This is a genomic window from Oceanospirillum maris DSM 6286 (assembly GCF_000422865.1).
Classification (GTDB): domain Bacteria; phylum Pseudomonadota; class Gammaproteobacteria; order Pseudomonadales; family Halomonadaceae; genus Oceanospirillum; species Oceanospirillum maris.
In genome coordinates, this window is sequence record NZ_AUGW01000022.1 from 1 (window position 1) to 57,671 (window position 57,671).

44 protein-coding genes and 1 pseudogene (1 of these 45 running past the window's edge) are annotated in these 57,671 nt (G+C 46.5%); 20 read left to right on the forward strand and 25 right to left on the reverse strand.

What is annotated here, in order from left to right; all coding sequences use genetic code 11:
* Positions 1-212 precede the first annotated feature (212 nt).
* The 5 genes and pseudogenes from G517_RS0109680 to G517_RS0109700 form a co-directional block, all read right to left on the reverse strand.
* Positions 213-731, reverse strand: a complete 519-nt coding sequence (locus tag G517_RS0109680; RefSeq protein ID WP_028304245.1) for a hypothetical protein — start codon at positions 729-731, stop codon at positions 213-215.
* A 334-nt stretch (positions 732-1,065) separates the two neighbouring features.
* A complete protein-coding gene (clpB, locus tag G517_RS0109685) occupies positions 1,066-3,639 on the reverse strand; it encodes an ATP-dependent chaperone ClpB (protein ID WP_028304246.1) in 2,574 nt (857 codons plus the stop codon).
* A 267-nt stretch (positions 3,640-3,906) separates the two neighbouring features.
* Positions 3,907-5,263 (reverse strand): annotated as a pseudogene (locus tag G517_RS18565) (sigma-54-dependent transcriptional regulator).
* Between the two features lie 48 nt (positions 5,264-5,311).
* On the reverse strand, positions 5,312-7,666 hold the full coding sequence (locus tag G517_RS18570) for an ATP-binding protein (RefSeq protein ID WP_084632152.1): 2,355 nt from the start codon (positions 7,664-7,666) through the stop codon (positions 5,312-5,314).
* Positions 7,667-7,669: 3 nt separating this feature from the next.
* Entirely contained in the window at positions 7,670-8,389 is a 720-nt protein-coding gene (locus G517_RS0109700; RefSeq protein ID WP_051206276.1) for a GntR family transcriptional regulator, read from the reverse strand.
* Between the two features lie 564 nt (positions 8,390-8,953).
* Here G517_RS0109700 and G517_RS0109705 point away from each other — a divergent pair.
* The 10 genes from G517_RS0109705 to G517_RS0109750 all read left to right on the forward strand — a co-directional run bounded on the left by G517_RS0109705 (position 8,954) and on the right by G517_RS0109750 (position 21,770).
* Positions 8,954-10,027, forward strand: a complete 1,074-nt coding sequence (locus tag G517_RS0109705; RefSeq protein WP_028304248.1) for a TRAP transporter substrate-binding protein — start codon at positions 8,954-8,956, stop codon at positions 10,025-10,027.
* Between the two features lie 220 nt (positions 10,028-10,247).
* Positions 10,248-10,778 carry a TRAP transporter small permease subunit gene (locus G517_RS0109710; protein WP_028304249.1) on the forward strand — a complete coding sequence of 177 codons (531 nt, stop codon included), beginning with the start codon at positions 10,248-10,250 and terminating at the stop codon, positions 10,776-10,778.
* A gap of 12 nt (positions 10,779-10,790) precedes the next feature.
* Positions 10,791-12,176 (forward strand): TRAP transporter large permease, encoded by a 1,386-nt coding sequence (locus G517_RS0109715; RefSeq protein WP_028304250.1) that lies wholly within the window; start codon positions 10,791-10,793, stop codon positions 12,174-12,176.
* 141 nt (positions 12,177-12,317) lie between these two features.
* Positions 12,318-13,109 carry a (Fe-S)-binding protein gene (locus G517_RS0109720; RefSeq protein WP_028304251.1) on the forward strand — a complete coding sequence of 264 codons (792 nt, stop codon included), beginning with the start codon at positions 12,318-12,320 and terminating at the stop codon, positions 13,107-13,109.
* Entirely contained in the window at positions 13,099-14,562 is a 1,464-nt protein-coding gene (locus G517_RS18575; RefSeq protein WP_036591100.1) for a LutB/LldF family L-lactate oxidation iron-sulfur protein, read from the forward strand. Before G517_RS0109720 ends, G517_RS18575 begins: the two co-directional genes overlap by 11 nt.
* A complete protein-coding gene (locus G517_RS0109730) occupies positions 14,559-15,230 on the forward strand; it encodes a LutC/YkgG family protein (protein WP_028304252.1) in 672 nt (223 codons plus the stop codon). Before G517_RS18575 ends, G517_RS0109730 begins: the two co-directional genes overlap by 4 nt.
* 11 nt (positions 15,231-15,241) lie before the next feature.
* Positions 15,242-18,160: an FAD-binding and (Fe-S)-binding domain-containing protein gene (locus tag G517_RS0109735; RefSeq protein ID WP_028304253.1), complete on the forward strand. Its 2,919-nt coding sequence runs from the start codon at positions 15,242-15,244 to the stop codon at positions 18,158-18,160.
* Positions 18,161-18,352: 192 nt separating this feature from the next.
* Positions 18,353-20,242, forward strand: a complete 1,890-nt coding sequence (locus G517_RS0109740) for a methyl-accepting chemotaxis protein (RefSeq protein ID WP_028304254.1) — start codon at positions 18,353-18,355, stop codon at positions 20,240-20,242.
* A 42-nt stretch (positions 20,243-20,284) separates the two neighbouring features.
* Positions 20,285-20,776 carry a universal stress protein gene (locus tag G517_RS0109745; RefSeq protein WP_028304255.1) on the forward strand — a complete coding sequence of 164 codons (492 nt, stop codon included), beginning with the start codon at positions 20,285-20,287 and terminating at the stop codon, positions 20,774-20,776.
* A 118-nt stretch (positions 20,777-20,894) separates the two neighbouring features.
* On the forward strand, positions 20,895-21,770 hold the full coding sequence (locus G517_RS0109750; protein WP_028304256.1) for an AEC family transporter: 876 nt from the start codon (positions 20,895-20,897) through the stop codon (positions 21,768-21,770).
* Positions 21,771-21,825: 55 nt separating this feature from the next.
* Here the strand turns inward: G517_RS0109750 and G517_RS0109755 are convergent, their stop codons facing one another.
* From G517_RS0109755 to fabA, 5 genes are all read right to left on the reverse strand, one after another.
* Positions 21,826-22,521, reverse strand: coding sequence for a response regulator transcription factor (locus tag G517_RS0109755; protein ID WP_028304257.1), 696 nt, complete (start codon positions 22,519-22,521; stop codon positions 21,826-21,828).
* Positions 22,514-22,699 carry an ATP-binding protein gene (locus tag G517_RS0109760; RefSeq protein ID WP_028304258.1) on the reverse strand — a complete coding sequence of 62 codons (186 nt, stop codon included), beginning with the start codon at positions 22,697-22,699 and terminating at the stop codon, positions 22,514-22,516. The genes G517_RS0109755 and G517_RS0109760 overlap by 8 nt, the downstream gene beginning before the upstream one ends.
* A 56-nt stretch (positions 22,700-22,755) precedes the next feature.
* The gene (locus tag G517_RS0109765) at positions 22,756-24,501 is read right to left on the reverse strand and encodes a sensor histidine kinase (RefSeq protein WP_028304259.1); all 1,746 of its coding nucleotides are present in this window, start codon (positions 24,499-24,501) and stop codon (positions 22,756-22,758) included.
* Between the two features lie 532 nt (positions 24,502-25,033).
* Positions 25,034-26,263: a beta-ketoacyl-ACP synthase I gene (fabB, locus tag G517_RS0109770; protein WP_028304260.1), complete on the reverse strand. Its 1,230-nt coding sequence runs from the start codon at positions 26,261-26,263 to the stop codon at positions 25,034-25,036.
* Positions 26,264-26,278: 15 nt separating this feature from the next.
* Positions 26,279-26,794, reverse strand: a complete 516-nt coding sequence (gene fabA / locus G517_RS0109775; protein ID WP_028304261.1) for a 3-hydroxyacyl-[acyl-carrier-protein] dehydratase FabA — start codon at positions 26,792-26,794, stop codon at positions 26,279-26,281.
* Positions 26,795-27,265: 471 nt separating this feature from the next.
* On the opposite strand from fabA, the gene G517_RS0109780 reads away from it, so the two are divergent.
* On the forward strand, positions 27,266-28,825 hold the full coding sequence (locus G517_RS0109780) for a methyl-accepting chemotaxis protein (RefSeq protein WP_028304262.1): 1,560 nt from the start codon (positions 27,266-27,268) through the stop codon (positions 28,823-28,825).
* 44 nt (positions 28,826-28,869) lie between these two features.
* Here G517_RS0109780 and G517_RS0109785 read toward each other — a convergent pair whose 3' ends face one another.
* The 4 genes from G517_RS0109785 to G517_RS0109800 all read right to left on the reverse strand — a co-directional run bounded on the left by G517_RS0109785 (position 28,870) and on the right by G517_RS0109800 (position 32,947).
* Positions 28,870-30,348, reverse strand: coding sequence for a cryptochrome/photolyase family protein (locus G517_RS0109785; protein ID WP_028304263.1), 1,479 nt, complete (start codon positions 30,346-30,348; stop codon positions 28,870-28,872).
* Between the two features lie 58 nt (positions 30,349-30,406).
* Positions 30,407-31,300 carry a MerR family transcriptional regulator gene (locus G517_RS21225; protein ID WP_169447908.1) on the reverse strand — a complete coding sequence of 298 codons (894 nt, stop codon included), beginning with the start codon at positions 31,298-31,300 and terminating at the stop codon, positions 30,407-30,409.
* A gap of 112 nt (positions 31,301-31,412) precedes the next feature.
* Positions 31,413-32,381 (reverse strand): YbgA family protein, encoded by a 969-nt coding sequence (locus G517_RS0109795; RefSeq protein ID WP_051206274.1) that lies wholly within the window; start codon positions 32,379-32,381, stop codon positions 31,413-31,415.
* A 152-nt stretch (positions 32,382-32,533) separates the two neighbouring features.
* A complete protein-coding gene (locus tag G517_RS0109800) occupies positions 32,534-32,947 on the reverse strand; it encodes a sirohydrochlorin chelatase (RefSeq protein ID WP_051206275.1) in 414 nt (137 codons plus the stop codon).
* Between the two features lie 220 nt (positions 32,948-33,167).
* Here G517_RS0109800 and G517_RS21290 point away from each other — a divergent pair, with 220 nt between their 5' ends.
* From G517_RS21290 to G517_RS0109810, 3 genes are all read left to right on the forward strand, one after another.
* Positions 33,168-33,737, forward strand: a complete 570-nt coding sequence (locus G517_RS21290; RefSeq protein WP_342662499.1) for an NAD-dependent epimerase/dehydratase family protein — start codon at positions 33,168-33,170, stop codon at positions 33,735-33,737.
* A gap of 20 nt (positions 33,738-33,757) precedes the next feature.
* The gene (locus G517_RS21295) at positions 33,758-34,141 is read left to right on the forward strand and encodes a DUF1731 domain-containing protein (RefSeq protein WP_342662500.1); all 384 of its coding nucleotides are present in this window, start codon (positions 33,758-33,760) and stop codon (positions 34,139-34,141) included.
* A gap of 102 nt (positions 34,142-34,243) precedes the next feature.
* Positions 34,244-35,623, forward strand: coding sequence for an HD-GYP domain-containing protein (locus G517_RS0109810; RefSeq protein ID WP_028304266.1), 1,380 nt, complete (start codon positions 34,244-34,246; stop codon positions 35,621-35,623).
* A gap of 149 nt (positions 35,624-35,772) precedes the next feature.
* Here the strand turns inward: G517_RS0109810 and rapA are convergent, their stop codons facing one another.
* The 3 genes from rapA to G517_RS20135 form a co-directional block, all read right to left on the reverse strand.
* Positions 35,773-38,646 carry an RNA polymerase-associated protein RapA gene (gene rapA, locus G517_RS0109815; RefSeq protein ID WP_036591103.1) on the reverse strand — a complete coding sequence of 958 codons (2,874 nt, stop codon included), beginning with the start codon at positions 38,644-38,646 and terminating at the stop codon, positions 35,773-35,775.
* 114 nt (positions 38,647-38,760) lie between these two features.
* Entirely contained in the window at positions 38,761-39,606 is an 846-nt protein-coding gene (locus G517_RS0109820; protein ID WP_028304268.1) for a TlpA disulfide reductase family protein, read from the reverse strand.
* 87 nt (positions 39,607-39,693) lie between these two features.
* Positions 39,694-40,758 (reverse strand): thioredoxin fold domain-containing protein, encoded by a 1,065-nt coding sequence (locus G517_RS20135; protein ID WP_028304269.1) that lies wholly within the window; start codon positions 40,756-40,758, stop codon positions 39,694-39,696.
* Positions 40,759-40,902: 144 nt separating this feature from the next.
* Here G517_RS20135 and G517_RS0109830 point away from each other — a divergent pair, with 144 nt between their 5' ends.
* The 3 genes from G517_RS0109830 (at position 40,903) to rimI (ending at position 42,472) form a co-directional block, all read left to right on the forward strand.
* Positions 40,903-41,103: a hypothetical protein gene (locus G517_RS0109830; RefSeq protein WP_028304270.1), complete on the forward strand. Its 201-nt coding sequence runs from the start codon at positions 40,903-40,905 to the stop codon at positions 41,101-41,103.
* Between the two features lie 119 nt (positions 41,104-41,222).
* Entirely contained in the window at positions 41,223-42,011 is a 789-nt protein-coding gene (locus G517_RS0109835; RefSeq protein ID WP_028304271.1) for a hypothetical protein, read from the forward strand.
* Positions 42,008-42,472, forward strand: a complete 465-nt coding sequence (gene rimI / locus G517_RS0109840) for a ribosomal protein S18-alanine N-acetyltransferase (protein WP_028304272.1) — start codon at positions 42,008-42,010, stop codon at positions 42,470-42,472. Before G517_RS0109835 ends, rimI begins: the two co-directional genes overlap by 4 nt.
* A 128-nt stretch (positions 42,473-42,600) precedes the next feature.
* Here the strand turns inward: rimI and G517_RS20900 are convergent, their stop codons facing one another.
* Both G517_RS20900 and G517_RS0109850 read right to left on the reverse strand, forming a co-directional pair.
* Positions 42,601-43,086 (reverse strand): cell division protein ZapB, encoded by a 486-nt coding sequence (locus G517_RS20900; RefSeq protein ID WP_084632154.1) that lies wholly within the window; start codon positions 43,084-43,086, stop codon positions 42,601-42,603.
* Positions 43,087-43,231: 145 nt separating this feature from the next.
* Positions 43,232-44,860 (reverse strand): methyl-accepting chemotaxis protein, encoded by a 1,629-nt coding sequence (locus G517_RS0109850; RefSeq protein ID WP_028304273.1) that lies wholly within the window; start codon positions 44,858-44,860, stop codon positions 43,232-43,234.
* A gap of 224 nt (positions 44,861-45,084) precedes the next feature.
* Here G517_RS0109850 and G517_RS0109855 point away from each other — a divergent pair, with 224 nt between their 5' ends.
* The gene (locus G517_RS0109855) at positions 45,085-45,549 is read left to right on the forward strand and encodes a tRNA (cytidine(34)-2'-O)-methyltransferase (protein WP_028304274.1); all 465 of its coding nucleotides are present in this window, start codon (positions 45,085-45,087) and stop codon (positions 45,547-45,549) included.
* 93 nt (positions 45,550-45,642) lie between these two features.
* Here the strand turns inward: G517_RS0109855 and glnG are convergent, their stop codons facing one another.
* The 6 genes from glnG to G517_RS0109885 form a co-directional block, all read right to left on the reverse strand.
* The gene (gene glnG / locus G517_RS0109860) at positions 45,643-47,070 is read right to left on the reverse strand and encodes a nitrogen regulation protein NR(I) (RefSeq protein WP_028304275.1); all 1,428 of its coding nucleotides are present in this window, start codon (positions 47,068-47,070) and stop codon (positions 45,643-45,645) included.
* A complete protein-coding gene (glnL, locus tag G517_RS0109865) occupies positions 47,054-48,133 on the reverse strand; it encodes a nitrogen regulation protein NR(II) (RefSeq protein WP_028304276.1) in 1,080 nt (359 codons plus the stop codon). The genes glnG and glnL overlap by 17 nt, the downstream gene beginning before the upstream one ends.
* A 260-nt stretch (positions 48,134-48,393) precedes the next feature.
* Positions 48,394-48,858: a DUF4124 domain-containing protein gene (locus G517_RS0109870; RefSeq protein ID WP_028304277.1), complete on the reverse strand. Its 465-nt coding sequence runs from the start codon at positions 48,856-48,858 to the stop codon at positions 48,394-48,396.
* A gap of 118 nt (positions 48,859-48,976) precedes the next feature.
* The gene (gene glnA / locus G517_RS0109875; RefSeq protein ID WP_028304278.1) at positions 48,977-50,383 is read right to left on the reverse strand and encodes a glutamate--ammonia ligase; all 1,407 of its coding nucleotides are present in this window, start codon (positions 50,381-50,383) and stop codon (positions 48,977-48,979) included.
* Positions 50,384-50,740: 357 nt separating this feature from the next.
* Complete coding sequence (locus G517_RS0109880; protein WP_028304279.1) at positions 50,741-50,971, reverse strand: sulfurtransferase TusA family protein; 231 nt, start codon at positions 50,969-50,971, stop codon at positions 50,741-50,743.
* Positions 50,972-51,133: 162 nt separating this feature from the next.
* Complete coding sequence (locus G517_RS0109885; protein ID WP_028304280.1) at positions 51,134-52,183, reverse strand: tRNA (5-methylaminomethyl-2-thiouridylate)-methyltransferase; 1,050 nt, start codon at positions 52,181-52,183, stop codon at positions 51,134-51,136.
* 323 nt (positions 52,184-52,506) lie between these two features.
* Between G517_RS0109885 and typA the strand changes: the two genes are divergently transcribed.
* Both typA and G517_RS0109895 read left to right on the forward strand, forming a co-directional pair.
* On the forward strand, positions 52,507-54,327 hold the full coding sequence (gene typA, locus G517_RS0109890; protein ID WP_028304281.1) for a translational GTPase TypA: 1,821 nt from the start codon (positions 52,507-52,509) through the stop codon (positions 54,325-54,327).
* 270 nt (positions 54,328-54,597) lie between these two features.
* On the forward strand, positions 54,598-57,671 hold part of the coding region annotated (locus G517_RS0109895; RefSeq protein WP_028304282.1) for a DUF4347 domain-containing protein (this coding region is incomplete at its 3' end). The annotated region continues 293 nt past the right edge of the window; 3,074 of 3,367 annotated nt are visible.

Here is a 57,671-nt window from a genome sequence, read left to right on the forward strand (position 1 = left end):
TGATCCGGCTCTACAGCATAAGAGAAAAAGTCTAAATCATTAGCATTATCCAGGTTACCCTGAATCACCGCATTAGTTTGAAGACTGGTGCTCTGGCCGACTTTATCATTGGCTTCCTGACTGTCAATTTGGGTATAACCCTGCCAACCCAAAACAACCGGGTCTGCCGAGGCTCCTTGTGTCGCTTGTGCTACCAGAACGTAGGCTCCCGGTTACACCTTAGCAAAGGTTTTTTCTACGGCTGCATTAGCCTGAAAAGACGCATCCAGCTGTGTTAAGCCGTTCTCGTCATGCTTGAAGAGGAACAGGTCGTAATTAACCTCTGCTGGAATATTCAGCAGCAGACCTTCAATTTTAGTTTCTGTTTCTACGAGGGTGCTGACACAAGCAAACTGCCCCTGAGCCGAAAACGTTAAAGACAAGCCGCTGCCAAAATCAAGATTGGGGCAACCGGTCTGCTCGGCAACGCTGCTACCTGTTGCAGAAAGTGTCTGTCTTCCGGGTTCAGCCGACAACATACTCCGACGGGTCTTAGGCTCAACAGCCAGAGAGTAGTTTTGCGTCAGGTCATCGTGCTCCCGTCGCTTTTCACCGGGAATATCAACGTAATCCTCGTTATAAATTGAAGGAACCGGTGTGCGGTCAAAAGGTGCATTCTTGATATCCACCGATACAGCAAATGCTGCAGAAGAAACCAGCAGCAGAGCTGCCGGAGCTATGGCTTTAAGCATAAAAATTCCTTTTTAAGCAAAGTGAAGTCGCTACCCGCCCCTCAATTCATTTGAAGGGACAAACAGGTAACAGAATAAATAGAAGTTGCCTTTTTCAGTAAAAGGCCAGATCTGAAAACTGCCAGAAAAGCAGTCAATGGGAGAGTGTCCATATCCATTCCTTGGGTGACTCATATACCTCCTGTATATGATGAAGTGATAATAGAATAAAAGCTCTGTGATTCAATACGTATTAAGTCGTATAGAAATTCTCTGCAACCCATACAAAACCCCCGCTGTTCACGTCTGCAAACAGCGGGGATATTCAGGCTTTAATGTTTAACCGACAGGCCAATTAAACAAACACGAGTTCACCATCTTTTACTTCCACGTGAATTGTTTGTCCAAGGCTGAATTTACCGGCGAGGATCTCCTGCGCCAGTGGGTTTTCGATCCAGCGTTGCAGGGCGCGTTTCAGCGGGCGGGCACCGTAAACCGGGTCGAAGCCAACATCCACCAGTTGTTCCAGTGCGTCTTCCGACAGTTCGATGGTTAGTTCCCGCTCATCCAGACGTTGCTGTAAACGCTGAACCTGAATACGGGCGATGCCTTTAACCGCTTCACGGGCGAGGCTGTGGAATACCACCACTTCATCAATACGGTTGATCAACTCAGGGCGGAAGTGGTTGCCGACAACCTCCATCACTTTGTTTTTCATCTCGTCATACTGATCATCTTTACCACCATAGGCCTGAATTACATCGGAACCCAGGTTGGAAGTCATCACGATAACGGTGTTGCGGAAATCCACGGTACGGCCTTGGCCATCCGTCAGGCGGCCATCTTCCAGCACCTGCAGCAGAATGTTGAACACGTCCGGGTGGGCTTTTTCCACCTCATCCAGCAGGACAACAGAGTACGGCTTGCGACGTACGGTTTCGGTCAGATAACCGCCCTCTTCATAACCGACATAACCCGGAGGTGCGCCGATCAGACGAGCCACGGAATGCTTCTCCATAAACTCGGACATATCGATACGTACCATGGACTCTTCCGTATCAAACAGGAACTTAGCCAATGATTTACACAGCTCGGTTTTACCGACACCGGTAGGGCCTAAGAAGAGGAAGGAACCATTAGGTCGATTCGGATCTGCCAGACCCGCACGGGAGCGACGTACCGCATTGGAAACCGCTTCTACGGCTTCTTCCTGCCCGATCACACGTTCATGCAGGGCGCTTTCCATCTGCAACAGTTTTTCCCGCTCAGACTCCAGCATTTTGCTGACCGGAATACCGGTCCATTTAGAGACGACTTCTGCAATCTCTTCTTCGGTTACGCGGTTACGCAGTAGCTTGTGCTCTACTTGATCAACCTGAGAAGCCATCTCCATACTGCGCTCTAGATCAGGAATAATGCCATATTGAATCTCTGACATTTTGGCTAGATCACCCACACGGCGCGCGGTCTCCATATCCAGCCGAGCCTGTTCTAGCTGCTCTTTCAATTGCTGTGCACCTTGAACGGCAGATTTTTCGCTGCGCCAGATCTCATCCAGATCCGCATATTCGCGCTCTAAATCTTGAATCATGCTATCAAGATGAGCCAGACGCTTACGGGAAGCATCATCGTCTTCTTTCTTTAGCGCCTCGCGTTCAATCTTCAACTGGATCAGACGACGATCCATTCGATCCATCTCTTCAGGCTTGGAGTCCATCTCCATACGGATACGGGAACCCGCTTCATCAATCAGGTCAATAGCTTTGTCTGGTAGCTGGCGATCGGTGATATAACGCTGGGACAATTTAGCCGCTGCAATTAATGCGCTGTCGGTAATATCCACACCGTGGTGCAGTTCATAACGCTCTTTCAAGCCGCGCAGAATAGCAATGGTGTCTTCTTCTGTTGGCTCATCAACTTGTACTTTCTGGAAGCGACGTTCCAGTGCTGCATCTTTTTCGATGTATTGGCGGTACTCGTCAAGTGTGGTTGCGCCCACGCAATGCAGTTCACCACGGGCCAGAGCAGGCTTAAGCATATTGCCGGCATCCATTGCACCTTCGCCTTTACCGGCTCCAACCATGGTATGCAGCTCATCAATAAAGAGAATCACCTGACCTTCCTGCTTGGCCAGCTCATTGAGTACTGCTTTTAAGCGTTCTTCAAACTCACCCCGGTATTTAGCACCGGCGATCAGCGAGCCCATATCCAGCGACAACACTTTTTTGTTTTTTAGGCCTTCCGGTACTTCGCCATTGATAATACGTTGAGCCAAACCTTCTACAATGGCGGTTTTACCCACACCTGGTTCGCCGATCAAGACAGGGTTGTTTTTAGTACGACGCTGCAGTACCTGAATGGTGCGGCGAATCTCATCATCACGACCAATCACGGGGTCTAACTTGCCATCTAATGCTCGCTGAGTTAGATCCACGGTAAAGCGGTCTAATGACTGACGTAGCTCTTCTGTGTTTGGATCATCCACGCTCTGTCCTCCTCGCACTTGATCAATTGATTTTGTCAGCGATTCTTTGCTTAAACCGCAGCCACGAACCAACTTACCGGTGTCACCCTTATCTTGGGCGGCGGCCAGTAATACCAACTCACTGGAGATGTAAGAATCTTTACGCTGTTGAGATTCTTTGTCCGCCATATTCAAGATGCCACCCAGTTCAGGGGACATCATAATTTGGCCGTCGTTATTACTGATCACAGGCAGCGATTCAAACTGTTCACGCAGTTCATTACGTAGCTTGTTAAAATCACCACCGGCTTGACTGATCAAAGGGCGGATCGAACCATCACGCTGTTCCAGCATAGCTAAAATCAGGTGAACCGGTTGTAGCAGGTTATGGTCATGGCCTACAGCCATAGACTGAGCATCAGCCAGCGCCTGCTGGAGTTTTCCGGTTAAACGGTCAACACGCATAATCTATATTCCTCAGTAGACCTGTGTAACCCCGGGGAATATCTCTGGGCTTTTAAGCCGAAGTGTAAGGATCGGGGTTTCCGACAGGTGGGTTATTGCTTATACCAGCAAAGATAGGGGCAAAACGGCGAAGTTCAAGGTCTCATAGGGCTTAAGACTTATTTTAGATTGATATATATCAGTAATTAAGCATGTTAATAAATACCATCTTAAGTCTTCCTAGTTAGGCATCACCAAATAAAGATCACCCCATTAAGTACGACCTAATTAAGTAAAATCATCTCGCTTTAAGCCGTACTTTTTGAGTTTGTCGTACAGGGTTTTACGGGGTAAACCGAGGGCTTCCATGGTTAATTTAATGGAGCCCTTCTGCCGCTCTAACTCCTGTTCTATCAAGCTACGCTCAAACATCTCAACCTGTTGTGGCAAGGTGAGCGGCGTGGTGGACTCTGCACCAAACATAAGCCGCTCTAAATTATAGTCACAGGTTTCACCGAGTAGCACATAGCGTTCTGCCAGGTTACGTAGCTCTCGCACATTACCGGGCCAGTTATGGCTCATCAGCACAGAGAGATGCGCACCATCTAAGGGTGGGGCTTCACGCCCCACACGGTTTGATGCGACAAGAACAAAGTGCTGAAATAGCAGAGGAATATCTTCCATTCGCTCCCGTAGGGGGGGGGATTTCCAGCGTAACAACGTTTAAGCGATAATAGAGATCTTCACGGAAGTTACCGGCTTCTGCGGCCTGTTTTAGATCAACTTTCGTTGCGGCAATAACACGAATATCTAAAGGAATCAGTTCGTTGCTACCCAGGCGCTCAATACAACGTTCCTGTAAAACCCTTAGCAATTTCACCTGTAATGAGAGTGGCATACTCTCAATTTCATCAAGAAATAAAGTCCCGCCGTTTGCATGTTCAAACTTGCCGATGCGGCGTTTTTGTGCCCCAGTGAAGGCTCCAGATTCATGGCCAAATAGCTCTGATTCTATAATGGATTCAGGGACAGCCCCGCAGTTAATAGCAACAAAATTCTTACCTTGACGAGAGCTGTGTTCATGTAAAAAACGAGCAATCTGATCTTTACCCGCTCCTGTTTCGCCAAACAGTAAGACATCCGCTTGTAGGGTCGCAATTTGGCTGACCATACGCAGCAGTTGCTGCATGTTGCGGGTTTTACCGATGATTCTTGGGCCTGGGATACTATTTACTTCTAGGTCTTGGCGCAGCTGGCGGTTCTCAAGGGTAAGGCGGCGTTTCTCTTGAGCTCGTTTGACAACATCGAGCAGCAATTCATTTGAGAAAGGTTTCTCTAAGAAGTCGTAGGCCCCTTCACGAATAGCATTAACCGCCATAGAAATATCACCGTGGCCGGAGATAAGAATAACAGGGATATCGCGGTCAATTTTAAGAGCTTCCCGCATAAACGCTAAGCCATCCATGCCAGGCATACGTATATCGGAGATAACCACACCATCCCAGTCTGGAAATAACTGATGAAGTGCATGTTCGGCATTATCGAAGCTTTTGGGGTTATGGCCCGCTAAAGATAGAGTTTGTGCCACTGTGATTCGTAGATGTTTCTCGTCATCAACCACAAAAACGTCGGTGGCTTCACTCATGGGTCTCTCACTTAGTCAGGTAGAAGTAAGGTTATAGCCGATGAACGGCTACCGATACGAGACAGATTCCATCTTTGAAGTCACCAGTAAAGGAGAAGTAATCAATGAAGAATCAACTAATGACGAATCGTCAGTTTCTGGCGCTATCGGCAAAATAACTCGGAACGTTGCACCGCCGCCATCTCGATTAAAAGCGCTAATACTACCACCAAAATCACTGATGATCCGATAGGAGATTGAAAGCCCTAGCCCTAAACCTTTCCCGCCTTCCCGAGTACTAAAGAACGGGTTAAAGATTTGCCCAATATGATCATCGGCAATGCCGGGGCCGGTATCCGATACGTCAATCCAGACATGATGACAGTCCTGCTGCAAAGTAATAGTGATACTTGGATCAGGCAAACCCGAAATAGCCAATAGTGCATTGCTGATCAGATTAACAAGTACCTGTTCGAGCCGAACCGCATCGGCACGGACAAAAGGATCGCTATCAGAGAGACGAACCACCAAGGTGACCTGTTCTTTGTTAATTTGAGGGCGAAATAAGCGCAGGGCATATTCGATAGTGGCTCGGGCTGAGACTATAGCCAGTTGGCCTTCACTTTTGCGGGCAAACATTTTCAACTGAGCACTAATGGTGGCCATGCGCTCTGTCAGATCAACGATCTGTTCAAGGTTTTCTTGCGCCATTTCAGAATGATCACGCTCAATAAAGGTAATGCCGTTTTCAGCATAGGCGCGAATAGCCGCTAAAGGCTGATTAAGCTCATGGTTAATACTGGCGCTCATCTGTCCTAGTACCGCCAATTTAGCCGCTTGAATTAGCTCATCTTGAGTCTTTTGTAGCGTTTCTGCGGTATTTCTGTGCTGATCAATCTCTTCTTTCAAGCGCTTATTGGTTTCTGTTAAATCCTGAGTACGCTCAACAACACGGTTTTCCATCTCATCATAGGCGGACTGCAAGGCTTCTTCGTGCTGTTTACGCTCGGTGATGTCATGCAGCGTAATCATATAATCCGAACCTTGGTCACGGCTCATCATGCTAACGATAATTTCGATAGGAACATGCTGGTAATCTTTTCGCAGACCTCGGGTTTCCAGTGGCAAGCCGCTGGCCTCTTTCAGTGCTTTTTGGCACTCCGTCCTGAACTGCGACTGAATTAAGTCACAAAAACTGTGGCCGTGAAGCTCATGCAGTTGATAACCAAATAAGATCTCTGCAGAAGGGTTGATATAGTCCACCCTTCCCGTGCGATCCATCGTGACGATACCCGCCTTGGTATTATCTAGAATGGCTCGAATGCGGGCTTCATTAGCTTCTAAAGATGTCTTGGTTTCTAAATCATGGCGCACACGTTCCCGTTGGATTCGTTGGCGCTGTAAGCTATAGAGCGTCAGCAGAACCAAAACCATATAAATACCGGCGGCTAAAATACTGTTCTTGATAATTTCAATACGTACACCGGTGGTATTTTTCAAAATGTGCAGCTGCCAACCGGCATTAGGCATGGGCCGACTCACTTGCAAATAGCTGTTAACCCGCAGCGGATTTTCCGAGGTATCAGATGCAATTTTCACATGCTTAGCCGTATGCCACTGCTGAACCACTTTGTAGGCTAAAGGGATAATATCCTTGTCGTCATAACGTCGAGATTGACGAATAACAGACCGCTGCTCTTTTGATAGGGGAGTGACGCTATGCAGTAACCATTGCTGTTGGCTGCTAATAAAGATAACTCCGTCGGGGTCTGTGACTAAGAACTCCGTAGAAGTGTCTTTCCAAAGACTCTCTAGGTTTTCTACCACAATTTTTACCACAAGAACCCCAATAGGGGTTTGTCCGCTAAAAACAGGATACGAAAAATAATACCCCCGTTCACCAGAGGTTGTACCTAGGCCGTAAAACCGACCTAACTGACCTTGAATAGCATCTTTAAAATAGGGGCGATAGTTAAAATTCTGACCAATGAAACTGCGTGGACTTTGCCAGTTACTGGCAGCTAACGTTGTACCGGTTCGATCCAGTAAATAAATATCTGAGACGTCAGTAATTTGCTTAAAATTCTTTAACGTCGCATTAATTTTCTGGATTTTATCGGTATCAGGTTCCCGCAATACATCAGCAAAGTTCTGCTTATTGACTAGAATTTCAGGCAAAAACTCATATTTATCTAGCTTACCCCTAAGGCTGGCAATATTTAGGATTAACTCATTATTCGCATGGGTTTCTAGCTGACTTAATTCGTAATGCTCTGTCCAAGTGGCAACCTGCCAAATCAGAAAAATAAACAACAGCAACATCCCTAAGCTACTGAGCAGGCTGTTGCCATTAGACTCTTTGGAATCAAGGGTACTAAGTGAGGCGTTAAGTGAAGTGTTAACAGAGGTATTAAGTGGCGTCATGATTTAAATTAACTGAGTCTGGGCGCGTCTTAGGGAACGCTGAACGCGAGTTTCTTGGCGGCTCATTTCCAACAAGCTGTCCTCAACAAACACCAGATGTTCATGGGCCATAGAGCGGGCTTTTTCGGGATTGCCTTCCATAACCGCCTCGTAGAGCGCCTTATGTTGAGCCAGCAATAATGGGCGAGATTCTTTGCGCTCAAAAAGGTTTTTCAGGTTGGCGACAATACTTTTCTCTAGCATGTTAAACAGGCCACGAAGGGTGTGTAAAAGCACCACATTATGAGCCGCTTCGGCAATGGCCATATGAAACTCCGCATCAACCTTAGCTTCTAGCACAGGGTCATTTTTTTCATACACGCCCATTAAATTATTGTAGTGCTTGGTAAGGGTCTCTTTATCCGCATCAGTGCTACGAAGAGCCGCGTAATAAGCTGATATGCCTTCCAGAGCATCACGAAACTCCAACTGATCATAAAGAAACTCATTATGGGAGCTAAGAAGATCATGCAGAGGATCGGTAAACGAAGTACCTAATTGCTCCGACACATAAGTACCGCCACCATGACGGCTGTACAACAGACCTCGGGCGATTAACTTTTGTAATGCTTCTCGTAGAGAGGGCCGGGAAACTTCAAACTGGGTTGCCAATTCACGTTCTGGCGGTAACTTTTGCCCAGGCTTGAAGGTGCCTTCAAGGATCATCCCTTCTAGCTGCTGCATAATAATGTCAGATATTCTAGGCTGTTTAACCCGTCGATAATTACTGCTTTCCACTGTGTTTAACCTACTTAATTAACATTTAACCTATCCAACCAACATTCAACCTGCCTAATTAAAAAAAATCTTAACTAATTGCCTCTGCAGTTGAATGCCAAACTCATGAATACAAAATTGGTATTACCAATACTAAGACGAATAAGAAAACCTGTCAAACAAGCGAATGGTCTTATATCCAATAAAGCAGCTATTAACACCGGGGACAAAACAGAGCATACCACTGCATAAAACCTATTTATCCAGCGAATACATACCGAAAAATGCTTCATTTCAGATGGATTTTAGGCATCTTTTTATTAATCGTGCACCAATAAGGTGTTTTAGCCGATACTTAGGTCGTAGTTTGGTGCAAACATATTTGACAAGTAGGTAGCAAGGTTACTATCTTTGCTAACTGAGTCTTGTAAATTGGTTTGACCAATTTACTCGGTATAGGATTTATCGAGTGGTAAAAGCCACCCGATGACAGATAAAAATAAAACAAATCCATGCGCACGGGAACTTACAATGAAAAAAATGATGAAAGCCTCTTTAATGGCCGCTTCAGTATCAGTCGCTATGACCGGTATCACTTTAGACGCTCAGGCAGCGGACAAAAAAATTCTTCTTAAAGTACCCGTCGCATTTGCGACGAGTCTACCCGGTTTGGGTTCGCCAATTCCTAAAGTGGCAGAACAAGTTCAGCTAGTATCAAACAACACGATCCGCATGAAAGTATACGAGCCAGGTAAACTGGTAGCCCCTTTTGAGATTCTAGATGCGGTATCTCGCGGTAAGATCAATGCAGGTTATACCACGGCAGGTTATTGGGCCGGTAAAATCCCAGCATCGCCTCTGTTCTCTGCCGTGCCATTTGGCCCAGATGCCGGTGAATATATGGCATGGATCTACTACGGTAACGGCCTAAAACTGTATCAAGAGATGTATGATCAGGCGGGTTACAACATCCATGTACTGCCCTGCGCGATCAATCCACCAGAAACCTCTGGTTGGTTCTCCAAGCCGATTGAAAAGCCTGAAGACCTTGAAGGCCTGCGTATGCGCTTCTTCGGCCTAGGCGCTAAAGTCATGGAAAAAATGGGCGTGTCTACCTCTCTACTGCCTGGCTCTGAGATCTTCCCAGCCTTAGAAAAAGGCGCTATCGATGCGACAGAATTCTCGATGCCTGCGGTGGATACCCGTGTTGGATTCCATAAAATCGCTAAATATAACTACTTCCCTGGCTGGCACCAGCAATCCACTATCTTTGAGCTACTCGTAAACAAAGATACGTGGAACAGCATGTCCAAGTCTCAGCAAGCGGTAATGGATCAAGTATGTAAAGCGTCAATGACAGATTCCTTTGCTGAAGGTGAAGCAAAACAGTTCTCCGTTATGAAAGAAAATGTTGAGAAAAACGGTGTAAAAATCATGAAGTGGAACGACACCATGCTGACCGCATTCAGCACGGCTTGGGATGATGTTGCCCAAGAAGAAGCCGCTAACGATGTGTTCTTTAAGAAAGTATGGGATGACCTAAATGGCTTCCGTGAAGATTATAAACTTTGGGGCCAAAACGGTTACCTACCCCGTCAGAAATGATGGCGTAGCCTTTAATCGGGCAAACTGATCGGCCAAAAGACGTTAGGGCCCCACAAGCCCTAACGCCTTATTAACCCAATAAGGGGAAGTGTTTTGCGGCTTGCCCTGTGATTGAATTGAAGACGCCTTAACTTGTCAGTAGCCAACTGACAAAAAGGTTCAACAAGTCTGGCCTTTTGTGCCTTTTTAATCCCCCAAAGATGTTTTCAGGAGCGTGGCTGTGTCTCACACAACGTCCTCTCCCAAGGTAAACGTGCCATTAGCCGATTTTTTGGACAAGATTGTTCTGTCGGTAGGTAAGGTTTTCGCTTGGTCTTATGTCCTGCTTATGGCGGTCATTATTTTGCAGGTTGTCCTGCGTTATGGCTTTAACCATGGCATGGTTGTTTTGGAAGAGCTGCAATGGCACCTCTATGCTGTCGGTGTGATGTTTGGTATTTCTTATGCTCAAGTCACCAATTCTCATATCCGTGTCGATCTCTTTCACATGCGGCTCAGTCGTCGGGCGCAACACCTGTGGGAAATTTTTGGCATTCTGTTTCTAATGTTCCCTTTTATCTATGTGGTGTTCGATGCCAGCCTGCCATTTTTATATGACTCTTGGCGTATCAATGAAAGTTCTGCGTCACCAACGGGCCTGTCATATCGTTGGATTATTAAGTCGGCTATTCCGCTGAGTTTTGGTTTGCTGTTCCTCGCGGGGCTATCGCGTTTGATACGTGATGTCGTCGGCTTGGTTAAAGGTCAATAAGGGGTTCATCTGATGGAAGTTAATGAAATTCTTGTCATCGCGATGTTCCTAAGTTTCATCGTGTTGTTGTTTACCGGCTTTCCGGTGGCATTTGTTTTAGGGGGTGTAGGCGTAGCCTTCGCGTTTATCGGTTATCTATCTGATATTTATCTGGATACCTTTACCGGCCTAGATATGCTCACCCTCAGCTTGGTGGTCAACCGAATATATAAGATTATGGATAACTGGGTCATGGTGGCCCTGCCCATGTTTATCTTTATGGGTATCATGCTGGATCGCTCTGGTGTGGCGGAAAAACTGATGAATTCGATTCAACAGTTATTTGGCCGTGTGCGCGGAGGCTTAGCAATTACCGTTACCTTGATCGGTATTATTCTGGCAGCCTCTACCGGTATTGTTGGTGCTTCTGTCGTGCTACTGGGCCTGATGTCACTACCTGCTATGTTGGAGCAAAAATACTCTAAGCCGTTGGCGTTAGGCACGATCGCTTCTGCTGGTACGCTAGGGATCTTGATTCCACCGTCAATTATGCTGGTGATCATGGCAGATCAACTGGCCTTATCGGTCGGCGATCTGTTTATGGGCGCGGTGATTCCCGGCTTAATGCTGGGCTTTATGTATGTGGTATTTATTTTAGCGATGGGGGTGTTTAAACCGTCCTCTGCACCACTGCCTACAGATGCCAAGCCGGTTGAGATGAAGATGATTCTGGCGGTGTTCAAAAGCATCCTGCCACCGGTAGCGCTTATTGTGGCGGTTCTGGGTTCTATTTTTGCCGGTATTGCGACAGCAACAGAGGCATCAGGCGTTGGCGCGTTCGGTGCAACCTTGCTGGCGCTGTACAACAAGAAACTCAACTTCACGGTCTTTAAAGAAGTTACCCAGGGGACTTACAACACCACCGCTTATATCTTTGCGGTCTTCTTAGGCGCAACCTGCTTTGCCCTTGTATTACGAGAGTTAGGCGGTGATGAACTCATTGAACACTGGCTAACTAGCCTGCCATTTGGCACCTACGGCATTATTGCCTGCGTACTGGCGATTATCTTCCTGCTGGGTTTCTTCCTTGATTGGATTGAAATCACCTTGATCGCACTGCCGTTATTGGCTCCTGTTATCTCGGCATTGGGCTTAGATATTGACGGCTACGGCGTGGTAGATAATCCAGAACTGGTTTGGTTTGTGATGTTGGTAGCGATGGCCTTGCAGACATCCTTCCTGACACCGCCCGTAGGCTTCTCTATATTCTATCTGAAAGGGGTTTGCCCGCCGGATGTAAAACTGTCTGATATCTATAAAGGTGTTGTGCCTTTCATCATGATTCAGCTGTTAGCACTGGCGATTATTGTGGCTTGGCCGGAACTGGTACTTTGGCTACCGGCTATGGCTTACGGCTAACACTCGCTGTGTTTTATCCCTGCACCCGCTCGGGTGCAGGTCATTCGTTTGAACCTGATTTGATAAGAATATTCGAAAAAATAAAAGCTTCGACATAAAAAGCGCTGATTCACAGTGCAGAATAATACGAGAGTATTAGCGATGAGCAGTATTAAATTATATCCCCCCAAACCTAAGCAGGTTTACTTTTTTGGCACCTGTCTGGTAGATCTTTTCTATCCCGATGCGGGCATGGCCGGTATTCAACTACTGGAACATGAAGGCATTGAAGTGATCTTTCCGCAGGATCAAACCTGCTGTGGCCAACCGGCCTATACCTCTGGTTATCAGGATCAGGCCCGTGAAGTGGCGGCGGCTCAGTTGAAGCTCTTTCCAGAAAATCACCTGATCGTACTACCGTCTGGCTCCTGCGCGGGCATGATGCGTGAGCATTACCCTGAGCTGTTTACTGGACAGCCGGAAGAAACCCGCGCGAAAGATATCGCTTCCCGCGTTTATGAGTTAACCGAGTTTTTGCTGCACGTTTGCCATATTCAGATCGAAGACAAAGGGGAGCCCATCAAGGTCGCCATGCATACCTCCTGCAGTGCTCGCCGTGAGATGGGCCTGGGAGAAGTGGGGCCTGCATTATTGAGAAAAATGGACAATGTTGAGCTGGTTGAACAGGCTCGGATCAAAGAGTGCTGCGGTTTTGGCGGTGCCTTCTCGGTGCGACACCCTGAAATTTCAGGGGCGATGGTCACCGATAAAGTTGAAGCGATTGATGCCACCGGCGCAGACACCATGATCACCAGTGACTGCGGCTGCATGATGAATATTACCGGTGCAGCGGAGCACATCAAGAGCCAAGAGATCAAAAGCCAAGGGAAAGGAGGCTCATTCAACGGCGAGCATATTGCCAGCTTCCTATGGAGACGCTGCCATGAGTCATAATCAAAGCGTAAAAGAATTCCACCCACGGGTGCACAACGCCATTGCTAACCCACAGATCCGAGCCAACTTTCGCAAGGCAATGGATGGCCTAATGGATAAGCGCCAGCAAGCGTTTCCATCGGATGACGAACTAGAGCGTACCCGTGAATTGGCCGCAGCAATCCGCCTTCGGGCGCTGGCAAAACTGCCCGAATTGCTGGAAAAGCTGGAAGCGAATCTAACCGCTCAAGGCATCAAGGTACACTGGGCAGAAGATGGCGATGAAGCCTGTAAGATTATTCTCGATATCTGCCAGCAGAAAAAAGCCAAGAGCGTTATCAAGGGCAAATCCATGGTCAGCGAAGAGATGGAGCTGAACCATTATCTTGAAAAACACGGCATTGAAGCGCTGGAATCCGATCTGGGTGAATATATCGTCCAACTGGCGGAAGAAACACCATCCCATATCATCATGCCGGCCATCCATAAAAATACCGATCAGATTTCGGATCTGATGCACGAAAAAACCGGCACGAAAAAGTCCCGAGATGTGGAGTACCTTACCGCAGAAGCCCGTCAACAGTTAAGAGAGCGCTTTGAAAAAGCTGATATAGGGGTTTCTGGTGTTAACTTTGCCGTGGCTGAAACCGGCACCCTATGCCTCGTAGAAAACGAAGGTAATGGTCGTCTAACCACTACGGTTCCACCGGTACATATCGCCGTGACCGGTATCGAAAAGGTGGTGGAAAACCTAGAAGACGTTGCTCCCTTATTGTCGATTCTGACGCGCTCGGCCACCGGCCAGCACATTACGACCTATTTCAATATGATCTCCAGCCCGCGCAAAGAAGGCGAACTTGATGGCCCAGAAGAGGTGCATCTGGTGCTGGTGGATAGTGGACGCTCTAACATCTATCAGGATGATGAACTGCTCGACACCCTGCGCTGTATTCGCTGTGGTGCTTGTATGAATCATTGTCCGGTATACACACGCATTGGCGGCCACGCTTACGGCCACACCTATCCGGGGCCGATTGGTTCTATTCTGATGCCACACCTAGTGGGTATGGATGACGCCAAAGACCTACCTAGCGCCTCCTCATTATGCGGTGCCTGCGGTGAAGTTTGCCCAGTAAAAATTCCGATACCTAAACTGCTGGTGCGCCTACGGGAAGAATCTGTAGCTGGCAATAGCGATCATGCCAATTCGGTGGTTAAAGGCCGAGGCGTAAAACGAAACCGCGTAGAGTCTTTGGTCTGGAAAGGCTGGGCCAAGATGCATAAGCACGGTGGCCTGTATCGCACGGGAACAGGGCTTGCTACGGTTTTTCGCGGTTTAGTGCCCAGTAACTTGGGCGCTTGGACCAACTGTCGAACAGCACCTAAACTAGCCGCAAGCACGCTACACCAACAAGTAAAAGCCCGTCAACAGGAAAAAGCAGCCCAAGATAAAAACCAAGGAGAGCCGTCATGAGCGCCCGTGATGCCATTTTAAATCGTCTGCGCCACCGTCGTGACGGTGCCTTAACCGCTCCTGTAAGCGATTTCTCCGTGGTAACGGAAAAGCAGTGGAGCCCTGCGGAAAAGCGGGATCTTTTTCAACAGAAAATCGAATCCGTACATGGTGAAGTACATCGTGTGCGGCATGATAACTGGCTGGAAAAACTAAAACACTTGTTAGCTGAAAAACAGGTAAAGAACCTTCTGACACCCCAAAAAGCTCAAGTCGGTTTAGATGTCCGTGCAGAACTGTCGGAAAGCGATATAGCGCTACTGGCCTATGATCAGCCCATTGAAGGCTGGAAGGCGGAGCTGTTTTCCCATGTGGATGCGGCTATTACCGATGTACGGAGCGCTATCGCTGAAACCGGTACCTTAGTGCTCTGGCCGGATGCCGATCAGCCGCGACTGATGAGTTTGGTTCCACCCATCCACTTTGCCATTCTGGATGCCGACCAGCTGAAAAACACCTTCCATGAAGTGATTACCTCTGAACGCTGGGGGGCAACTGAAAAGGGTGGCGAGGGAATGCCAACCAATGCACTGCTAATCTCCGGTCCTTCAAAAACCGCAGATATTGAACAAACACTGGCTTATGGCGTACACGGCCCTAAAGAACTCATTGTGCTGATTCGAGAATAAGGCAACCCAATATGAAACACGCATACCATGAGCTTGCTAACGAGCTTCGTCAATTTATATCCCAAGACCGTCTGATCCATGACGAGCTGCGAACGCTTGCCTATGGTACCGATGCTAGTTTTTATCGGCTAATCCCTCAGTTAGTCGTGCGAGTTGATAACGAAGAAGAGGTTATCAAAGTACTTAAAGCGACGGCTGCCCGTAAGCTTCCGGTGACCTTCCGTGCAGCAGGTACCAGTCTTTCTGGTCAAGCAATAACCGATTCTGTGCTTATTCAGCTCAGTAGCCATTGGCGCGGTTATCGTATTCATGATCATGGTGCATGTATTTCTCTACAACCGGGAATAATTGGCGGTAAAGCGAATCAGTTATTAGCGCCTTTCCAACGTAAAATTGGCCCTGATCCCGCATCCATTAATGCCGCCATGATTGGTGGTATTGCCGCTAATAACGCTAGTGGCATGTGCTGCGGCACAGCCCAAAACAGCTATAACACCGTGGAAAATATGCGGGTGATCTTGGCAGATGGCTCCCTGCTAGACACCTCTGATGAGGCCAGTCGTAAGGCATTTTCCGAGAGTCACGCTGAGCTACTGTCTGAGCTAAAAGCACTGGGGGATAAAACCCGTGACAATCAGCAATTGGCGGATCTCATTCGTCATAAATACCGCCTAAAAAATACTACAGGTTACAGTTTGAACGCTCTGGTGGATTACACTGATCCGTTTGAGATTCTAAAGCATCTGATGATCGGCTCCGAAGGCACCTTAGGCTTTATTAGCGAAGTCACCTATCGCACCGTCATTGAACATCCGCTAAAAGCGGCCGCCTTGATTTTCTTCCCAGATATGGCCGCCACCTGCCGCGCCGTTATCGCCATGAAGCCGTCCCCCGTAGCCGCAGTAGAGCTGATTGATCGTGCCGGCCTTCATGCAGTGGAAGACAAACCCGGTATGCCTGATATTCTGAAAACGCTGGGGAAGGATGTTGCCGCGCTGTTAGTCGATGTTCGCGCCAGTGATCGTACCGAGCTGGATCAAAAGCTAGCAGACGTTGCTGCCGCCATTGAAGGTATCGAAACCGTCACGCCTATTGAATTCACCGAAGATGCAAGTACCTACGCTCTGTATTGGAAGATACGTAAAGGCTTATTTCCTGCCGTCGGCGCTGTTCGTCTAACCGGCACAACAGTCATTATTGAAGATGTTGCCTTTCCCGTCGAACAACTGGCAGAAGGCGTACTGGAGCTACAGCAAGTATTCCGTAAATACGGTTACGACGAAGCCCTATTGTTTGGTCACGCCTTAGAGGGAAACCTACATTTTGTGTTCACTCAGGGTTTTGACGGCCCCAAAGAGGTCGCACGCTACCAACAATTGATGGATGAAGTTGCCAATTTAGTCGCTGTAAAATACAAGGGGTCACTTAAAGCAGAGCATGGCACCGGCCGTAATATGGCCCCCTATGTGGAGCTTGAATGGGGCAAAGATGGCTACGAGCTGATGTGGCAGTTGAAAGCGCTGTTTGATCCTGCGCATCTATTGAATCCTGATGTTATTCTAACCCGCAACCCTAACTTGCACCTTGAGAACCTAAAACCGCTGCCTCCAGCAAGCCCCTTGATCGATAAATGTATCGAATGTGGTTTCTGTGAATCCTCCTGCCCATCCCGCAATTTAAGCCTAACACCGCGCCAGCGTATTGTGATCTGGCGGGAGATCAATCGCCTTGAGGCAGAGTCTGAAAAACCGAACAGAAAGAACACAGAAGATGCGGCTCGATTGAAAGAGATGGTCAGCGAATACGACTACCAAGGTATTGATACCTGTGCCGGTTGCGGCCTGTGTGAAATGAATTGCCCTGTGGATATTAATACCGGTGATTTAACCCGCAGCCTGCGCTATGAGCGGAATAAAGGCTATTCGGGAACGGCAAAATGGATTGGCAATCATTTCGAAACAGTTGCCAACACCTCCCGTGCCATGCTAAAGATTGCAGATGGAATGCATGCTTTGGTCGGCAGTAAAGCAATGACGACCTTCACCTCCACAGCACGTAAAGTGTCTGGGAACCGTGTGCAGCAGTGGACACCTTCCATGCCTAAGGCTGCGCCTAAGATAGACTCTCTTCTTAAGCGTCAGTCTCTGAGTCAGTTACATCGTCTGCAGGGGGATGCTGTCACTGACGTTAATAGCGGAAACAATCGAGCAGAAGACCGAGTGGTCTATCTGCCAAGTTGTGCTACGCGAATTATGGGCGCTGCGCGTCATCAGGGTGAGGATAGATCAACGCCGGAAGTTGCTTTGAGCTTGCTGAATAAAGCAGGTTTTCAGATTATCTTCCCAGATCAGATAGGTGATCAATGCTGCGGCATGCCATTTCAGAGCAAGGGGCAGTTCGCCGCTGCTGATGCGAAAGCAGAGCAGTTAAACCAGGCGTTACTGGCCGCAACTGAAGACGGGCGTTATCCGGTGTTTTGTGACACCAGTCCCTGCCTGATGCAAATGCGTGAAAAACTGGATAGTCGTCTGCGATTATATGAACAGGTCGAATTTATTTATGACTTTGTTCTACCTCGTCTGACAATACCCCATAAAACCGATCGCATTGCGCTGCATGTTACTTGCAGCACCACCAAAATGGGACTGGCTGACAAGTTTGTGGCTTTGGCGCAAGCTTGTGCAGAGAACGTTGTCATACCACCGGATATTACCTGTTGTGGTTTTGCTGGGGATAAAGGCTTCTCCCAACCTGAATTAAATGCATCTGCGCTAAAAGATCTGCCAGAAGCCGTTAAAGGTTGTGATGAAGGCTTTTCTAACAGCAGAACCTGTGAAATCGGTTTAAGTGAGAACAGTGGTATTCCTTATCAATCTATTATCTATTTAGTGGATCGATTGAGTGAATATCGACCGGATGCTCACAGATAACGCTCTGACAGATAAAACTCTGAAATGGAGATCTACGGACAGATCAAGGCTCGGCTTTTGGTAACACCTAGTGCGCTATAAAAATAAGTGCTAATAAAATGACCCGAATAAAACAGCGTCAATAAAGTGATACCAAAAGCCAAAATAAAAACAAAGAATATCGCCTCATACGAGGTTTAAGGAGCCCTGACAATGAGTCTGAATCTCTCATTACGTCAAAAACTTATCACTGTTGTACTGGTTGTTGTTATGGGAATTAGTGCTATCGGCATCTATTCCATTGTTAGTTTGAACCTACTGGCGGGAGCCTCTGAGCACGTTATAAGCTTAGGGCGCGTCGCGCAGACAGTCACTAACCTTGAAGTTCAATTACTGCAATTTGCGAAACTACGAGAAACAGCCAACGAAGACACCATCACTCAAATCGATAGCAAGCTTGTCGATTTAAGAAACAACGGTGTTAATCAGCTTAATACCGCCGCCCGAGATGTCCATGATCAGCGTGCAAAAACGCTATTAACGGAGACAACAAGAACCATAGCGCCTTATCTTGAGTCTCTAGACCAGTGGGTACAGCTACGTAAGGCTTATGGCTTAAATGGCCACAGCGGAGCCTTAGGCACACTGGATAAAGATGCTGTCGCCCTACTGGGTGAGATTGAAGTATTTGGCTCTTTTGCCGCGCGATTACGTGAAGTTCGTGCTAAAGAGAAGGACTTTTTGATCTACCCAACAAAAGAGCAACGCTCTATTGTTCAAGCGTCTCTGGACCAACTGCGAACCGATATAAGAGCGATGGCCTTTGACGATATCTTTTTTCCCTTTGTGGATAAGTATGAGGCCTCGCTGCACAGCGTTATGACTCAAAGAAGCAAACTTGCCGCATTGGATAAAGATCTCTCCATTTTCCGCCAAAAAATCTCAGATCAAATGCAACAAAGTACCGATTACTTGCAAAATAATCTGCTTGTTCACGCACAACAACATGTCGAAGAAGCAACAGATACTGCTCGCTGGTCAATTACCTTAGGGAGCGCCCTTTTAGCCCTGGCCATTGGTGCTATCGTGTCCTCTGTTGCACTGTCTATCTCTCGTAATATTAAGCAGATTCTTGACGTACTCAGTAATATTGCCAAAGGGGATTTAACCCACAAGCTGGTGGAAAAAGGTAACGCACAGGATGAGTTTCGTCATCTGGCCGCAGCCTCTAACACAATGGGTAGTAGCTTAAACGATGTGATTCGACACTTGGTTCAGAGTAACCATGAGTTAAAAAACACAGCAGATAGCATGGACTCTTCTGTACAGCAGATTGTCGATGGCAGCTCATCTATCTCCTCACGAAGCAACTCTCTGGTGGCCGCGACAGAAGAGATTAGCGCCACCATAGATCAAGTGGCATATACCACTCAGCATGTGAGCGATGCCGCTAATGCCGCCTTTGAAACTGCCCATGAAGGTTCCCAGGTCATCAGCCAAGCGATTCAATCCCTTGCGGATGTCGCTGAGGTTGTGGATCAAGCCAGTAGCTCGGTAGAGGCCCTAGGGGCACGTTCTAAAGAGATTGATATGGTGATCGATCTTATTGTGGGTGTTGCCGAACAAACTAACTTGCTCGCACTAAATGCTGCCATTGAAGCCGCTCGGGCCGGTGAACACGGCCGTGGTTTTGCCGTTGTTGCCGACGAGGTTAGAACACTTGCAGAGCAAACTGTAAAAGCGACAAGTGAGATCACAGGTAAAGTCGAAGCGATTCAACAGGAAACCCAAGGGGTGATCAGCGCGATGAAGCAAAGTCGAAGTCGCGTGGAACAGGGCCGAGCCTTAGGTGACCAAGCGATTGAAGCGGTGCATGCTATCGAGCAACAAACCCGCGAAGCCTCCAATCAAACCCAAGAGATTATGAATGCGGTTAGAGAGGTGGCAGAGACAACCCGTCAAATGGCTCAGGACATGGATCATATCGCCCATGAGATAGACCAGAACCATGAAGCGACGGCACAGATCGTATCAGCCAGCCAAGCGGTTCACGACCGCGCAGCCCAGCTTGAAGCGTTAAGTGCAAGGTTTCGTATCCTTTAAGCCCTAAACAGGGCTTATGCAGACCTATAGAAAAGGTGATATATGCTTCCAGAAATCAGCACCATTGTTTATGCCACAACCCTTGGCAAAAATACCCGCCCCGTATTCCGTCATGCGGTGAAACTGGCTCGAACCTACAACGCCCGTATTATTATGGTACATGCGTTAGAGCCGGTGAGTGAATTTGGCCATGCCATTATTGAGCATTACCTGCCCAAAGAAGCACTGGAAGAGATCCATGATGAAGGTATGACTCGGGTTCGTGACACCATGGAAGCTCGGGTTGCTAAGTTTCGTGATGAAGAGCTTGAGAACCTTCCAGATGGAGATCAATTAAATATTGATATTCTGGTAGAAGAATCCAACCCTTCTGAGCTGGTTTTAAAAGTGGCTAAAGCTGAACAAGCGGATCTGATTGTGATCGGCTCGCACAGCCATCACGGCATATTTGGACAAAAACTTCTGGGAGACACCGCTCAACAGATCGGAATGCACTCTAAGATTCCGGTACTTCTCGTACCAAATGATCAATAACCAAATGATCAATAACTAGCGCTGCTCGCTTATTCGCTGGAATTTAATCTATTTTCAGGGACTTTTTTAGTCCCTTTTTTTGTGCAGGCTATTAAGCCTAGGTTCAAGGAGAGGTTCTGTGCTCATTGAGAAGTTACTGCTAACGGTTTTTCCACTGTTCTTAGTGGTTGCCATTGGCGCATTTTATGGTCGTTGGAAACATACCGATATCTCTGCCGCCAACCGGATGAATATGGATGTTTTTGTACCGGCGCTGGTGTTCTCAGTACTGGCAGATAAGTCTTTTGATATGGTCGCCTACCACGATTTAGCACTGGCGTCTGCATTAGTCGTGCTGGGGTCGGGTATCATTCTTCTGCCCCTAATAAAACTTTTAGGCTGGAATCTGAAAACCTTTATCCCGCCGATGATGTTTAATAATACCGGCAATATGGGCATTCCGCTGATCGTACTGGCCTTTGGTGAATCCGCCCTACCGGCGGCAGTCATGGTCTTTATTGTTGAGATGCTGCTGCACTTTAGTATCGGGCTTTATATTCTTGATCACAAAACCAAGCTCAGCGCGATGTTGAAAATGCCCGTGGTACAGGCCACTATTCTGGGCTTTGCCTTCAGTATTATGGGCTGGTCATTACCAGAATCCATTGCCATCCCGATGGATATGCTAGGACAGATCTCCATTCCATTGATGCTATTTACCCTAGGTGTACGCCTGCTATCTGTAGATCTTTCCGATTGGAAAATGGGATTAACAGGGGCAATCTTATGCCCGCTATCAGGGCTACTAATGGCTTGGGCCGCTACCTTTATCTGGACATTTGATAGCCAGCAATTAGCGGTACTCTTTATCTTCAGCGTACTACCACCCGCCGTTCTCAACTATATGATCGCCGAACAATTTAATCAGGAACCGGCCCGCGTCGCCTCTATCGTACTGCTGGGTAACTTCGCCAGTGTTATCACCTTGCCACTGGTACTAGCGTGGGTGTTGTAAAGCACTAGTTGTAAAGCACTAGATAGTGCATGCACTACAGGTAGGCTTAAAGCGGTTACTGACGAATTCGGTAGCCGTGCTTTTGCATCGTATGAATAATATCTTTATTACCAATTTTACGTCGTATGCGATGAATTAATACCGCTATAGTCTCTGGCGATGAGTCAAACTGGCCATCATCAATGGCGTCCATAAGCATCATTTTGCTGACGTAGGCTCCCTGGGCACGCAAGAGGGTCAGGAGAACTTTGTACTCAGACTGCGTCAAGTAAACTTCACCACCGCTCTCTGACTGTAGACTGCAGGTCTTCTCTGAAAGGAGCCAGCTCCCCAGCTTCCATCCATTTTTATTTGTGGCTTGGTTTAAACCTTCCTGTTTATTATTCATCCGCCGTAGAAAGTTCCGAGTGCGAATCAGAAGCTCCTGCGTATCAAAAGGCTTAACGATGTAATCATCAGCGCCCATTTCCAAAGCTGCTAAGCGCGTTTCTCGGTCAGCACGGCCAGAAACAACAAACAAAGGTACATCGCTTTTTAGCCTAATTTTTCTCAGAAGAACCAAGCCATCTTCATCCACCAGATTCAGATCCAGTAGAATCAAATGGTAGTCTCGTTCCTTCCAGATAGAAAAAAACGCATCAACACCCTCTGCTTCATCAACATCAAAGCCCTGCAGCCTAAAAATTTCAACAAGAAGGCTACGTAGTGTCATGTCATCTTCCACGATGATAATGCGGAACTTTTCAGTCATTTAATGAAACCTTCTTCTTACCCGTTGGCAAGGTGACAATAAAGCTAGCGCCTTGTTCTATGCACATATAATCCAGAGTCCCCCCCAGCCGTTTGACTGCAAGTCCAGCCATATAAAGCCCTCCGGTTTTACTTTTACCGTATGGCCGTTTTAGCTCGTCAGAAAGTTCAGGGTTCAACTGCGCTCCTGTTATACCAATGATGATGTAAATACGATCGATGGAGACTTGAGACTCTAAAGATATTTTTTTACTTGGGGCGTTTGCAGTACAACCGTATCAATCAAATTCTGCAGTACCATTTTGAGTATATCCGCATCAATATCCAAAGAGACTGTTTCCATCGCTTGAAATTGAAGATCTCTGTCGTTGTACATTCTGCGCAAATTCTCTGCGAGCTGAAGCAGCCAAGTATTAAGGTCGATATTAACGCTACTGGGCTGCCACTTCTCATCCGCAAGACGTTGATCCCAAAGACTGGTATCAACCAAAGCCGTTAGCCGCTGCTTAGCGCCTCTAATTCTTTCAAGCCATTGCAAGCGAGTGGTGTACTCCGTTCTATCCGACATACTCAATAACGTAATGGCCCCATCGATAACCGACAGAGGGCTACGAAATTCATTAGAGACCATTCGTAAAAAATCTTGCTGGGTTTCACGAATCCGGCTCTCTTGCCGAAGGCTTTTCTGTAACTCTGCTTGCAGCAAAAGATTTCTATCATTTGTTTCTTTAAGTTTTTTATTACTCAGAAGCAGCTCTTCTGTTCTTTTCTTTATGCGGTACTCCAGTGTTTTTTCTGATTCTTTTAGCGAGAAAAATATTTGTAAATGAACCATAAACTGCACAGAGAACAAATGAATTAATGTGCCAATGTAAATAGCATTATCAGACCAAAAATTATGCGATATCAATCCTTGAGACCTAATAACATGCAAAATAAGACCTACTGCCAAAATCCCATAGATAAAGAAACAATAACCACCTAACTTATATTTTTTCTGCTGGATACGGTACAGTGAAAAAACAACTGAAAAAATGATTAAAATGACAATATAGATATGAGAAAAATAATTCCCAAAAACCTTATACTCTGTCAATGAGAGCAGTAAGCATAACCCAGAAACAATGCCTGTTATATAAATATAATCTCGGGTTAATCTAGGATGATCCTGATTCATCTGTGTTAGCTGAACAAACAAAAGTCCGAAAAATATCATACTGGAAAAAATAGAGGCATTGGCTACAAAATCAGAGAAATATGGCCAAGAAGGCGCTGTCAGCCAACCCAGATACCCAGAACTGGCTAACTGGAAGCTAAACTGAGAAAAAACATAAAGCGTATAATATTTATACAACTTACTCTTTAATGGTAATGAATATATAAGACCAGAAAAGGTAATAGTTGCCAATAATATGAGATAGGCAGACATGTAGAAATTATCTTTTTGTGTCTGTAGTAAAAATGCTTCTTTTTTCCAAAGATGTATATCTGCGGATAAGGGGTCAGCGCTTGATATTCTCAACAAAAAAACCCGCTCCTCCCCTGGCTCCAGCGTAATAGGCAGTATGAGTTGGGGTAGGTTGATCGGGCGCTGATCAGTTGGAATAAGGTCACCGGTCCTGATTGTCTGTAGCTTGCTCTTGGCATCAATCCAATACAGTTGAATATCATCCGTAAAAGCAGGAGCAATATCGAGCATACATAGGCAAGCTTCACTTAGATGAGATCTTATTGTAAAACGAACCCACTGCGGCTGATTCTTAAACCCCCACACAGGTACATTTAAAGAATGGCTGAAAAGACTATCATCTTCAAATAGCTGGGGAATACTGACATCGGTGTTATCTTGAGCAACATCAAGATATCCTTTTAATGCCCAGTGACTTTTTTCAGAATAGAGATCAAGTACCGGTGCTTCAGAGGCATTAGCCGTTACAGCCAAAAATAGGAAATAAAACCCGACACAAAGCCATCTAAACATTAAATACTTTGAGATACTACTCTTTAATTTTATCATTTTTTTCGTTGCAAAATAAATCATCAATAGTAGAGAACGTTGGTTTTTTATCTATAAAAACCATAAAAAATACAGTGTGTTATTAAGTATGCGGCATCATTCCTCACTAGAAAGCTATTGATTACGCAGCGTAAATTATTAATAGCACTATTCATCTGCAACATAACTTAATTTCGCATCGCAGATCGGTTAAAGCGCAATACAATAAGAAGACTGTGAGTTCATAAGTGTATCCTTTGCCCAATTTTATTGGCGCACAGGATACTCTTTATCACCCCCCATCCGCTTAACAGGCTATTGATGAGTTATTAATGAGTTATTTCAAGAAGAATAAGCCCTATAAACAGATACTGGTTTTTGTGCCAGTGCTATTGTCAGGCTGCCAGTGGAGAACAAAGTATCAGCCACAAAAAAACCCGCTCCGACCTTTAGCGTTACACTAAAGGTCGTGCGGGTTTTTGATGCTTTGTTAGACGCTATTAATCAGCCAAGCTGATTAACCTTCATAACGCTGCATAATCAAGGTGGCGTTGGTGCCACCAAAGCCGAAGCTGTTGGACATGACGCGATTCAGGGTTACATCTTCCCGTAGCTCTGTCACGATATCCAAGCCTTGTGCTTGTTCATCCAGCTCATCGACGTTGGCCGATGCGGTGATAAAGTTGTTATGCATCATCAGCAGGCTATAGATCGCTTCCTGTACGCCGGTAGCGCCCAGTGAGTGACCCGTCAAAGACTTAGTGGAACTCATTGCTGGGGTCTTGTCGCCGTCTTCTTTGCAGAATACCGCTCGAACCGCCTTAAGTTCAGCAACATCTCCAACAGGCGTCGAGGTGCCGTGGGTGTTGATGTAATCAACATCACCGTCAACCGTTGCCAGCGCCTGTTCCATACAACGCTGGGCGCCTTCACCAGATGGGGCTACCATATCGTAGCCGTCAGAGGTCGCACCATAGCCAACCACTTCAGCATAGATTTTAGCGCCACGGGCTTTAGCGTGTTCCAGCTCTTCCAGAACCAGCATGCCGCCGCCGCCTGCGATAACAAAACCATCACGGTTAGCATCATAGGCACGGGAAGCTTTTTCAGGGGTGTCGTTATACTTGGTAGACAGCGCACCCATAGCATCAAACAAACAGCTTAGTGTCCAATGCTCTTCTTCGCCGCCACCGGCAAACACAACATCTTGTTTACCCATCTGAATCTGTTCAACACCGGCACCAATACAGTGAGCACTGGTCGCGCAAGCAGAAGAGATTGAATAGTTCACACCCTTGATCTTAAACGGCGTTGCCAAGCAAGCAGAAACAGTACTGCCCATGGTGCGTGTAACGCGGTATGGGCCAACACGACGTAAGCCTTTCTCACGTAGAATATCAGCGGCTTCAACTTGGTCGGCAGATGATGCGCCACCAGAACCTGCAATTAGGCCGGTACGTACATTAGAAACCTGATCTTCACTTAAACCTGAATCTGCAATCGCTTGCTGCATAGACAGATAAGCAAAACCTGCCGCATCGCCCATAAAGCGCTTCAGCTTACGGTCGATCATCTCATCGAGATTGATATCCACAGAACCTGAAACATGGCTGCGGAAACCGCGATCACGGTATTCTTCATTGAATTTAATACCAGAGCGACCCTGACGCAGGGACTCAAGCACGGAGGCAATGTCATTACCTAGGCAAGAGACAATGCCCATTCCGGTTACAACTACACGTCTCATGGTTAGCCCTCTGTCTTAGAAGTTATCCGTCGATGTAAACAAACCGACACGCAGATCTTTTGCAGTGTAGATTTCGCGACCATCAACCGATACCGAGCCATCAGCAATACCGAGGCACAGTTTACGGGAGATCACGCGTTTTATAGTGATCTTGTACGTCACTAGTTTAGCCGTTGGTAGAATTTGGCCAGTGAATTTTACTTCACCACTACCCAGCGCACGACCTTTACCAGCATTGCCTAACCAACCAAGGTGAAAACCGACCAGCTGCCACATGGCGTCAAGGCCTAAACAGCCTGGCATTACGGGATCGCCTGGGAAGTGGCAGTCAAAGAACCAAAGATCAGGCGTAATATCTAGCTCAGCGATAATTTCGCCTTTACCATGCTCACCGCCATCTTCGGTGATGCTTACGATACGATCCAGCATAAGCATATTAGGCGCAGGCAGTTGAGCATTGCCTGGACCAAATAGCTCCCCTTGGCTGCATTGCAGCAACTCTTCACGGTTGTAAGAATTTTGCTTGGTCACAGAAAAAATCCAGTGGTTGTTATTCGAATTCTGTCAGAAATATTCGCGCATAGTCTAAATCGTGCGAGGGTATATTGCACGTTTACCCCGTCAATAAATGATCATATTAAATACCTAACAGAGATTAACACAATAAAATAGCGTCTTGAGACCATAGAATAGACTGCTTTATGTGTAAATTTGCTATAATTCGGCAATTTTTATTTTGGCAGCCCTACAGAATAGGGCACCATTATTTAGCGCGTATTTAGCAAGAATGGTCATCAGGTTTAACAAGAACGGACATCGGGTTTAGTAAAAGCAGACATCCAATCAGGCTATTTCTGTATTGATGGCAGAGACTTATCTGAAAAGTGCTTAATCTTAAACAAGTACTTGTTTGGCAGAAGGGCTTCCCTTGTCAGTCAGTATAAGCGTCACAAAAGCTCGGCCATATTACCTCTGGCATTAAGAGCTCGTACAAGGTGCGGTATGAAAAAGAATTTACCTGTTACACAAACTGAGCGCTCCTTTGATAAACGGAGCCGCCTAGTCTCAACAACAGATCTAAAAGGCAAAACAACCTACGCCAATGATGCCTTTTGCGACATCAGTGGCTTCGATCGTGATGCTTTAATTGGTAAAAACCACAATATTGTTCGTCATCCAGATATGCCGCCCGTTGCATTTGCAGATCTATGGGCTCGGATTAAAAGAGGCCAATCATGGATCGGCTTGGTAAAAAATCGCGCCATAAATGGCGACTATTACTGGGTGGATGCCTATGTGTCACCGATATATAAAGGTGATGAAATTGTCGGTTATCAATCTGTGCGGGTAAAGCCGGACAATGATGTCATTGAGCGTGCAGAGTCTACCTATCAAGCTATTAATGCTGGCAAAAAAAGCGGCATAAAAAAGCGCTTTAGTGCGTTTGGCCGCACCCTAGCAACAACTTTAGTCATGACGCTACTGTCATTGTTCTTCGTTTTCTTTATTGAAAACCGAAACCTCTTGGCTTTTCTTATTGGTGTTTTAGGCTTTTTTGCTTTGGCAGGACAAAATGTTCTGCTGCAGCCATTGAAAAAAATGTTCTGCAAATCCTTATCGATTATAAACAACCCTGTATCTCAGCAGATATATAGCGGTCGGATGGATGAGTTTGGTGCGATTGATCTAGCGCTTCGAATGCAGGCGGCTCAACTGCGAAACTTCACGGGACGTATTGATGAGGCCGCAAAGGAACTATCTGAAGTGGCTAGCAATGCAGAAAACCAAGTCGAGCAGTCACATCAAGCCATGTCTCAGCAAGAAGCCGAGCTAAGCAGCTTGGTCTCTACAGCACATCAAGTGAGTGCTGGTTTTCATGAGGTAGAAACGGATATTCAAGAGATTAACCAACTGATGCGCTCCGTAGAAACTCAGGCTGAGTCTGGTCGCAAAATAGTCCGTATCGGAGTAGCAGAGGTGGAAGAGGTGCGCATTGCGGTTGAGCAAGCGTCCGAGGCGATTTTGGTTCTACAGACAGAATCAAACGAAGTTGCCAAAACCGTCAAGTTAATCACAGAAATTGCGGATCAAACCAACCTATTGGCACTAAATGCTGCGATTGAGGCCGCTCGTGCCGGTGAGCAGGGTCGTGGCTTTGCAGTCGTTGCCGATGAAGTGCGCCAACTAGCCTCTAAAACACAGCAAGCGACGGTACAGATTGTTGAACGGATTGAGCGGATTCGTAAACTCGTTGGCGATTCCGTTGAACGGATGCAGTTAAGCCAACAACAGGCGAGTGATAGTGCCACTCGCATTGTTTCCGCCGGAGACACCTTGCAGGACGTGGTTGCCGCCGTGCTAGAAGTCACCTCACGAAGCGACCGAATTGCCAATCAAGTGGCAGAACAAGCCAGCGCCAGCGATGAGATGGATCGCAGCATAAACCAGCTTAGGGATCTTGCCCATACCAACCAAGAAGTCGTCCAGCAATCAGGGGTTTCCAGCAGACAGCTCGCCCAAGAAGTTAGCGAGCTGCAATCGCTGCTAAGGGCGCTACGTTAAGGTAAACAACAGTTAACGAGCAAGAGTAAGGCGCTGGTATTGGCTCAAGTTTGGGAAAACGATGCAGACTTAAACGCAGCCATCATTCGATCTTTGCCTTCTCTGAGATCAAGCATGGGGACAGGGTATCCTTTGACATAACCCTTTGGCTGAATCCGTTGCTTTGCCGGTAGCGAGGCTAGCTCCGGTACAAAGCGGGCGATAAACGCACCTTGAGCATCAAAGCGTTCAGCCTGCCGATAAGGACTTAGTAGTCGAAAATAGGGTACAGAGTCCGTACCGGTGGATGCGGCCCACTGCCAACCACCATTATTAGAGGCTAGATCGCCATCCACCAAGTGCTGCATAAACCAGCGCTCTCCCTCACGCCAATCAATCAATAGATATTTACTCAGAAAGACCGCCGTTAACATTCTCAGCCGATTGTGCATCCAGCCTGTTTCTTTTAATTGGCGCATGGCGGCATCAACTAAAGGAAAACCTGTTGTCCCTTGCTGCCATTTGGCTAAATCATCGGGAGCATTACGCCACGGTATCTGTGCCCGCTCAGGTTTAAAGGGTTGGCAACAGCTTAACTCAGGATAAAGCACCAACAGGTGACGATAAAACTCTCGCCAAAGCAGCTCATCCAGCCAACGTCCCGCAGATTGTGCCCCTTGAGGCTGACTAAGTTGAACCTGCTGCGCGCTTAACCAACAACTTTTCACCGAAAGCTTACCGGTGGCCATTAGCGGTGATAACAGACTAGTACCTTCAGCATTCCCAGGGAAATCCCGTTGCGGATCATACTGACAGATACGTTCTTGGCAAAAACTATCCAATAAACGAAACGCCTGTGCTTCAGTGGCAGGCCAGCGTTGCTGGATAGGGTCATCAAGATAGGCTTTAGGTTGAAATGCACTCACACCGACGACATTTAAAGATCCGGCATCGGCCTGTAAGACTGTTATTTTATCCTGCTGAGAAGCCTCGGTGATACACGACATAGATTGAGGGATTGGCAAGGTTTGCACGGGGAAACGCTCAAGCTCTTTTAATGCCTGCTTACGAAAAGCGCCATAAACCCGATAAGGAGTGCCGTCTTTTTTCAAGATCTGCCCCATAGGGAGAAGAGTTTGGTCATTATAAAAATGGCATTGAATACCCGTCTTTTGTGCTTGGTTTATCAAAGCTTGGTCGCGGAGGCGCTCGTTAAGCTCAGGCTCCTCATTAGCCCAAATATGTTGACAGCTAAGCTGTTGACTCAAACTTAGCAAGGCCGGAATCTGTTGATTAAAATCCCCCACATCCCAACAGATCAGCGAAATATTCAACTGAGCCAGTTCATGCCCCAAATCTAACAGGCAGCGCTCGGTAAAACGTGCTCGGTTCTCTCCCCAGTGATGGTTTTCCCACTGATCTTGAGGCCGTAAAAAACAAGCAACAACACCACTACCGTCGATGACCGCCTGCTGGCAAGCCGTATGTAGCGCGGGGTTATCATGTAAGCGTAGGTCAGCGCGAAACCAAACAAGATGAGACATGCTAGAGCGTCCTTTTTTCTTTTTTTGATCTTTAATTTGTTTTATGGAAGCCCATCACTTATTGCCGCAAATCGCCTAATAGCTCAACCCAGTCATGGCTGATCTGCCAGCCGTTGCTCTCAAACTGCTCTGGCTGAATTTGAGCAATCGGCCCCGCAAGCCAGCAAGACGGCTCTAACGCTTGCAGCAACTGCTGTTCGCTTGGTTTTAGCGCTCGGATTTTGTCATGACCCAATAGCAAAATGCCACTTAAGGGCTGCTGCTGGTCGATCAAATGTAGTAACGACCAGTCCGGCATATCATCCAATAAGGTGATAGGGATATTGAGGTCTGTGCAGGTTAGTGCCGCCAGCCAAAGATCAAACTTAGGCTGTTGGCTCGGTAGGTGGCTAAGCAACAAACGTTTCTGATCTTTGCTCTGCATATTGCGATGCGTTAAACGAGCACCTACTCGATTTCTGAGATAACTTTCTAGCTGCAGCAATATTAATTGGCGGCGCGCGCCCTCTGGCTCAAGATAAAGCTGGTGCAGTAACGGCTGCCAAAAAAAGCGCATCAAAAGAGCTGCGGGGTAGATGGCACTGACCTGATTTAAGCTTTGATCAAAGCGAGTAAGATGTCCCACCTTCAAGGCGTTAAGCGCCTCATCTAATACAGGCTGCCAGTGGGGCTCTGCTTGCAGCGGTGATTCTGGCTGTAGCGGCTGGCTGGTGACTTTTAGAGGAGACGGTGACGTTTGGTTAAGCGGGGCCAGTAGTTTATCAACCTGCCCCACAGAAACCCCACGGGCTAGCCATTGTTGAATCTGCTCGATACGTTCAATGTCCTGCGGTGCATAAAGGCGATGACCTTTATGGGTACGCTGGGGTTTAATCAGCCCGTAGCGGCGTTCCCACGCACGAAGCGTGACAGGGTTAACACCTGTACGTTCAGAGACATCTCGTATGGGCATCCAGCCATTCTCTTTTTTTGGGTAGGCTGTTTTTGGGCGGTCTATTTCCGAGCGTTCTATTTTGTTTAATGATGGGCTTTGAGGCGAACTCATATATCTCCTTAGGTATCGGTTAAATACCGTCGATGGCCAGAGATTCAGGGTATGGAAATAAATAACGATAGTTACCGGCGTATTCGCAGCCGTGTACCTCGAACAAATGCCGCATCAAGACTAAGGGCGCAATTAACGGAATCATGCCCGTGCGATAGTTATCGATCATTTGGCGTAGGTTTTGGCGCTCGGCGCTGGTTAGATTGTTTTTTAGATAACCCTGCAGGTGCATCAAGGTATTCGTGTGATTCTGACGGCTTGCTGGCTGCTTCAAAATAGCCATAAACTTTGGCAAATAAGCCTTAGCCTTCTCTTCAACGGTTGTTTTATCGACACCCGCGAGCCATTTACCCAGCTCGCGATAAGCTTGCTGACTATGAGCCATTAGAAGAGGTTTGTATTCGCTATGGAAATCGAGCAAAGCCTTAGGTGTTATGCCTGTCTCTTCCAGTGTTTGCCACGTTCGGTAAGCATAAACCCGAGTTAAAAAGCTTTCCCGTAGCGTTGGATCCGTTAAACGGCCACTTTCTTCTACAGGAAGCTCTGGATATGTTTGCATCAAGGTCTCAGCAAAAACGCCGCCTTGGGTAATATCCGAGCGATAGCCGTTATCACGATAAACCTTGACCCGCTCCATACCACAGCTAGGGGATTTCCCGAGCAAGATATAGCCGCTTAAACCTGTAAGGCGCTGAACGGCTTGCTGGCTAAAATCGGTGAGCGCTTCAGTGTAATCTTCATCACTTTTAGTACCTCGCACCCGAACTTCGTTATTCATATTGACCAACCGAATCGGCTCTCTAGGAATGGTCATCCCTGCACCAACTTCCGGGCAAGTGGGTACAAAGGTGAAATGCTGGCCTAAAACCTTAGTACAGTATTGAGCATGCTTATGACCGCCATCAAAGCGGACTTCGTCACCAAGCAAACACTGGCTGATACCGACACGTATTTCCTGATGTGGAAAATGAAGGGTTTGATGTTCCATAACGGCAGATCTCCATAGTTTCACTAAATTTGTTACCCAAAATCTATTTGTTACCCAAAACCTATCGGTACGATATGCCCCATGTTTTAATCATGGCTGGGTTTATCTGCCAATTATAATTATACAAAAAATATATTTTGTACAACTATTTTTTAATCGAAAAAATCTAAATCACCGGCAATTGCTGTTAAAGCGTCTATCATTTTAGGATGCCCTCCCACAGGCTCGTGTAGCTTGAGGGTTAAGTGAGGGTACTTCTGGCTAAGAACTTTAATCTGCTCAGGTACATCTTTTTTTAGATGGCGACCTGCAGAGAAAAAAAGAGGAAGAATCTCCAATGTATAATTTTTTTCCGCTGAGAAACTAAGAGCAATATCTTCCAGTGAAGGACGACACAATTCCATAAAAGCCAGTGTTACAGGGTATTTTTGATTATCAGCGATACTTTGAGTCATTTTCTGAAACGGTATTTGCCACGCAGGATCACTGCTGCCATGAGCTAATAAAATTAACTGTGTTTCAGAGGTTTCCGGCTGTGTTTCTGTTACGGTATCAATGCCATTCATAATCTAAACCTTGTTCTTTCACGTAGGATATTGTGTTCGCGCTGCTTGATAAGGACTGACCCAGAGATTCTCATTATGAATTCTCACTAGTTAGTGTACCCAGTTGTACAAAATAAAAAAATAATACAAATATTCGGGTTATAACGCATACTCAACATTCAAGCATTGATGCTTAATACCCGTTAGTTAAGTACTTAATATCCGGCAGGAGGCTTCACACATGAACACGCCTACGCATACACCCGTGCATACACCCGTGCATACACCCATGCAGACAGCCATGAATCCGCCTATGAATATCATGATCACAGGAGGTACAGGTTTTATCGGTCAAGCCTTGTGCCATGCGCTACTGAATCAGGGGCACGTTTTATACGTCGTCAGTCGGCACCCAGATCAAGTGAATGCTATTTTAGGTCACACCGTTAATGCGGCAACAGACCCTCTGCAATGGCTAGATCAACCGATGGATGTGATGATTAATCTGGCCGGAGCACCCATTGCAGATGCCCGATGGAGTGATGCTCGCAAAGAAATCTTATTACAAAGCCGCCTTGGCCCAACCCGTCAATTAGTGCGCTACGCCAAAGAGGCCAGTCACAAACCCAAAGTGCTGATTAGCGGCTCCGCCATTGGTTTTTATGGCCCCCATGGGGATGAGGATGTGACGGAATCATCCGATAGCCACGATGACTTTGCCCACCGACTGTGTTTGGAATGGGAGAGCGAGGCTCTGGCTGCAAGGGAGCTAGGTCTTAGGGTCTGGTCTGCTTATTGCGCACAGGCTTAGTTCTAGGACCAAATGGCGGCATGTTAAATCGCTTACTACCGGCGTTTAAAATGGGCCTTGGGGGAAGATTAGGCTCTGGTAAACACTATATGCCGTGGATACACCGCGATGATCTTATTACAGCGATTCTTTTTCTTATATCAAGAGATGATCTTGAAGGCGCTTTTAATGGTTCTGCACCCACGCCAGTACGTAATGAAACCTTTAGCCGAATATTAGCCAAGGTACTCAAACGACCTTTACTTCTGCCTGTACCAGCTTGTGTATTAAAAATCATCCTAGGCGAACTATCAGAGATGTTACTGTCAGGGGCTAAAGTGGTACCTTATCGCCTACAGGAAGAAGGCTTTGAGTTTCAGTACCCAACACTTAAACCCGCTTTGGAGGATATTCTCATCCGTTAACAGAGCGACACAGTTATTAGCATTTGCAAACCGTTCTAGTTTGATATTATCTTGAGTGGGATAAAAAATCAGACGAAATATGGCTGCAATAAGGGCGTTTGGATGTCGGAACAGAATAGCGAGTATCAACTTAATCAAACGGATGAATATGTTAATCATCTAGCCGATGTCCAAGAAACCAATCCGGTCACGGCGTCAGAGGACATTTTTAACGATTTTGGGGTATTACTGCTAAAGAAAGGAGCCGTAATCAATCCGCGTGTGGCCGGGCACTTGGTTCAGCATAAACTGAAAAAGGAGCTGGACCAGTCGATCAATGTCGCCAATGCGCTAACCCTTTATGATGTTCTCAATCAAATTTTGGAACTGGTTGAATCAGAATCAGAATTTAACCTACTCCATCAGCATTTTGATTTTGAAGTTACTCTCCGTCAGCTCTTCTTTGCCAAGCCAATCCCCGCTCAAGTCCTACAACGCCTTACCGTAATGCAACAAGTTATGCCTGACATCTATAAACGCAGCTTGTTTGGTGCTTGGATGGCCCCCTTGCTGGCCAAAATGATGGGCTTACCTCATCAGAGCTATTTTTCAGCGTTTGCGGCAGGGCTTAGCCATGATATTGGCCTACTGCATATTCCTGTGGATGCGGCGACAAAGCAAGAAGGGCTAAGTTATTCACAATGGCGAGCGTTGAAATCCCATCCAATTGTGGCTCGAATTATTCTAGAAGGCCGTAAGGTTTACGATGATGACACCCTAAAAGGTGTGGCAGACCATCAAGAGCGCTGTGACCGTTCCGGCTACCCCTCTTACAAACCAAGCAAGGAGATCGGCTGGGTAGCGCCTTTAGTAGCCATATCCGATCAGCTCTTTGATATTTTCTACGACAACAGCCGAGACAGTAAAACCATTCTCGCCTGGAACGCCTACCTGGAAGTTAATATGACAACCTTTGGGGTGCGCAATGTAGAACCCCTATTGGCACTGTTAAAAGATCCTAAAATAATAGCTCACGTACAAAAAGAACTGCCGCCGGTTAACGTCAATGATGTTGCAATTCAAAATGGTCAAGTAAGCCAATTATTCGAGCTAGTCGTTGATCTATTTGATATTGCGGCCTCACATCCGCGCTCTAGAGTAGCTCGTGCAGTTTCGGAATGTATCACTCAGTTACGTTGGGTGCGGGATTCAGCGGGCATGGGGTCAGACCACTTAAGCGAATGGTTGGAATGGTGCAAAAAGAATCCTAATGAAATTGATGCGGTAGAGTTAGCCGAAATATCAGAGCTACTATCCTGCCTTCGCTGGCGTTTCCGTCATTTATGGCGTGTCGCTGTTGAGTTTTCGTGGTCAGATAAAGTGTCCGATGAGGATAAGTCTCAGGTTAAAACGATCTATCAAAAAATGACGCCGTTGCTGCCCAAGCCTGGGGTCATTGACCCAGAAGCACCGGAACCAGAAGACCAATCTCCGGCTATGTAGATGTAGATAAAAAAGCCGCATAACTGAATGCGCTAGATTTTGTGGTGAGAATATAATTTTGTGATGAGAATATAGAAGAGCCGCTAGAAGCTTTGCTTCTAGCGGCTCTTTTTATTATCTACCTTTTTTTATTACTTACCGGCGGTCAATTAGGCTGTCACTATCACTCGAACGCCCTCAATATTCACACGGGCATTCTCCAAGGCATCAGCTACAGCCATATATTCCAGCTCTAGTGCTTTTACCTCAATATCACGAATGGCAGGGTTTACCTCCCGCAGTGCTTTCATGCGTTGCAGCTCAGGGTAGAGCAGCGATTGCATTTTCAGCTGAGCATCTTCAACAATAGTTGGCAGAATCTCGTTGGCGCGATCTTCAGCCGTATCAATTAAGGTACGAATCTGCTCTTGACGTAATTTCACCACTTCACGAGAAGTCGCTTTTTTCAGGCGTTCCAGTTTTGGACTTAAGCCTTCAAAGCTAACTTTTTTACCCAAATCATTTCCCCGCTCATCCAGTAAGAAGCGCAGGGTCGTTGGCGGTAGGTAACGGCCAATTTGCAGATGCTTAGGCGCGGCACAGTGAATAGCGGCAACAATCTCTAACAATAGCGTACCTTCAGGCAGGGCTTTTGTTTTAAAGATGCTGACGGCGTTATTACCTAACGTACCAGAAACAATCTGCTCCTGTAGGGCGCGAACAAATGGATGTTCCCAAGTGAAGAACTGTAGGTCTTCACGCACTAGGGCGTATTCCCGTCGAGTGGTCATGGAGAAGCCATCTTCATTATCTAAACCCGGAAGATCCGAGTTAAGCATGTGTTCGCCCGGTGTCAGATGCCAGCTTTGTTCACTGGTTTCTTCGGTATTAACACCGAAAATATCCAATGCGTTTTCTAGCCAGTTTTCTAGGGCTTCGGGATCATCTTGTTCTTCAATGGCATCAACCAGCTCTTGCGCTTCCTGCGGGCGACAGGCGTTACGCTCCAGCAAACGGTCACGGCCAGCCTGCATGGCTGCGTTCAGCTCCTGTCGGCGCTGATCAGTGGTTTCAATCAATTGCTGAAGACGTTCCGCATCTTCACTGATAATGGCCTCTGCAACATCATCACCAAACTCAGCAAACAATGCAGAAGCCGCTGGGCAAGGAGCAGCAAACGCATTCAGGCCTTTATCATACCAGTCGAGTAGATCCTGCTGGCCTGATTCTTCAAAATAAGGCACGTGAATCTGAATATCATGCTGCTGACCAATACGATCCAAACGACCGATCCGCTGCTCTAGAAGATCAGGGTTAGATGGCAGATCAAACAAGATCAAATGACGGGCAAACTGGAAGTTACGCCCTTCGCTACCAATCTCAGAACAGATTAATATTGGTGGGCCAGCATCATGATCAGCAAACCAAGCCGCCGCACGATCACGCTCTAAAATGCTCAAGCCTTCATGAAAGGCTGGTGCGTGCAGGCCGGTTTCATCTTTTAGGGCTTCAGACAGAGTAAGCGCTGTGGCCGCACTGTGGCAGATAAGTAAAGTTTTCTCATCTTTATGGGCGTCAAGATGGCTCAACAACCATTCAAATCGGCTATCAATTCCGGTCCAGTTGTCGGTGATAAGTGCATCATCAATAAACTGTTCAGGGCTTAAATGCGCCTGTAGTTCTGGCTCTGACATTTGGGCTTCGTAAGCTTCTGGCAATTCCTGCGGATGACGCTGCAATTGACGTTTTTTAAAGCCAGAAACCGTATCCCGAGTATTACGAAACAATACACGTCCCGTACCATGGCGATCCAGTAGCTGACCTTGTAGCTGTAGGCAAGCTGATATTTGCTGTTCAAGATCCGCTTCATCTTGTTCCAATAACTCAATTAGAGCTTGAGCATCAGATTCTGGCAGCAGACCGCGTAGCTGATTGATAACTTCGTCGCTGGCTGGCTCGCCATCGGCAATCATTTCTAGGGCCTCTACCGCTTCAGCAATCGGCTGATATTGGCCTTCTTCCTGTTCAAACTGCTCAAAATCGTTATAGCGCTCTGGATCAAGTAAGCGCAGGCGAGCAAAGTGACTGGCTTTACCCAGCTGTTCTGGGGTCGCCGTCAGTAGTAAAAGGCCGGTAGTATCTTCTGCGAGTTTTTCAATGCACTGATAGGCCTGACTTGGCGCTTCTGGATGCCATTCAAGATGGTGCGCTTCATCGACCACCAGCATATCCCACTGGGCCGCTACAGCTTGTTCGTGCAGCTCTGGGTGATCAGTCAGTAGCTCTAGACTACAGATTACCAATTGGGCTTGTTCAAAGGCATTCTGACCAGGGTACTGGGCGCAGCGTTCGTAATCGAACAGGCTAAACTGCAAGTTGAAACGACGCAGCATCTCAACCAACCACTGATTCTGAAGTGATTCTGGCACCACAATCAAGATACGGTTCGCATTACCGGTTAACCATTGGCGGTGTAGAATCAAGCCCGCTTCTACGGTTTTACCCAGTCCCACTTCATCCGCTAGCAAAACCCGTGGCGCATAACGACGAGCAACACTATGGGCGATATATAGCTGATGCGGGATCAGTGCCATACGGGCACCAGACAAGCCTTGAATAGCCGCACGGTTCTGATGATCGCTTTGTACCAACGTACGATAACGCAAGTTGAACCAGTCATTGCGATCGATCTGGCCCGTTAAAAGCCGGTCTTTCGCTTTTTGCAGACTTAGATGGTTGCTCAGATGCGTTTCTGGCAACTCTTTCTCGTTACCCTCAACATCAACACAGATATAGATCAGCAAGCCGTCATTTTCTATCGCAGTTGCGACGATAAATCGCTGGTTGTCATGACTTTCAATCTGGTCACCGGATGAAAAAGAAACACGTGTTAAGGGCGCAGAGCGCGTCGCATACACACGGGTCTCCCCCGACGCAGGAAACAGTACGGTTACGCTTCGCATCTCACAGGTCAGAATTGTCCCTAATCCTAAGTCGCTCTCTGCGTCACTGATCCATCGTTGTCCGGGAATGTAGGGCAGCATGCATACCTCTTTTTAAGTGATCTTTTGAGTGATAATGGGTCGTAATAGGTGGCAAAAAAAGGGCATTATGGTAACGGATTTACTCGGCAATCCCTAGCGGTTTAAAGCTTAGAATCAATTGGGCGCTATGGCTTGAGCCATCTCCCGTAAGCGGGCGTGGTTTAGCTCTCCGATATGACTGTCGATAAGCAGCCCCTCTTTATAGGCAAGCGTAATAGGTAAACCTGGGCCTTGTACGGCTTGAATCAGGCTCTGTTTTGGGTCTAGCAAAATCAGGCTTTCAGGAATGGGGTCGTCATTCGTTTCAATAAAGCGCGTAATTTGTAAGCTAGACTCTCCTTGATTAACAAGCCACACCTGCACATCTGGATGCTCATTCGCAAAACGGACAAGACTTGGCATCTCCCGTCGGCAAGGCCCGCACCAGCTAGCCCAAATATTTAAGATAACAGCGCCTTTTTGCTTATTCAGCACCACTGTTTTAGGGGTTTCACTTGATGGATTAAGCGTTAATAGCGTTAAGTCGGGGATCTGCTGAGGGGTATTTGGGCTTAGCGGGGCATTTATACTAAGAACAAGCCAAAATAGGGTACAGCCCGTTAGCCAGCCAAGAGCGAATAAAAGTGCTTTTTTATGCTGAAACAATAAATAGCCACTTACGGCAGCCGAGCTCAATAATGCACCGATAATTGAATAGCCCGGTTGCCAAAAATAGAGCACGGACAATAGATCATGCCGATAGCTATCAAAGTGCATCAGCACATAGACGAGACGCCCACCGATAAGCCCAAACCAAAGACACTGCTGAGCCCAACGGGATAGTTCTAAGGATGCTCCTCGCTTTTTTAATTGCCATTGCGCCAGTTCAGCTCCTGCAAAAAAAAGCAGAACAGAGGTGATCAAGTAGATCACCTTGGCAGATAACATAAAGGGACCGGGACCGAGAGCGATAGCATCCATGCAGTTTTAACTCCCTTCTGTTCTTTGGTTTATACTCTTTTTTTACGACTCTTTCTTTATACTATTCTTCTATTTTTTGACTTTTTCTTAGCGAAAACGGAACAATCTAGGGTCTGTCTGCGGTTGCTCTGGCAGGCCGGTGATATGAGAAAAGTCATCCAATTTCGGCATGCCGCTGCGAATATTAAGCTCGCCGTTATCATCCTGCCAAACTAAGCCTGGCGTGCCTTGAATACCAAAGCGCTGCATCAGCTTCATATTATTCTGCAATTGACGACGAGCGCTTTCTTTAACCGAGGTCTGGAGCTGCTCTTCGGTATTGAACAAGCGCATACTTTCTGCCAGCGCATTTTCTGGGCTGCTGTCCTGCAAAATTGCAGCGGCTTTATCGCGACTTTCAGGGCTTAAGAAAGCCACCGGAACCCAGCGAACCTCAATCCCTTTATCCATATAAGGCTGAAATGCTTGCCATGCGAGATGACAAAAAGGGCAGCTTGGGTCGAAGAAGGCATAGACTACACGATGAGGTTTCTGCTGCTCTGCCGGTGCGGCAAGTTCAGCTTCATCACTGTCTGAGTTATCAACAGTTTGGCCACTATTGTCTAATTTATCGCTAGTTTCGTCACCATTAGATTCGCCACTAGCATCGCTTCCCGTGCTTGATGCTGAATCAGGAAGGCTCTGCTCTTCCGGCATGCCAATACTGATAAAAGTAGTATCTTCTAGCAAAGAAAAATCAGGTTTCGGGAAATATTGCTGAGCATACAGCTCAGAAAGATTGGTGCCAGCTTCATTAATTAAGGCACCAGAAATAAGAGTGCGATGGTCAGGAGTGGTGTACACCAAGGTAAACTGATCGTCTAATGACAAGACCCAACCGGTTAGCTCAGATTCCGCTTTAAACCGGCTTTCCAGCGCCATGCCTTGAGCGATAGCACGGGTAATAGGCAACGGCAATTCAAGCATACTTTCATTGCCCACATTATTCAGAGCTGCATTATCGGAACCTGCAGGCAACACGTTGGAATCAGAGGTAGAATTAGCTACTTGAGTCTCCGAAGAGGTATCCGCAGCATTGATATTGGCTTGGGCGATGGGTACTTCAATCATAGCCAAAGTAAACGCTATAGCAAAAAATGTTGTTCTGTACATGTCGCAGCCATATTGTGTGAATGTGAAACAATTATTTATTGTGAGTGTCGAGCAATAATGATGTGCATTGTAATTGATCCTGAATCAGAACGCAGTCTGTCCCTAGGGTTCCCCTTGAATAAACAATTATGGATGGAGGTTTGAATGAATGAAAGTTTAAGGCTTGCGGCCATCGCCAGCCAGTTAATCGGCTTTATCATTATTTTTCTTATGCGAACGTACGAGATTGATGCCGTTTGGCAAGGTGTCGTTTTAATACTGATGCTGCTGTCCGCACTGGCTATTTGGCTGGTTAAACGTTACCAAAAGAATAAAAAGTTATTGGAAAAAAAGCAGTCTAAATAAGAACAAAGATACATTCCAGAGCGGATGGCTTATATATGGGGCAGACAGGTATAATGCCCATCGCTTTTTTTGCAGCCACCTAACATTACATGTTCCATATCAAAGGGATTTTTAGTCTTGTGATCAATGAAAACCAACGGCTCGATTACCTCAACCAGCTCGGCGTTGTCAGCTGGATGCCTCGGCAGCCCCTGTCGGGCGCAAAGCCGTCTGAAATTTTCTACCATGAGGCACCTAAAAAAGCATCCCCTTTATCCCTATTACGCCCTAGAACAGATGGGGAAACTGAAGGTACCGCGCCCAAAAAAACCGTATCTAGCAATACAGCAGAAAGCGTTGCAGCGGTTACCGAGCCTGCCAGTGTTTTATCCAGAGCGTCGAACCCTCCCAATATAAAAACGAGCACAAAGTCAGATGCGACTGAGGCAGCGATGGATGCATTAGCCGTCCAAGACCGTGTGAATCGTGTACCCGAGCATCTACAACTGGCCTTTATTCGCCAACAGGGAAACCGTCCTTTAATTGTCAGTCATTTTGGTGATCGCGGTGACTCAGAGTATTCATTCTTACCCTTAAGCCAGTCCATGCTGCAGTTTATGGGGTTTAGTGAACCACTAGTAAGCTTGCCCTTTGTTTGGCCGTTAGCAGGTAGGTCACCGGTCTGTCGAGAACAGGAGTTTGTTCAGGTTTTTCGCGCACTACTTGGCGGGGCTCGATTAGGCTGCCAGGCCAACCAAGAATGCTGGTGGTTCGGCGATCTGCCCGAGCTAATCGCTGAAAGTGAGAACCTGCTAAATATCACACTGCACCACCCTTGCAGCCTAACCGGAGTGATGACCAGCGGCAAAGAAAAGCAAGCCGTACTCTACCAATTGTTAGCATTAAAGAATAAGGCTCAACCAGAATGAAAAAGATCCGTGAAGTTGGCATTCTCGAACTGGACAAAGTAATGCTAATCGAAAGGGCTGCCCATTTAACGCCGTGGACTCGGCTAATGTTCGAATTAGGGCTGCAAAGAAGCGATACGTTATTAGGCGTTTATATCCAAGAACGTTTAGTGGGTTATGCCATGCTGCAGAAGATAGCCGATGAATGGCATCTGCACAACATTGCGGTGCAGGATACCTTGCAAGGGCAGGGCATTGGGCGATTTCTTTTGGAGGCGGTTATTGAAGAGGCAAAACAGCAGAACCTAGCGCTCATTTTGTTAGAAGTGCGCGAAAGTAATGCGCCAGCTCGACACCTTTACCGTCAGCTAGGCTTTACCGAAGATGGTGTGCGTAAAGGGTATTACACCGTTCCCGGTCAGGAACGAGAAGATGCTGTACTGATGTCCTGCGACCTGAATCGTTTAAGCTTGCCATCATAAGCATCAATAAATATCGGTCAAACCGGAATTCTTTGCAAAAAACACCGGCTTTTTTGAAATTAAAGTACCGGTGTTTTTATTCAGTTACTTATAAAAAAGCAACTAAGTGAGCAACCTTTAAGAACTCGTTAGTAGCTACCCGAATTCTTAAGCGCGCCATCTTCAGTATCATCGGTCATTTCAGCAAAATCTTGTTCAAATGCTTGGTTCGCTAATGTTTCTTCCGCGCCGCCTTCCGCATCATCATCTTCAAAACTTAGTTCAGCGTCATCTTCTGCAAAACCTAAGTCATCAAGATCATCTTCAAGGCTATGGCTAGCACCTTCAAGTTCTGCTCCGTTATCTTCTAGAGACTCTAAATTGTCATTTAGCTCTAAGTTATCATCTAATTCTAGGCTCGCTTCATCGTCTAACGGCGAATCTGCATCCTCAGCACTACCAATAAGGTCAAATTTGCCTAACAGCTCAGACAAACGACCTCCCCATGCATCTTTCTCTGCTGATAATTCAGCGTTTTCTTCCTTGAGCTGCTCAATTTCTGCTTTAAGGCTCTCAATAGTGCCTACTGCTGATTGAACACGTTTTTCTAATTCGTTTAGCAGATCCAGACTCATATTTAACACTCCTAGTACTTGGTGTGGAGAAGCATTTATCCACAATGCGCTTTCATGATGTAACGTATCACAGTAATTTAAACCATTATAGAAGTAAGTGCTTCGCGGAAAAAGCAGGTTTTCTCTTATCTGTGGAGAAGGTCCGCTAAACTTTAAAGCGGGATACCATTGAATGCAGTTCCGCAGAGAGTAGTGATAACTCTTCGCTGGCAGCTGCAGTCTGGTGAGATGCAGCAGTAGAATCCCGACCCACTTCCGCAATATTGACCACGCTTTGGTTCATTTCATCTGCTGTAGCACTTTGCTCTTCAACAGCGGTAGCAATTTGACTGTTCATATCGCTGATCAGAGTGACATGATGCGTGACTTGTGCCAATGCTGCACTGGTTTTAGCTGTTTGTGCCAAACCCGCCTTGGCTCGTTCTTGGCTGCGACCCATAACGATTGTTGCATCTCGGCTACCTTCTTGCACCCGAACAATGACCTCTTCAATCTCTTGAGTCGACGCTTGGGTTTTCTGTGCTAGGCTGCGGACCTCATCAGCAACAACAGCAAAACCTCGCCCTTGTTCGCCCGCTCGTGCAGCCTCAATGGCGGCATTAAGTGCCAGAAGGTTAGTCTGCTCGGCAATACCCTTGATAACATCAATAACAACAGCAATGTTCTGCGCTTCAGCCTCAAGAGATGCGACGACCGCCGCTGCATTTTCGACCTCTTCAGCAAGCGATTGAATGATACGATTATTTTCCTGCAGAATCTGATCGCCATTCTCTGATTCTGAACGTGTTGTTTGGGCTGCAGTTTCGGCTTCTGCTGCGTGGCGAGCTATCTCTTGTATCGTCGCAACCATCTCATTCATAGCGGTAGCAACATGGTCGGTTTCAGCTTGCTGACGAATCATGCCATCACTAGTATGCTGGCTGGCCTGAGCCAGATTACCCGCTTCCTGCGATACCTGATTTACAGACTGGAATACCTGCTGAACCAACTGTTGAAACTGAGACATCATCGCATTAACAGCTTGACCAATCTGAGCGACCTCATCACTGCCATTAGTGTTGACCCGTAAAGAAAGATCGTGGTTTTTTTCAATATTATTGATTGTATCGCGCATAGCCGTTAGCGGACCTGTAATCGCACGAGCCACCAGCATGCCGAGTCCTACAACAGCCAAAACAATAATAAATAGCCCGATAGCTACCATGATAATATTGGTATGGTAGCTTTCTTTTAATATCTGTCTCTGTTCACCGGCAATACGTAGCTGTAGGTTGATCAGTTCAGTAACTTTATCGACGATAGGGTCAACCGTCTCGTAAAGCTCACCGTCAAAACCGTTCAGTTGGTTTGGGACTGTTCCGCTGAGGCTGCTCAGGTAGCTGCGTAGCTTAACAATTGACTGATCGGCAGGTTTAAAAAGTTGTTCTGCTTCTTTAACGAGTTGGGCCTCTTCGCTGGTTAACTGAGTTGAAGTGTAAAGCTTCCAATTTTCTTCAATATCTTTGGTGGCGCTATCGATCCCGGCAATAGCTTCCTGTGCTGTCATCAGGCCAGCATTGGCTTTGTTTACGGCATCAATAATAAACACAGCATAATCGACACTGATCTCATAGAGATGCTTAAGGGGGACAACCCTATCTTCATAGATAGTATCAACGCCCTCATCGAAGTGATCCAGTTCGTTTCTTGCCATAAGAAACAGTGCCAGCAACCCCACAATAGGGATGGCAAGCATTAATGCCAGCTTCCTGCCTACAGATAATTGGCTTAGCATAATCAGATTCCTCGGGTAATTTGGGCTTGCAATGCCTTTTGCCCTAATTTAGCGGATGCTGCTTGATTTTTCTATATGTAACAATATGTATTTATTTTATGTGCTTTTGTTTCTAAGAGCTAGTTCATAATAGCAATAGATGAGTAGTGATTAAGTAATCACTGTTTAAACCGTTCGTTCAGTGCTTTATTGAGTAAGGCTGAACCCGTATTGGAGAGAAATAGATGTTTGAATTAGCGCTTTATGAGCCTGAGATCGCCCCGAATACAGGGAATATTATTCGATTATGTGCCAATACAGGATGTCGCTTACATCTGATTGAACCATTAGGCTTTGATCTGGAAGAGAAAAAGCTACGTCGTGCGGGTCTCGATTATCACGATTTAGCTCGGGTAACGCGCTACTCAGACTTTGAAACCTTTGCTAAAGCAATGGAAGGTAAGCGAGTATTTCCCTGCACCACCAAGGCCAAGGGATACCCTTCTGATATGCAGTTTAAGGCCGGTGATGTGCTGTTATTTGGCCCAGAAACCCGTGGTTTACCTAATGAGGTTTTAAGTTTGTTTGATCAAAGCCAATGGCTGCGTATCCCCATGATGAAGACAAGCCGAAGCTTAAACTTGTCTAATGCCGTATCTGTAATCACATACGAGGCTTGGCGGCAGATGAGTTTTAAAGGGGCAATCTAAATTCAGGTTTTTTGTAAAAAACCTTCCAAAATAGCCTTATATTCTAGGGTATGCATGGAAGGTTATATGCGAGGTTTAGCGATAACAGAAGTATTATGACTCTTCGTCGTCACCATTAGTTTCAAGATTCAGCTCTTTGATCTTACGGGTTAGGGTGTTGCGACCCCAGCCCAATAGCTCTGCGGCATCTCGTCGCCTACCAGCAGTATGCTTCAGAGCCACTTCGATCATCACTTTCTCAAACTCTGGCACAGCAGTGTCTAAAATCCCTTTTTGTCCTTGAGAAAGGGCATTATCGGCCCATAGATGCAAGGCACTTTGCCAACGGCTGTTGCCATTAAGCGCAGATTGCTTTTGTTCCATCAACTCTGGCGGCAAGTCGTCTTGATGAACCTCTCGCCCCGAGGCCATCACAGTAATCCAGCGGCAGGTATTCTCCAGCTGACGAACATTACCGGGCCAGCTAAGTTGCTGCATATACTCGATGGTTTCAGGTAAAAGCAGCTTTGGCTCTACTCCAAGCTCTTTACCTGCCTTAGAAAGAAAGAATTCTGATAAGCGTGGAATATCTTCTCTTCGCTCACTCAATTTTGGTAGATGGACGCGGATAACGTTCAAACGATGGAATAGATCCTCCCGAAAACGCCCTTCTTGCACCAAGGTTTCCAGATCCTGATGGGTCGCGGCAATAATACGTACATCAACCTGAACCGATGTATGACCGCCAACACGATAGAATTCACCATCCGCCAATACTCGCAGTAGGCGCGTTTGAGTATCGGCGGGCATATCACCGATTTCATCCAAAAACAGTGTGCCGCCATCGGCCTGTTCAAAACGTCCTCTACGCTGGGTATTTGCCCCTGTAAACGCGCCTTTTTCATGGCCGAACAGCTCAGACTCAATCAAATCTTTTGGAATAGCGGCCATATTGAGAGGAATAAAAGGGTTTTGCACCCGGGGGCTGTGCTGATGTAATGCATGGGCTACCAACTCTTTACCGGTGCCCGATTCACCATTAATCAATACCGTAATATTGGAGTGTGATAGTCGACCAATGGCACGAAACACTTCCTGCATGGCCGGTGCTTCACCAATGATTTCTGTACTGGGCAGAGCTTTTACATCCCCTGCCGGATGTTCTTGCTCTCTTGAATGGCTAATCGCTCGCTTTACAAGGGCAACAGCTTCATCAACATCAAAGGGCTTAGGCAGATACTCAAAGGCACCACCTTGATAGGAGGCTACCGCGCTTTCTAGATCGGAGTGAGCGGTCATTACGATAACAGGCAGGGTGGTATGTGTATTTTGAATCTGAGCAAGAAGTTCTAAGCCATCCATACCGGGCATACGAATATCGGTGATCATGGCATCTGGTCGGTCGGTCTGTAGTGCTTTTAATACACCTTCGGCACGCTCAAATACCTTTACCGTCATGCCTTCTTGTTCCATCGAACGCTCTAACACCCAGCGGATAGAGCGATCGTCATCGACAATCCAAACGTTATAAGGTTTGCTCATTTTTTTGCTCCAGTGGAATCAAAAGTCTAAAAAACGTTTCGCCAGGGGTTGATTCGCACTCAATCAGTCCGTGATGCTGATGCAAAATCGTTTGGGCAATCGACAACCCTAATCCAGTACCTTCAGCACGTCCTGTTACTAAGGGATAAAAAAGCGTTTCTAGTAGCTCTGACGGAATACCAGGGCCGTTATCAATAATCTCTACTTGGCATAGCAAGCGGTGACATTCGGCCCCTAGGGTAAACTGCCGCTTTGCGCGGGTTCGGAAAGTAATACTTTTCTTGCCTTCAGGCGGGTGTTCTTCAAGCGCTTGCATGGCATTGCGAACAATATTAAGAATCGCTTGAATCAGTTGTTCTTGATCACCCTGTATATCTGGCAAACTTGGATCGTAGTCTCGAACCAGTATTAGACTGTCATCTGCTTCTGCTCTAATCAGGGCATAAACATGCTCTAACACTTTATGGATATTAACTTCAGTAAAGTCAGGCATTTTGCGCGGCCCAAGCATACGATCCACTAAATTACGCAGACGGTCAGCCTCGCAAATAATCACTTCGGTGTAATCTTTAAGGCTTTCATCAGGAAGCGCACGCTCCAATAGCTGAGCCGCACCACGAATTCCACCTAATGGATTTTTAATCTCATGGGCCATTCCCCGCACCAGTGTGCGCAGCGTTTCCTGCTGAGCAAAGAGGTCTTCTTCTTTGCTAATCTTAAGCAAACGATCACGGGGTTGTAGCTCAACAACTAAACAATAACCTTTAGATACCAGCACAGGGCTTACGGTGTAATCGACGATATGCTGTACACCATTAGGTAGCACGATTAGGCTTTCTCTTTTAGTGAAAGGATGACCGGCAACCGTCGCTTGCTCCCACGCCTCTGGTGTACCGTCGCTTTCGATAAACAACTGATCAACGGGTATTCCAATAGCACGACTGGCCCCACAGGCAAATAGCATCTCAGCGGCAGGATTTAAATAGCTTAAACAGAGATTATGATCCACCTGAATAATAGCCGTACTGAGATTATCAAGTAGTAGCTTATAGTTATCAGTCATGCTCACACCTGTCCCTCCTTGGGACTCAACGAGTTAAAGTACTAAAAGCAAGAAACGCACCATAAAGAGAAGCTTTAAGCAAAATAAAGAGCTTAGCCCATGATAGATGACCGTATTAAGGTCTTACGATGATCACTCAAGGTATTAGCGTTACTTGGTCAGCCTCTTATCCATTTTTGTAGGAAGACACCGCACCGCTCAGGATGTTGACGCACCACCATAGTGCACAAAAACGCCCCATGTTGGAATAAGACGCATGATTAATGGGCAATAGGGATAAGTAGCTTTAAATATCTCGTCTCAATCGGAAGGCGAGTATTCCCCCTATAAATACGGGCGCTAAGAGAATGTACACCATTGGGCATCTGGTGCAGCAAGAAATGATCGCTATGTATTGGGCTTTGGTAACGCTTACCGTTTAAGTACAAAGCAGCTTTGTCCGCAGGGGCAAGCGGCGGAGAGATAGTCAGTTTAATAATGCGCTGTTTTGGGTCATTAGTTTGCAAGCTTGACAGTTGCACACGGTATCGACTCGGCTGAAGACTGTTAGCCTTCATGATGCCCCCGCGCCCAACTTTATGACGAGGTTGATCCGAATAAACAGAGTGGCCTTGATGATCAATCCAATGATAAAACGTACCAGCGTTTAACGCGCTAGAGCCTAAATATAAAGATAAGCCAAAAAGCAGACCCGAAACAAGGCTAACAAGCCGTGTGATATCCATAAGAAATAACCTAAACTCATAAAAAAACCCCCACCCTTATTAAGGGCAGAGGTTAAGTCTCTTCAAATGAAGAGCGGAAGCTTTATACACTACCGTTATGTTTACACGCTGCGGCTATTTAAACACTATAGTACAGATCAAACTCAATGGGGTGAGTTGTCATGTTTACACGTGCAACATCTTCGTTAATCAGAGCGATGTAAGCATCAATGCTATCGTCGGTGAATACGCCGCCTTTAGTCAGGAACTCACGGTCTGCATCCAAGCATGCCAGAGCTTCTTCTAGAGAAGAGGCAACCGTTGGAATAGCCGCAGCTTCTTCAGCAGGCAGATCATAAAGATCTTTATCTGCTGGATCGCCAGGGTGAATCTTGTTCTGAACGCCGTCCAGTGCTGCCATCAATAGCGCAGAGAACGCTAGGTATGGGTTAGCAATTGGATCAGGGAAACGGGCTTCAACGCGCTTAGCTTTCGGGCTAGACGTGTAAGGAATACGCAGTGATGCAGAACGGTTACGGGCAGAGTAAGCCAGCATTACCGGTGCTTCAAAACCTGGAACCAAACGCTTGTAAGAGTTAGTACCTGGGTTACAGAATGCATTTAGCGCTTTAGCGTGCTTGATGATACCGCCAATAGCGAATAAGGCATCTTCAGACAGACCCGCATACTGATCACCAGCAAACTGGTTTACGCCATCTTTCCAGTAAGACAAGTGAATGTGCATACCAGAACCGTTATCACCAACAACAGGCTTAGGCATAAAGGTTGCTGTTTTGCCATAAGCATGAGCAACGTTATGAACAACGTATTTCAGCATTTGAACTTCATCAGCTTTCTTAACCAGCGTATTGAATGCTACGCCGATTTCATTCTGACAAGCCGTCGCCACTTCGTGGTGATGTACTTCAATATCTAGGCCAATCTCTTCCATCACGTTGCACATTGTCGCGCGAATGTCGTGTACGGAATCAACAGGAGGCACTGGGAAATAACCGCCTTTAACCCGTGGACGGTGACCCATGTTGCCACCTTCCATGCCTTTGCCTGAGTTCCAAGCGGCTTCATCAGAATCGATTTTAACGAAGCTGCCGGACATGTTGCAGTCCCAGCGAACGTCGTCAAAGATGAAAAATTCTGGCTCAGGGCCAAAGAATGCCGTATCACCAAGACCGGTAGATTTTAGGTATTCTTCTGCACGACGCGCAACAGAACGTGGGTCACGCTCATAACCTTGCATTGTCGCAGGTTCAATAATGTCACAACGTAGAACCAGCGTTTTATCTTCAAAGAATGGATCGATGAAGCTAGCGTCGTCATCCGGCAAAAGAATCATGTCGGATTCGTTAATGCCCTTCCAACCAGAGATTGAAGAACCATCAAACATTTGGCCGTTTTCGAAGAATTCTTCATCAACGTAACGAGCAGGAATAGTAACGTGTTGTTCTTTACCTTTAGTATCGGTAAAACGCAGATCAACCCACTTAACATCATGCTCTTTGATCAGCTGCAGAGTGTTCTCTGACATTGCTTGTCCTCCAATGGAGCTTTCGCTATAAGTTGTCAAAATCGATCAGTTGTCAAAATCGATTCATTATCAAAATAGATGGTCTAAAGTCTTTCTCTCGGGTGATGCAACAGCCTATACCTTTAATACCCTAAAGCTAGGCTTTTCATTTTACTATCTTCAAAGCAATTTGAATGCCATTTGGTAAAAAGCGAGTAATTCCAATGTGTTATAAAGAGAAAGAGTGATGGCAAGGGTATTAAACCTATACATTAACTTCTAGCAATGCTCTTTTTTGGTGCATAGAGCAATGGCTTCGCACTTTTGTTGTGCGCAAGCAATGCCGCTCATCAATATCCGCCCGATAACCGATTAAGACTAGGTATCGTTGACTTCAATAGTAATGACAATCTCATCGGAATTCTCCTCCGTTGAGACTAAAGTATGACCGTGTACACGACACCAAGCAGGAATATCATGTAAAGTGCCTGGATCTGTGCAATAAACAGTCAGTTGGTCACCTACGGATAGCTCGCTAATTTTATTCTGAGCACGAATCACCGGAAGCGGGCAAAGTAAGTTGCGAGCGTTTAATTCATGTTGAGCCATAGATTTCTCTTCTCTTAGATAGTCAGTCATGATTGCAGTATGACAGGGGGCAAGCGCGCTTTATTTGTGCACTGGGCGTTAATTTTAGGCTGAAGGCGAAAAAAAACGCACCAGAGTTATCGAATGCGTTTTATATTACTTTTACAGGTTTATTTTTATGCCCTAGTTGACGTACCAACTATCAGGAATCTCATCTATCGGCATAGGTTTTACCTGTAACGCTTGGGCAGGCTCGTTGTGCTGTCGCACAAGTTCAACCGTAACGTTATCTTCGTTACGGCCTTGACTGAAACGGGCAACCATACGAGCGGCAAGCTCTAAATCAGCCTCAGTTGGAGTACCGTCAACCAATGTCAGCGGGCCACCATGACTGGTTGGATAAAGATAAGTGAACTGCGGACGATAGCCCCGCATAAAGTTATTTTCACCCTCTTCTCGGCTAACAATCAGCTTAAAATTATTAGCAGGACGAATATGCCGCCCCACTTTCAAGAGCATAATGTCATCAATTTCATAGTCACGCTCACCACGGGCATTCCAGAGATCCTGCAACTTGTTACTATAACTTTCATCGGTCAGGAAGCAGCAGCCACCCGCAGGTTGTGACCACTCATCAATACCTAGGCTACGTGCCAATGCAATTTGTGGTTTACGGTTACGGCCATGAAAATCATACAGGTTTTCCCGCTTGATCCAGCCTTCTCGCTCAGGGTGCGTTTCCGGCAGATGGTGGGCGCATAACGGGCGGACAAGACGATCCTGCACCTGTGATTCTCGGGCAATAATCGGCATGGTTGATTTACGCTGAGATTTAGGACGCTGACCAACGACTTCACCCGTAATCACAAAGTCAAAATCATTATCCTGACACCACTGCCAAGCACGGCCTACCATATCAATTTTACAATCAAGACACGGATTTAGATTTTGGCCATAGCCGTGTTTTGGATTAAGTACGATATCTTTGTACTCTTCTGAAATATCAATAATATGCAGCTTGATACCCAGTTGCTCTGCCACCCAAAGAGAACTGTTTTTCTTCTGTTTGTCCTTGTCTTTTTTACGAATGGCATGAGTGTGCCCTTCGACACAAAAGCCGGTGTAGAAGTTAATACCCTCTACATGAACACCTTGATCCTGAATAACTTTGGTAGCCAGCATGGAGTCCAGTCCGCCGGAAATCAGAGATACGGCTTTGCGTTGTTTGGTCATGTCCCACCCATTTAAAGCGACAAAAAACGCAGGATTTTACCGGATCGTGGCCAGATAGAAAGTTAAAACGTGACTTTTTATTGCCCGTAAGGCTGTAATAATAATTACTAAGACGTAACCGCTTGTTTTTACTTAATAGTTCCCCTCAATGCTGGTTGATCCACGCCATTGAAGAAGAAATTCATATAACCGTAAAAGCAAAGCGTGTACAATTTCACACCTTTTTATTTTTCCTTTGCTGCCTTCTTGGCGGCAAGCATTTCCAGAGATAAGGGCAAATTACGGCTCTGTATCTCGTATTTAAAGCAGGCGAAAAACTCCGAATGTCTTCAGATATCAATAAGTTACGCAATATTGCAATTATTGCGCACGTTGACCACGGTAAAACTACTCTGGTTGATAAGCTACTTCAGTTCTCCGGTACGCTGGATCGTAAAGATGCGGGTTCAGAACGCGTCATGGACTCTAACGACCAAGAACGTGAACGCGGTATTACCATTTTGGCGAAAAACACCGCCATCAACTGGAACGATTACCGTATTAATATCGTTGATACTCCAGGACACGCCGACTTCGGTGGTGAAGTAGAGCGTGTACTATCCATGGTTGATTCGGTTCTTCTTCTGGTTGATGCTGTAGATGGCCCGATGCCTCAAACACGCTTTGTAACATCAAAAGCATTTGAGCGCGGTCTTAAGCCTATCGTTGTTATCAACAAAATTGACCGTCCAGGCGCACGCCCTGACTGGGTAATGGATCAAGTATTTGATCTGTTTGATAGCCTAGGCGCAACAGACGAGCAGCTTGATTTCCCTGTAATCTACGCTTCAGCATTAAACGGTATTGCCGGTAATGATCCTGAAGAGATGGCAGACGACATGAAGCCTCTGCTAGAGATGATTGTAAGCCGTGTTCCTGTACCTGACGTTGATCCAGAAGGCACGTTCCAAATGCAGGTTTCTGCACTGGATTACGACAGCTACGTAGGCGTTATCGGTATTGGCCGTATCACCCGTGGTACGCTGAAACCAGGCCAACAGGTGATCATCAAAGATATTGCTGGCAAAGAACGTAAAGGCAAAGTTCTAAACGTAAAAGGCTACATGGGCCTTGAGCGTGTTGATACGGATCTGGCTGGTGCTGGTGACATCGTATGTATCAATGGTATTGATGGTCTAAGTATCTCTGACACCCTGTGTGATCCTGAGTGTGTAGAATCGCTACCGCCTTTGACCGTTGATGAGCCTACCGTAAGCATGACGTTCCTAGTAAACGATTCCCCGTTTGCGGGTAAAGAAGGTAAGTTTGTAACCTCTCGCAATATCAAAGAGCGTTTGGATCAAGAGCTGATTCATAACGTAGCATTGCGTGTAGAACAGGGCGATACGCCTGATAAATTTAAAGTATCAGGCCGTGGTGAGCTTCACCTGTCTGTACTGATTGAAACAATGCGCCGTGAAGGCTTCGAGATGGGTGTATCCCGTCCTGAAGTTATCCGCAAAGAAATTGACGGCGTAATGATGGAACCCTATGAAAATGTAGTGATTGATGTTGAAGATCAGCATCAGGGTTCTGTTATGGAAGAGATGGGTCTGCGTAAAGCTGAACTAACCAACATGGAACCAGACGGTAAAGGCCGTGTGAAACTTGAGTTCACCGTTCCTTCCCGTGGCCTAATCGGCTTCCGTGGTCACTTCCTGACAATAACCTCAGGTTCCGGCATCATGACCAGCATCTTTGACCGTTACGATACGGTAAAAGATGGTGAAGTAGCCAAACGTCAAAACGGCGTACTGGTTTCCATGGTGAAAGGTAAGACATTGTCTTACGGCCTGTTTAACCTACAGGATCGCGGTCGCTTATTCTTGGGTCACGGTGCAGAAGTATATGAAGGCCAGGTCATCGGCATTCACTCTCGCAGCAATGACTTAGTTGTTAACCCAACTAAAGCCAAACAGCTGACTAACGTACGTGCTTCTGGTACAGATGAAGCGTTGACGTTATCTCCGCCAATCAAGCAAACGCTTGAGCAAGCACTAGAGTTCATCGAAAACGACGAGCTAGTAGAAGTAACGCCTGTCTCGGTTCGGGTTCGTAAGAAACTATTGAGTGAAAACGAACGTAAGCGCTCTAAGAACAAGTAAGCCAATGTTTCTTCCAGCAGGCTAAATTAAGCTTGCTTGGTGATACAGAAAAAGCCGCAACGGTTGCCCGTTGCGGCTTTTTTTATCTCTAAAACAAGAGGTTATCTTTAGATACATTAGGATGTCAGGTTTTGTCAGAATCTAATGCGTAACAAACTGTTACTATCAAGAAATTAATTAATAGTCTGTGCTTGATTTAGGTGCCGTCCATTCTCTGATTAGACGAATAGCCGGCCAATGACGCTTACGTTTACGTTTACAGGATATATTATGGATACGCTAAAAGGCTCTATTACCGGATCATTACTCTTGCGACAGGTTACCTTTATCGATACAGGCCTGCCGGACTACCAAACCTTGATTGACGGCCTTATCGAAGGTATGAAAGTGGTTTTAGTCGCCCCTGATCAAGACGGTATTCAAGTCATGGCTGACTGGGCCAAGAGCCACACTGGCTATAGCGCGATTCATATTCTAGGTCATGGCTCGACCGGTGCTCAGCAACTGGGTAGTACGACTCTCTCTTCTGACACACTAAATCAATACCAAACACAACTTAGCCAAATTGGCTCCTCTCTTACTGAGAACGGCGATATTTTACTGTATGGCTGTAACGTAGCCGCCGAGAAAACCGGTGTGGATTTTATTGGCAAACTTGCCCAAGCCACTGGTGCCGATGTAGCAGCATCGGATGATTTAACAGGGGCTGAAGGCAAAGGTGGGAATTGGGTATTGGAGCAGACGACAGGCGATGTACAAACTGCTATGAATTTATCTCTATATGAAAGCACCTTGATTCCTTCAGGGTTCAGCCCAGTAGTTTCTAATGCATCACCTTCTATCACAGGCACACCGTCTGATCTAACTGTTACCGAAGACACCGCCTCTAACATTGACCTCTCTGCGGTTTCTTTTGCAGATACCGATGACGACTCACTCACTGTGACTTTAACGGTTTCCGCCGGTACTTTTTCCACACCGGCGGATGGTGCAAGTGTTGGCTCTGGTGTCACTGAAAGCAAGGACAGTGATACTAAGATAACTTTGGTGGGGTCCGCTGCGGATATTAACACTTACCTCGATACCGCTTCTAATATCAAGTATACCAGCGCAACCGGAGATGCTGGGGCCACTATTACGATTAGCGCCTCAGATGGCATCCTTGACTTGACTAGCAACCCTACGGTGAACCTGAATATAAATAATGCCCCAGTGTTTGGTGCGGCCAATGTATCAACTCAGGTATCAGTTTTTTCTTATCCTAACTTGAATGGTAGCGATTCCTCCCCTGGAAGCAGTAATGAAAATGCTAACCTAGCCAGTATTGTTCAGAACGTAATCAATAATGGTGGAAAATACACCCTTGATACGAGTATAACGAGTTTTGCGGCAGATAATTTTGCGACTCAGCTAAACAGTAGTGGCTTCTTTTTCATGACAGATATGGAAAATAAATCACCTACCGATCCGGCATTTTTTCCAGAGTCTGCTCAAACGATCCTTCGCGACTGGGTTAGTGCTGGTGGCGTTATGATGATGACAGGTACAGGCGGGGACAAAGACACCCAGTTTCTTAACAGTATTTTCGACTGGGATCTGACCACTGAGAACGGTTCATCTTGGGATTTAAACAGCGCTAACGCTGCTGGAACGCCTTTTGCAGATGGCGCTAGCAGCCTAAGCAACCCCAGTGCAACTGATTCCATTGGCAAGGGAACTGTGGCTAGCTTTAATCCCATCTATGGAACGGAGGATAATGCTACTGTCGCCACTATGACCTACGATGCTGGTACCGTTATTTTTATGGGGTATGACTATTACAGCTCAGGTATCGCTGGTACCGGCTTTATTGATCACACGCAATATACCACGGATGTTAGTGACGGTAGTTCGAAAGATAATGCTTGGGTTACTGAGATAATCCCCAGCGCTATGGAGTATTCGGCCAAGCTCTCATCTGGCACAGCGTTAACAGCTGCCATCGGCCTTACCGCATCTAATTCACTTTTGGTCACCGATAAGAATATATCTGATGACGTAGGTGTCACTGTAACGAGCGTAACGGCACAAGAAAAAAACAGTGATGGAAGCGATCAAAGCTCTGATGCAGAGCAACCTGAAAACGCAGCACTGTTATCAATGTTCAGTGTTAGCCTAGCTCCTATTTCCGATGGAGCTCTTTACCAAGCAGAGCTGACTTGGGATTTTAACTCTGGTGATATCGGCTTCAATTATCTTAATAAAGGCGAGAAGTTAATATTGAGCTATACGCTCACGGCTGATGATGGTAAAGGGGGCACTGCTAACCAAGATATTGAGATTACAATACAAGGAGCCAATAAAGCACCGACTGGCACTGTCACAATAAAAGGCACTGCCAAACAAGGTGAGACTCTCACTGTCAGCAACAATCTTGCCGATGTAGAGGGTTTGGGCACTTTAAGCTACGAATGGTTCGCTGATGGTGTAACCATTGACGGTGCGACAGGTACAACTTATCTATTGTCCAAAGCAGAAGTGGGTAAAACCATCACGGTAAAAGTTAGCTATACCGATCAACAAGGCACCCCTGAAACAGTAACAAGTACCGCTACCACAACGGTTACCAATCTAAATACTCTCCCCACTGGAGGCATTACAATCAATGGTACCGCCAAACAAGGCGAGACGCTCACTGTCAGCAACAACCTTGCCGATGCAGAGGGCCTTGGCACTTTAAGTTACGAATGGTTCGCTGGTGGTGTAATCATTGATGGCGCGACAGGTACAACTTACACCTTGTCCAAGGCAGACGTGGGTAAAACCATCACGGTAAAAGCTAGCTATACCGATCAACAGGGCACCTCTGAAACAGTAACAAGCCTTCCCACGACAACGATTATCAACCTAAATACTCTCCCCACCGGCAGTATTACAATCAATGGCATCACCGAACAAGGCGAGATTCTCACGATCAGCAACAATCTTGCTGATGTGGATGGTCTTGGTATTTTAAGCTACCAATGGTACGCCGATGGAGCAGTAATTAGCGGTTCGGCTGGACCAACATATCGACTAACTCAAAATGAAGTTAGCAAAAAAATCATCGTTAAAGCTGTTTATATTGACCAACAAGGCACAACTGAAACAGTAATAAGCTCTGCCACCTCAATGGTTAAACCAACCCCGCCGTCAGAAGAAGAGTGGAATAATTTATCCGATAACGATGGTGATGGTGTACCGGAAAGCGTGGAAGATTTTGTTCCTTCCACTGACGGACAGACACTAGGTGACGGTAACGGTGACGGTATCGCTGATAGCGAGCAATCCGATGTATCTTCGGTACCTTTTCGTAATACCAGTAA

What these genes read in the sequence shown, in the direction of transcription:
- G517_RS0109850 (WP_028304273.1), bottom strand. Translation starts at nt 44,860, where the DNA reads ATGCTAAGCCAATTATCTGTAGGCAGGAAGCTGGCATTAATGCTTGCC.
- G517_RS21290 (WP_342662499.1), top strand. Translation starts at nt 33,168, where the DNA reads ATGAACACGCCTACGCATACACCCGTGCATACACCCGTGCATACACCC.
- G517_RS0109735 (WP_028304253.1), top strand. Translation starts at nt 15,242, where the DNA reads ATGAAACACGCATACCATGAGCTTGCTAACGAGCTTCGTCAATTTATA.
- glnL (WP_028304276.1), bottom strand. Translation starts at nt 48,133, where the DNA reads ATGACTGATAACTATAAGCTACTACTTGATAATCTCAGTACGGCTATT.
- fabB (WP_028304260.1), bottom strand. Translation starts at nt 26,263, where the DNA reads ATGAGACGTGTAGTTGTAACCGGAATGGGCATTGTCTCTTGCCTAGGT.
- G517_RS0109680 (WP_028304245.1), bottom strand. Translation starts at nt 731, where the DNA reads ATGCTTAAAGCCATAGCTCCGGCAGCTCTGCTGCTGGTTTCTTCTGCA.
- G517_RS0109745 (WP_028304255.1), top strand. Translation starts at nt 20,285, where the DNA reads ATGCTTCCAGAAATCAGCACCATTGTTTATGCCACAACCCTTGGCAAA.
- G517_RS0109855 (WP_028304274.1), top strand. Translation starts at nt 45,085, where the DNA reads ATGTTTGAATTAGCGCTTTATGAGCCTGAGATCGCCCCGAATACAGGG.
- G517_RS0109765 (WP_028304259.1), bottom strand. Translation starts at nt 24,501, where the DNA reads ATGTTTAGATGGCTTTGTGTCGGGTTTTATTTCCTATTTTTGGCTGTA.
- G517_RS0109830 (WP_028304270.1), top strand. Translation starts at nt 40,903, where the DNA reads ATGAATGAAAGTTTAAGGCTTGCGGCCATCGCCAGCCAGTTAATCGGC.
- G517_RS0109755 (WP_028304257.1), bottom strand. Translation starts at nt 22,521, where the DNA reads ATGACTGAAAAGTTCCGCATTATCATCGTGGAAGATGACATGACACTA.
- clpB (WP_028304246.1), bottom strand. Translation starts at nt 3,639, where the DNA reads ATGCGTGTTGACCGTTTAACCGGAAAACTCCAGCAGGCGCTGGCTGAT.
- G517_RS18575 (WP_036591100.1), top strand. Translation starts at nt 13,099, where the DNA reads ATGAGTCATAATCAAAGCGTAAAAGAATTCCACCCACGGGTGCACAAC.
- G517_RS21295 (WP_342662500.1), top strand. Translation starts at nt 33,758, where the DNA reads ATGTTAAATCGCTTACTACCGGCGTTTAAAATGGGCCTTGGGGGAAGA.
- G517_RS0109780 (WP_028304262.1), top strand. Translation starts at nt 27,266, where the DNA reads ATGAAAAAGAATTTACCTGTTACACAAACTGAGCGCTCCTTTGATAAA.
- G517_RS0109705 (WP_028304248.1), top strand. Translation starts at nt 8,954, where the DNA reads ATGAAAAAAATGATGAAAGCCTCTTTAATGGCCGCTTCAGTATCAGTC.
- G517_RS20900 (WP_084632154.1), bottom strand. Translation starts at nt 43,086, where the DNA reads ATGAGTCTGGATCTGCTAAACGAATTAGAAAAACGTGTTCAATCAGCA.
- G517_RS18570 (WP_084632152.1), bottom strand. Translation starts at nt 7,666, where the DNA reads ATGACGCCACTTAATACCTCTGTTAACACTTCACTTAACGCCTCACTT.
- G517_RS0109800 (WP_051206275.1), bottom strand. Translation starts at nt 32,947, where the DNA reads ATGAATGGCATTGATACCGTAACAGAAACACAGCCGGAAACCTCTGAA.
- G517_RS0109820 (WP_028304268.1), bottom strand. Translation starts at nt 39,606, where the DNA reads ATGGATGCTATCGCTCTCGGTCCCGGTCCCTTTATGTTATCTGCCAAG.
- G517_RS0109715 (WP_028304250.1), top strand. Translation starts at nt 10,791, where the DNA reads ATGGAAGTTAATGAAATTCTTGTCATCGCGATGTTCCTAAGTTTCATC.
- typA (WP_028304281.1), top strand. Translation starts at nt 52,507, where the DNA reads ATGTCTTCAGATATCAATAAGTTACGCAATATTGCAATTATTGCGCAC.
- rapA (WP_036591103.1), bottom strand. Translation starts at nt 38,646, where the DNA reads ATGCTGCCCTACATTCCCGGACAACGATGGATCAGTGACGCAGAGAGC.
- G517_RS0109795 (WP_051206274.1), bottom strand. Translation starts at nt 32,381, where the DNA reads ATGGAACATCAAACCCTTCATTTTCCACATCAGGAAATACGTGTCGGT.
- G517_RS20135 (WP_028304269.1), bottom strand. Translation starts at nt 40,758, where the DNA reads ATGTACAGAACAACATTTTTTGCTATAGCGTTTACTTTGGCTATGATT.
- G517_RS0109810 (WP_028304266.1), top strand. Translation starts at nt 34,244, where the DNA reads ATGTCGGAACAGAATAGCGAGTATCAACTTAATCAAACGGATGAATAT.
- G517_RS0109720 (WP_028304251.1), top strand. Translation starts at nt 12,318, where the DNA reads ATGAGCAGTATTAAATTATATCCCCCCAAACCTAAGCAGGTTTACTTT.
- G517_RS21225 (WP_169447908.1), bottom strand. Translation starts at nt 31,300, where the DNA reads ATGCCCATACGAGATGTCTCTGAACGTACAGGTGTTAACCCTGTCACG.
- G517_RS0109700 (WP_051206276.1), bottom strand. Translation starts at nt 8,389, where the DNA reads ATGCAGCAGCTAGAAGGGATGATCCTTGAAGGCACCTTCAAGCCTGGG.
- glnG (WP_028304275.1), bottom strand. Translation starts at nt 47,070, where the DNA reads ATGAGCAAACCTTATAACGTTTGGATTGTCGATGACGATCGCTCTATC.
- glnA (WP_028304278.1), bottom strand. Translation starts at nt 50,383, where the DNA reads ATGTCAGAGAACACTCTGCAGCTGATCAAAGAGCATGATGTTAAGTGG.
- G517_RS0109785 (WP_028304263.1), bottom strand. Translation starts at nt 30,348, where the DNA reads ATGTCTCATCTTGTTTGGTTTCGCGCTGACCTACGCTTACATGATAAC.
- G517_RS0109870 (WP_028304277.1), bottom strand. Translation starts at nt 48,858, where the DNA reads ATGGATATCACACGGCTTGTTAGCCTTGTTTCGGGTCTGCTTTTTGGC.
- rimI (WP_028304272.1), top strand. Translation starts at nt 42,008, where the DNA reads ATGAAAAAGATCCGTGAAGTTGGCATTCTCGAACTGGACAAAGTAATG.
- G517_RS0109740 (WP_028304254.1), top strand. Translation starts at nt 18,353, where the DNA reads ATGAGTCTGAATCTCTCATTACGTCAAAAACTTATCACTGTTGTACTG.
- G517_RS0109730 (WP_028304252.1), top strand. Translation starts at nt 14,559, where the DNA reads ATGAGCGCCCGTGATGCCATTTTAAATCGTCTGCGCCACCGTCGTGAC.
- G517_RS0109880 (WP_028304279.1), bottom strand. Translation starts at nt 50,971, where the DNA reads ATGGCTCAACATGAATTAAACGCTCGCAACTTACTTTGCCCGCTTCCG.
- G517_RS0109885 (WP_028304280.1), bottom strand. Translation starts at nt 52,183, where the DNA reads ATGACCAAACAACGCAAAGCCGTATCTCTGATTTCCGGCGGACTGGAC.